This is a genomic window from Acidiphilium sp. AL (genome assembly GCF_025499445.1).
Lineage (GTDB): Bacteria > Pseudomonadota > Alphaproteobacteria > Acetobacterales > Acetobacteraceae > Acidiphilium > Acidiphilium iwatense.
Genome location: NZ_JAIMBZ010000024.1, coordinates 1 through 49,087, shown reverse-complemented (window position 1 = coordinate 49,087; position 49,087 = coordinate 1). Strand labels below are relative to the sequence as shown.

40 protein-coding genes, 1 tRNA gene and 1 pseudogene are annotated in these 49,087 nt (G+C 65.4%); 29 read left to right on the top strand and 13 right to left on the bottom strand.

All coding sequences use genetic code 11. The features are described 5' to 3' along the window. The 9 genes and pseudogenes from AiwAL_RS13550 to AiwAL_RS13510 form a co-directional block, all read left to right on the top strand. Positions 1-130: pseudogene (locus AiwAL_RS13550) on the top strand (S-(hydroxymethyl)glutathione dehydrogenase); the annotation flags it as partial. Between the two features lie 103 nt (positions 131-233). Beyond that, entirely contained in the window at positions 234-1,418 is a 1,185-nt protein-coding gene (locus AiwAL_RS13545; protein WP_235706306.1) for an outer membrane beta-barrel protein, read from the top strand. Between the two features lie 52 nt (positions 1,419-1,470). Then, positions 1,471-2,931 (top strand): betaine-aldehyde dehydrogenase, encoded by a 1,461-nt coding sequence (gene betB / locus AiwAL_RS13540; protein WP_235704929.1) that lies wholly within the window; start codon positions 1,471-1,473, stop codon positions 2,929-2,931. Positions 2,932-2,964: 33 nt separating this feature from the next. Further along, positions 2,965-4,626: a choline dehydrogenase gene (betA, locus tag AiwAL_RS13535; RefSeq protein ID WP_235704930.1), complete on the top strand. Its 1,662-nt coding sequence runs from the start codon at positions 2,965-2,967 to the stop codon at positions 4,624-4,626. A 91-nt stretch (positions 4,627-4,717) separates the two neighbouring features. Next, entirely contained in the window at positions 4,718-5,971 is a 1,254-nt protein-coding gene (locus tag AiwAL_RS13530) for a sarcosine oxidase subunit beta family protein (protein WP_235704932.1), read from the top strand. An 18-nt stretch (positions 5,972-5,989) separates the two neighbouring features. Next, entirely contained in the window at positions 5,990-6,283 is a 294-nt protein-coding gene (locus AiwAL_RS13525) for a sarcosine oxidase subunit delta (protein WP_235704933.1), read from the top strand. Continuing rightward, positions 6,280-9,279 (top strand): sarcosine oxidase subunit alpha family protein, encoded by a 3,000-nt coding sequence (locus tag AiwAL_RS13520; RefSeq protein WP_262312848.1) that lies wholly within the window; start codon positions 6,280-6,282, stop codon positions 9,277-9,279. Before AiwAL_RS13525 ends, AiwAL_RS13520 begins: the two co-directional genes overlap by 4 nt. Beyond that, entirely contained in the window at positions 9,272-9,853 is a 582-nt protein-coding gene (locus tag AiwAL_RS13515; RefSeq protein WP_262312847.1) for a sarcosine oxidase subunit gamma, read from the top strand. The genes AiwAL_RS13520 and AiwAL_RS13515 overlap by 8 nt, the downstream gene beginning before the upstream one ends. A 4-nt stretch (positions 9,854-9,857) precedes the next feature. Then, positions 9,858-11,228 (top strand): L-serine ammonia-lyase, encoded by a 1,371-nt coding sequence (locus AiwAL_RS13510; RefSeq protein WP_235704972.1) that lies wholly within the window; start codon positions 9,858-9,860, stop codon positions 11,226-11,228. 152 nt (positions 11,229-11,380) lie between these two features. Here the strand turns inward: AiwAL_RS13510 and AiwAL_RS13505 are convergent, their stop codons facing one another. From AiwAL_RS13505 to AiwAL_RS13485, 5 genes are read right to left on the bottom strand one after another with little or no spacing between them, the layout of a single operon-like run. Further along, positions 11,381-12,106, bottom strand: a complete 726-nt coding sequence (locus AiwAL_RS13505) for a glutathione S-transferase (protein ID WP_235704936.1) — start codon at positions 12,104-12,106, stop codon at positions 11,381-11,383. A 32-nt stretch (positions 12,107-12,138) separates the two neighbouring features. Continuing rightward, complete coding sequence (lpxB, locus tag AiwAL_RS13500) at positions 12,139-13,308, bottom strand: lipid-A-disaccharide synthase (protein WP_235704937.1); 1,170 nt, start codon at positions 13,306-13,308, stop codon at positions 12,139-12,141. Then, complete coding sequence (locus AiwAL_RS13495; protein WP_262312846.1) at positions 13,305-14,183, bottom strand: carbon-nitrogen hydrolase family protein; 879 nt, start codon at positions 14,181-14,183, stop codon at positions 13,305-13,307. Before AiwAL_RS13495 ends, lpxB begins: the two co-directional genes overlap by 4 nt. Next, on the bottom strand, positions 14,180-14,746 hold the full coding sequence (locus tag AiwAL_RS13490) for a GNAT family N-acetyltransferase (RefSeq protein ID WP_235704973.1): 567 nt from the start codon (positions 14,744-14,746) through the stop codon (positions 14,180-14,182). Before AiwAL_RS13490 ends, AiwAL_RS13495 begins: the two co-directional genes overlap by 4 nt. Before the next feature lie 44 nt (positions 14,747-14,790). Beyond that, positions 14,791-16,557, bottom strand: a complete 1,767-nt coding sequence (locus tag AiwAL_RS13485) for a cytochrome c (RefSeq protein WP_235704939.1) — start codon at positions 16,555-16,557, stop codon at positions 14,791-14,793. 183 nt (positions 16,558-16,740) lie between these two features. Between AiwAL_RS13485 and AiwAL_RS13480 the strand changes: the two genes are divergently transcribed. After that, a tRNA-Lys gene (locus tag AiwAL_RS13480) sits at positions 16,741-16,816 on the top strand. 118 nt (positions 16,817-16,934) lie between these two features. Here the strand turns inward: AiwAL_RS13480 and AiwAL_RS13475 are convergent. Further along, positions 16,935-17,147: a type II toxin-antitoxin system HicA family toxin gene (locus tag AiwAL_RS13475; protein ID WP_235704940.1), complete on the bottom strand. Its 213-nt coding sequence runs from the start codon at positions 17,145-17,147 to the stop codon at positions 16,935-16,937. Between the two features lie 108 nt (positions 17,148-17,255). Next, on the bottom strand, positions 17,256-17,693 hold the full coding sequence (locus AiwAL_RS13470; RefSeq protein ID WP_262312845.1) for a type ISP restriction/modification enzyme: 438 nt from the start codon (positions 17,691-17,693) through the stop codon (positions 17,256-17,258). Between the two features lie 488 nt (positions 17,694-18,181). Between AiwAL_RS13470 and AiwAL_RS13465 the strand changes: the two genes are divergently transcribed. From AiwAL_RS13465 to AiwAL_RS13435, 7 genes are all read left to right on the top strand, one after another. Continuing rightward, a complete protein-coding gene (locus AiwAL_RS13465) occupies positions 18,182-19,312 on the top strand; it encodes a transporter substrate-binding domain-containing protein (RefSeq protein ID WP_262312844.1) in 1,131 nt (376 codons plus the stop codon). A 13-nt stretch (positions 19,313-19,325) separates the two neighbouring features. Then, entirely contained in the window at positions 19,326-19,916 is a 591-nt protein-coding gene (locus tag AiwAL_RS13460; protein ID WP_262312843.1) for an ANTAR domain-containing response regulator, read from the top strand. Positions 19,917-20,481: 565 nt separating this feature from the next. Further along, positions 20,482-21,519 carry an aliphatic amidase gene (locus tag AiwAL_RS13455; RefSeq protein WP_235704945.1) on the top strand — a complete coding sequence of 346 codons (1,038 nt, stop codon included), beginning with the start codon at positions 20,482-20,484 and terminating at the stop codon, positions 21,517-21,519. Between the two features lie 77 nt (positions 21,520-21,596). Beyond that, the gene (locus AiwAL_RS13450) at positions 21,597-22,394 is read left to right on the top strand and encodes a CbbQ/NirQ/NorQ/GpvN family protein (protein ID WP_262312842.1); all 798 of its coding nucleotides are present in this window, start codon (positions 21,597-21,599) and stop codon (positions 22,392-22,394) included. Between the two features lie 4 nt (positions 22,395-22,398). Beyond that, positions 22,399-24,198, top strand: a complete 1,800-nt coding sequence (locus tag AiwAL_RS13445) for a nitric oxide reductase activation protein NorD (RefSeq protein ID WP_262312841.1) — start codon at positions 22,399-22,401, stop codon at positions 24,196-24,198. A 29-nt stretch (positions 24,199-24,227) separates the two neighbouring features. Continuing rightward, positions 24,228-24,755, top strand: coding sequence for an AmiS/UreI family transporter (locus AiwAL_RS13440; RefSeq protein WP_235704948.1), 528 nt, complete (start codon positions 24,228-24,230; stop codon positions 24,753-24,755). Between the two features lie 71 nt (positions 24,756-24,826). Continuing rightward, positions 24,827-25,846, top strand: coding sequence for an alpha/beta fold hydrolase (locus tag AiwAL_RS13435; protein ID WP_262312840.1), 1,020 nt, complete (start codon positions 24,827-24,829; stop codon positions 25,844-25,846). A gap of 53 nt (positions 25,847-25,899) precedes the next feature. On the opposite strand, the gene AiwAL_RS13430 is transcribed toward AiwAL_RS13435, so the two are convergent. Genes AiwAL_RS13430 through AiwAL_RS13415 form a run of 4 tightly spaced genes read right to left on the bottom strand, consistent with a single transcriptional unit; the run spans position 25,900 to position 31,843 of the window. Then, positions 25,900-28,344, bottom strand: a complete 2,445-nt coding sequence (locus tag AiwAL_RS13430; protein WP_235704950.1) for an FAD-dependent oxidoreductase — start codon at positions 28,342-28,344, stop codon at positions 25,900-25,902. A 16-nt stretch (positions 28,345-28,360) separates the two neighbouring features. Beyond that, positions 28,361-29,263 (bottom strand): choline/ethanolamine kinase family protein, encoded by a 903-nt coding sequence (locus tag AiwAL_RS13425; RefSeq protein WP_262312839.1) that lies wholly within the window; start codon positions 29,261-29,263, stop codon positions 28,361-28,363. Between the two features lie 20 nt (positions 29,264-29,283). After that, entirely contained in the window at positions 29,284-30,453 is a 1,170-nt protein-coding gene (locus AiwAL_RS13420; RefSeq protein WP_235704952.1) for an iron-containing alcohol dehydrogenase, read from the bottom strand. Between the two features lie 7 nt (positions 30,454-30,460). Next, on the bottom strand, positions 30,461-31,843 hold the full coding sequence (locus AiwAL_RS13415; RefSeq protein ID WP_235704953.1) for a glutamine synthetase family protein: 1,383 nt from the start codon (positions 31,841-31,843) through the stop codon (positions 30,461-30,463). A 202-nt stretch (positions 31,844-32,045) separates the two neighbouring features. Here AiwAL_RS13415 and AiwAL_RS13410 point away from each other — a divergent pair, with 202 nt between their 5' ends. The 4 genes from AiwAL_RS13410 (at position 32,046) to AiwAL_RS13395 (ending at position 36,642) form a co-directional block, all read left to right on the top strand. After that, a complete protein-coding gene (locus AiwAL_RS13410) occupies positions 32,046-33,149 on the top strand; it encodes an AraC family transcriptional regulator (protein ID WP_235704954.1) in 1,104 nt (367 codons plus the stop codon). 2 nt (positions 33,150-33,151) lie between these two features. Next, on the top strand, positions 33,152-34,702 hold the full coding sequence (locus tag AiwAL_RS13405) for an amino acid permease (protein WP_235704955.1): 1,551 nt from the start codon (positions 33,152-33,154) through the stop codon (positions 34,700-34,702). Positions 34,703-34,704: 2 nt separating this feature from the next. Continuing rightward, the gene (locus AiwAL_RS13400; RefSeq protein WP_235704956.1) at positions 34,705-36,147 is read left to right on the top strand and encodes a gamma-aminobutyraldehyde dehydrogenase; all 1,443 of its coding nucleotides are present in this window, start codon (positions 34,705-34,707) and stop codon (positions 36,145-36,147) included. 120 nt (positions 36,148-36,267) lie between these two features. Further along, complete coding sequence (locus tag AiwAL_RS13395; RefSeq protein WP_235704958.1) at positions 36,268-36,642, top strand: nuclear transport factor 2 family protein; 375 nt, start codon at positions 36,268-36,270, stop codon at positions 36,640-36,642. A gap of 44 nt (positions 36,643-36,686) precedes the next feature. Here AiwAL_RS13395 and AiwAL_RS13390 read toward each other — a convergent pair whose 3' ends face one another. Further along, entirely contained in the window at positions 36,687-38,087 is a 1,401-nt protein-coding gene (locus tag AiwAL_RS13390; RefSeq protein ID WP_262312838.1) for an aldehyde dehydrogenase family protein, read from the bottom strand. 294 nt (positions 38,088-38,381) lie between these two features. Between AiwAL_RS13390 and AiwAL_RS13385 the strand changes: the two genes are divergently transcribed. The 8 genes from AiwAL_RS13385 (at position 38,382) to AiwAL_RS13350 (ending at position 48,805) form a co-directional block, all read left to right on the top strand. Next, the gene (locus tag AiwAL_RS13385; protein ID WP_235704960.1) at positions 38,382-39,446 is read left to right on the top strand and encodes a GlxA family transcriptional regulator; all 1,065 of its coding nucleotides are present in this window, start codon (positions 38,382-38,384) and stop codon (positions 39,444-39,446) included. Positions 39,447-39,610: 164 nt separating this feature from the next. Further along, positions 39,611-40,870, top strand: coding sequence for an SRPBCC family protein (locus tag AiwAL_RS13380; RefSeq protein ID WP_235704961.1), 1,260 nt, complete (start codon positions 39,611-39,613; stop codon positions 40,868-40,870). After that, positions 40,867-41,979: a hybrid-cluster NAD(P)-dependent oxidoreductase gene (locus tag AiwAL_RS13375; RefSeq protein WP_235704962.1), complete on the top strand. Its 1,113-nt coding sequence runs from the start codon at positions 40,867-40,869 to the stop codon at positions 41,977-41,979. Before AiwAL_RS13380 ends, AiwAL_RS13375 begins: the two co-directional genes overlap by 4 nt. A gap of 25 nt (positions 41,980-42,004) precedes the next feature. Beyond that, positions 42,005-43,027 carry a GlxA family transcriptional regulator gene (locus AiwAL_RS13370; protein ID WP_235704963.1) on the top strand — a complete coding sequence of 341 codons (1,023 nt, stop codon included), beginning with the start codon at positions 42,005-42,007 and terminating at the stop codon, positions 43,025-43,027. Continuing rightward, positions 43,024-45,063 (top strand): NADH:flavin oxidoreductase, encoded by a 2,040-nt coding sequence (locus tag AiwAL_RS13365; protein WP_235704964.1) that lies wholly within the window; start codon positions 43,024-43,026, stop codon positions 45,061-45,063. Before AiwAL_RS13370 ends, AiwAL_RS13365 begins: the two co-directional genes overlap by 4 nt. Positions 45,064-45,069: 6 nt before the next feature. Continuing rightward, positions 45,070-46,968 (top strand): DUF3483 domain-containing protein, encoded by a 1,899-nt coding sequence (locus AiwAL_RS13360; protein WP_235704965.1) that lies wholly within the window; start codon positions 45,070-45,072, stop codon positions 46,966-46,968. Then, complete coding sequence (locus tag AiwAL_RS13355) at positions 46,965-48,053, top strand: electron transfer flavoprotein subunit alpha/FixB family protein (RefSeq protein ID WP_262312837.1); 1,089 nt, start codon at positions 46,965-46,967, stop codon at positions 48,051-48,053. Before AiwAL_RS13360 ends, AiwAL_RS13355 begins: the two co-directional genes overlap by 4 nt. Beyond that, a complete protein-coding gene (locus tag AiwAL_RS13350) occupies positions 48,050-48,805 on the top strand; it encodes an electron transfer flavoprotein subunit beta (protein WP_235704968.1) in 756 nt (251 codons plus the stop codon). Before AiwAL_RS13355 ends, AiwAL_RS13350 begins: the two co-directional genes overlap by 4 nt. A 22-nt stretch (positions 48,806-48,827) precedes the next feature. On the opposite strand, the gene AiwAL_RS13345 is transcribed toward AiwAL_RS13350, so the two are convergent. Further along, positions 48,828-49,010, bottom strand: a complete 183-nt coding sequence (locus tag AiwAL_RS13345) for a BrnA antitoxin family protein (RefSeq protein WP_235704970.1) — start codon at positions 49,008-49,010, stop codon at positions 48,828-48,830. Positions 49,011-49,087: the final 77 nt, after the last annotated feature.

The window sequence follows — 49,087 nt, the reverse complement described above, 5'->3', positions numbered from 1 at the left end:
CGACTGGTATATGGACGGCAAAATCAACATCGACGACCTGATCACCCACACCCTCCCCTTCGAGCAGATCAACCACGGCTTCGACCTCATGCGCAACGGCGAAAGCATCCGCTCCGTCGTCGTATACTGAATGCGGATGAATACCGAAATTTCCAGCTTGGTAGCCGAACAAACTAAAAATAAAACCTATGCAACAGAGAGACAACAGGTGGGCCATGACGAAAATCAAGCTTATGAAAATAGCAACGACGGCGTGTTCCGGTCTGGTGCTTGCAGCCCTTGCAACCGGACCGGTATTCGCCATGAACGGGCCGGTGCCGATCAAATACAATCTTGGATCGCTCGGCCAATACAGCATCACCGCCGCGGTCGACGGCTACGGCGCCGCCTATACCAACAGCACCGGCAATCTGTTCAACCAGAATCCGCAGAACGTCTCCGCCGGCCTCGCCAATGCCCTGATCAATATTCAAAAAACCTCGGGGCTGGTGCAGTTCACCTTCGAGGCCGGCGAATATACGTTTCCGATTCTCGGCTCGAAAGCCTTCGGATATCCGACCGGGTCGCCGCAGAACCCCTACAACTTCCTGGGCACGCCAGTGCTGCAGGGATATGTGACGCTGGCGCCGAGCCCGAATTTCTCGATTTCCGCGGGCATCATCCCCACGGTCGAAGGGCTGGAATCCGGGCAGGACTGGAACAATGCCAATTTCTTCCTGTCCCAGCTCGCCAATATCGAAATCACCTCCGAGCGGGGGATCCAGGCGACCCTGACCCACGGGCCGGCGACGCTGACCGTTCAGTTCGACGACGGCTATTTCTCGAAGCGCTTCAACAACGTTCAGGCCGCGCTGACCTATAATCTGAACTCGTCCGATTATATCTATCTCTACGGCTCGGATACTCTCGGGACGACCGATTTCACGAACTCGACCAATGGGTTCCCCGAGGTCAACAGCAACATGATCGGCGGCGGGTTCAATGCCACGTTCGGCAAGCTCAATATCATTCCCTATGTCCAGTATCAGTGGCTGCCGAAGAGCGCGCGGGTCGGCAACGTCAAGACCTACAGCAACATCGCCTTCGCGGTGTCCACCGACTACCAGTTCAACAAGCTGTGGTCTCTGGGCAGCCAGGTGAGCTATGTGAGCACCAATACCGACAAGCAGAATATCGGCAACGCCATCGCATTCGGCAACTGGATGGGATACGGCGCGACCGGCCCCGGCGCGATCGGGCCCGGCGCTTCGCTGCTCGGGTTTCAGGTGACGCCGACCTGGCAATACAAGCAGCTTTTCGTGCGCACGACCCTCGCTTACGCCCATCTCTCGAGCTATCTGCCCGGCTTCGGCTACGGCACGAGCGGGAACAAATCCGGCATGTTCGCGGGTATTCTGGAAGCGGGTTTTCTGTTTTGATCCCGATCCGACAAAAGGCGGGGGATCTTGCGGCGTGGCGGAGTGAAGCGGCATGATCGCGAGGCGTGCCGCTTTCATCGCCGGCACGGCGTGGCCGCAAGCTGGCGCCGAGACCTTCGAGGATCGTAACCCGGCGACCGGCGACGTGCTGGCGGTCGTCGAGGTTGCGAACTCGGACATTGTCGATCGCGCCGTCGAAGCGGCGGGCGAAGCCCAGGCGTCCTGGGCGGCGGCGACCGGTGCTGAACGCGGGCGCGTGCTGCTGCGCGCCGCGGCTTTGCTCAGAGCGCGCCTCAAGGATCTCGCACGGATCGAGACGCTCGATACCGGCCGGCCGATTCAGGAAACCGAAGCAGTGGATATCGTTTCGGGAGCCGAATGCCTGGAATATTTCGGCGGATTGGCGGCGACGATCGCCGGCGAGTTCGTCGATCTCGGTAAAACCGCTTTCGGCTACACGCGCCGGGAGCCGATCGGCGTGGTCGCCGCGATCGGCGCCTGGAACTATCCGCTGCAGATCGCTTGCTGGAAGGCGGCGCCCGCGCTCGCCTGCGGCAATGCGATCATCTTCAAGCCGGCGCCGCAAACGCCGCTCACCGCGCTGGAACTCGCGGCCATTTTCAAGGAAGCGGGTCTTCCTGACGGCCTGTTCAACGTGGTCAACGGTTTCACCGAAACCGGGCGGTTGCTGGTCCTGCATCCGAAAATTCGAAAAATTTCGCTGACCGGATCGGTGCCGACCGGAAAGGCGGTGGCGATGGCGGCGGCGGCGACGCTCAAACGCGTCAGCCTCGAACTCGGCGGCAAGTCGCCATTGATTGTCTGCGAGGATGCGGATATCGACAGTGCGGTTTCCGGCGCGATGCTCGGCAATTTCTACTCCGCCGGCGAGATCTGCTCGAACGGCACGCGGGTATTCGTGCATCGCCGGGTTTATGACCGATTTCTCGATGCGGTGAAAACCCGGACGCAGCGCCTTACGATCGGCGATCCGCTCGATCCGCGAACCCAGATCGGGTCGCTGATTTCGCCTGAGCATATGGACAAAGTGCTCTCTCATATCGAAGCGGGAAAAATGGGGGGCGCCGAACTTGTCGCGGGCGGCAATCGCCGGATGGACGGTGCTCTCGGGCGCGGCTGTTTCGTGGAGCCGACGATCTTCGCGCAATGTTCGGATGCGATGCCGATTGCGCAGGAAGAGATTTTCGGGCCGGTGATGGCGGTTTTCGAATTCGACACCGAGGACGAGGTGATCGCCCGCGCCAACGCGACGCCGTATGGCTTGTCCGCCGCCGTGTTCACCAGAGATCTCGCCCGCGCGCATCGCATGATCGCACGCCTGGAAGCGGGAACCTGCTGGATCAATCACTACAATGTCACGCCGATCGAGCTTCCCTTCGGTGGCATGAAGCAGTCGGGTTACGGCCGGGAAAATGGCAGGGCGGCGATCGAGCACTATACCGACGTCAAGAGCGTCTACGTGGCGTTGGCACCCGTCGAATCGCCGTACTAACGGCGGGTGAACGCCGGCTTCGGAGCATTGGACATGAGCGAGATGGAATTTGACTACGTCATCGTCGGCGCGGGATCGGCGGGGTGCGTTCTCGCGAACCGACTGACCGAGGATGGGCGCAGTTCGGTGCTGCTGCTCGAATTCGGCGGCTCGGATCGGTCGGTGTTCATCCAGATGCCGAGCGCGCTGTCGATTCCGATGAACATGCCTCGCTATGACTGGGGCTATCACAGCGAGCCCGAGCCGCATCTCGACAATCGGCGGATGCACACACCGCGCGGCAAGGTGCTCGGCGGGTCATCCTCGATCAACGGGCTTGTCTATATTCGCGGCAACGCCTTCGATTTCGAGCACTGGGCCGAGTTGGGCGCGCGCGGCTGGGCCTATCGCGACGTGCTGCCTTATTTCAAGCGCGCCGAGACACGGGACGAAGGCGGCGATCTCTATCGCGGCGCCGACGGCCCGTTGCATACGCGCTACGGCACACTCGGCAACCCGCTTTACCATGCCTTCATCGAAGCCGGAAAGCAGGCGGGCTATCCGGTCACCTCGGACGTGAACGGCTATCAACAGGAAGGTTTCGGCCGGATGGACATGACGGTTCATCGCGGCCGGCGCTGGAGCGCGGCGAACGCCTATCTGAAACCGGCACTCGCGCGGCGAAATCTCACGGTTCACACCAACAGCCTAGTGTCGCGCGTCGTGTTCGAGGACAGGACGGCGGTGGGTGTCGCGTATCGCCGGGGTGGGCGCGACGTTAACGCGCGCGCGCGCCGCGAGGTGATTCTCGCCGCCGGGGCGATCAATTCGCCGAAACTGCTGAAATTGTCGGGGGTCGGGCCATGCGAAGAACTGCGTGCGCTCGGGATCGATGTGGTGGCCGACCGGCAAGGCGTCGGCGCCAATCTGCAGGATCATCTCGAATTCTATTTCCAGGTCGGCTGCACCCAGCCGATCACGCTGTATTCCAAGATGGACCCGGTCTCGAAGGCTCGGATCGGGTTGCGCTGGCTGCTCGCCCATGATGGCCTCGGCGCCACCAACCATTTCGAGAGCTGCGGTTTCATCCGTTCGCGGCCGGGTGTCGAATATCCCGACATCCAGTACCATTTCCTGCCGATCGCGATCCGCTACGATGGCAAATCCATCGCCTCCCAACACGGGTTTCAGGCCCATGTCGGGCCGATGCGGTCGAAAAGCCGCGGCTTCGTGCGCCTCGCTTCGGCCGATCCCGTGGCGGCGCCGAAAATTTCGTTCAACTACATGAGCGATCCCGACGACTGGGCGGATATGCGCGCCTGCGTGCGGCTGACCCGCGAAATTTTCGCGCAGCCCGCCTTCGCGCCGTATCGCGGTGAGGAAATCGCGCCCGGCGCTTCGGTGACTAGCGACGACGCGATCGACGCGTTCATCCGCCGGAGCGTGGAAAGCGCTTATCATCCATGCGGCACCTGCAAAATGGGCGATCCCGACGATCCTATGACCGTGGTTGCGCCGGATACGCTCGTGATCGGGGTCGATCGTCTGAGGGTCGCGGATTCCTCGATCATGCCGCGGATCACCAACGGCAATCTCAATGCCCCGACCATCATGATCGGCGAAAAGGCGGCGGATCATATCCTGGGCGGGCCGTTGCTGCCACCGAGCAATGCGCCGTTTTATACGGCAGCGGATTGGGCGATAGCGCAGCGCTGACCTGTCGGAAATATTCAAGCCGTGCGCCGGGTGCGTGCGTGCGGCAAATCCGCGCCGGTGGCATCATCCGATCAATTGGAGGAATCCCCAGATGCAGCGGTTTTCTGCTTTCGCGCTGATCCGGCAAGCGCTCAACGGTCAGAAGGGCTGGGATCGGCAATGGCGCGACCCCGAACCCAAGCCTGCCTACGACGCGATCATCGTCGGCGGCGGCGCACACGGTCTCGGCACCGCCTATTACCTTGCCAGGGAGCACGGCATCCGCAACGTCGCGGTGCTGGAAAAGGGCTGGATCGGCGGCGGCAATACCGGGCGCAACACCACGATCATCCGCTCGAACTATCTGTTCGACGAAAGCGCCGCGCTCTACGATCACGCCCTGAAGCTTTGGGAGCGCATGTCCCAGGACCTGAACTACAACGTCATGTTCTCGCAGCGCGGCGTGCTGATGCTCGCGCACAATGTGCATGACGAGCAGGTGTTCAAGCGTCATGTCCATTCCAACCGGCTGAACGGGGTTGATAACGAATGGCTGTCGGCCGCCGAGGCCAAGGCGTTCTGCCCACCGCTGAACATCGCGCCGGGAATGCGCTATCCGGTGCTCGGGGCGGCATTGCAGCGGCGCGCCGGAACCGCGCGGCACGATGCGGTTGCCTGGGGCTATGCCCGTGCCGCGGATGCGCTCGGTGTCGATATCATCCAGAATTGCGAGGTCACCGGCATTGATCGCGACGCGGCCGGCAAGGTGACCGGAGTGCAGACCTCGCGCGGCGCGATCCGCACGAATCGACTCGGCATCGTCGCCGCCGGCAATACCTCGGTGCTGATGGCGATGGCCGGGCAGCGCATGCCGCTGGAGAGCTACCCGTTGCAGGCGCTGGTCTCCGAGCCGGTGAAGCCGATCGTGCCGTGCGTTATCATGTCAAACACGATCCACGCCTATATCAGCCAGTCCGACAAGGGCGAACTCGTTATCGGCGCCGGCACGGATGCATATATTTCCTACAGCCAGCGCGGTGCGATGCATATTTCGGCGCATACGCTGGAAGCGATCTGCGAGTTGTTCCCGATGTTCCGGCGGATGCGGATGCTGCGCAACTGGGGCGGCATCGTCGATGTCACGCCGGACCGCTCGCCGATCATCGCGAAGACCGAGGTGTCGGGGCTCTACGTCAATTGCGGCTGGGGCACCGGCGGCTTCAAGGCCACACCCGGCTCGGCCCATCTGTTCGCCTGGACCCTGGCGAAGGACGAGCCGCACCGGATCAACGCGCCGTTCAATCTCGGGCGCTTCCAGTCCGGCCGGCTGATCGATGAAGCCGCCGCCGCCGCCGTCGCCCACTAACGCCAAAGGTTGCCCGCCATGCTGCTGATCACCTGCCCGTTCTGCGGTCAACGCCCCGAGATCGAGTTCGCCTATGGCGGCGAAGCGCATATCGCGCGGGCGGCCGATCCGCGCGCCACCTCCGATGAGGCCTGGACCGAGTATCTCTACGTTCGCGGCAATGCCCGTGGCCTGCACGCCGAACGCTGGCGGCATATCCGCGGCTGCGGGCGGTTCTTCAACGCGCTGCGCGACACCGTGACCGATCATTTCGTCGCCACCTACAAAATGGGTGAGGCGCGGCCCGACCGGACCGAAGGAAAACAGCCATGAGTGAGGCGTTCCGGCTGCCGGATGGCGGGCGCGTCGATCGCGCGCAGCCGCTCTCCTTCACCTTCGACGGCAGGCGCTATGGCGGGCTCGCGGGCGATACGATTGCCTCGGCTTTGCTCGCGAACGGCGTTCATCTGGTCGGCCGCTCGTTCAAGTACCACCGGCCGCGCGGTATCGTTTCGGCGGGCGCGGAGGAGCCGAACGCGCTGGTCGGTGTCGGGCGGGACGAGGCGCATTACACGCCGAATCTGGTCGCGACCCAGATTTCGCTTTACGATGGCCTGAGCGCTGTTAGTCAGAATCGTTCGCCCTCGCTCGAACGCGATGCCGGCAGCATCAACGACCGGCTCTGGCGCTTCTTCCCGGCCGGTTTCTACTACAAGACCTTCATGTGGCCGCGCCGCGCCTGGACGCGGGTGTTCGAGCCGCGCATCCGGGCGATGGCGGGGCTCGGGCGCGCGCCGAAAGCGCCCGACGCGGCGCGCTATGCGCAGCGCTACGCGCATTGCGACGTGCTGGTGATCGGCGCGGGACCAGCGGGCCTCGCCTCGGCGCTCGCCGCCGCGGAAGCCGGCGCGCGGGTCATTATCTGCGACGAACAATCCGAGCTTGGCGGCTCGCTGCTCGCCGAAACCGAGGCGCGGATCGACGGGCTCGCGGCGCAGGACTGGCTGGCGGCGACTCTCGCGCGGCTCGGCGCGTTCGATCGGGTGACGGTTCTGCCGCGCACCATCGCATTCGGCTATTTTCCGCACAACATGGTCGGGCTCGCGCAGGATTTGACCGGCTATCAGGGCGAACCGGACGACGCGGCGCCGCGCGGCCGGCTCTGGCAGGTGCGGGCGAAGCAGGTGGTGATCGCGGCCGGTGCGATCGAGCGGCCGCTGGTGTTCCCGGACAATGACCGGCCGGGAATCATGCTCGCCGACTCTGCGCGGATTTATGTCGAGCGCTATGCGGTGAAACCGGGCCGCCGCGCGGTGATTTTCACCGCGCATGACGAAGCCTATCGCGCGGCGCTGGCGCTGCATCGGGCGGGAGTCGAGATCGCGGCGATCGCCGATCTCCGGGGGGCGCCGGAGGGTGCGTGGATCGATGCGGCGCGTGCCGCCGGATTGCCGGTCCGGCCAGCGACGACGATCAGCGGCACCGACGGCCAGCTCCGGGTCAGCGCGGCTCATCTGGCGCCCATCGCCGACGGCAAGGTTGGCCGCGCCGAGCGGATCGAGTGCGATCTCGTGCTGATGTCGGGCGGGTTCACCCCGAGCGTGCACCTGTTTTCGCAAAGCCGGGGCAAATTGCGCTTCGATCCCGCGCTCGAGGCTTTCGTGCCCGGTGCGCCGGCGGAAGCGTCGCTCATGGCGGGCGCGTCGGCCGGGGCACAGACGCTCGAAGCAACGCTCGCGACAGGATACGATGCCGGCGATCAGGCGGCGGGCGTGAGCGGGACGGCGCAGGTGCGCCACTTCGCGGTCGAAGCCGCGCCGCTCTCGCGCGGCGGGTTTCTGGGCGCCGTGCCGCATGGGCGCGATCCGGCTTCGGTGCGCGCCTTCGTCGATTTCCAGAACGACGTCACCGCGAAGGACATCAAGCTCGCACTCGCTGAAGGATTCCGCTCGATCGAGCACGTCAAGCGCTACACCACGACCGGCATGGCGACCGATCAGGGCAAGACCTCGAACATGAACGCGCTCGGCATCGTGTCGGAAACCCTTGGCCGGCCGATTCCCGAGATCGGCACGACGACGTTTCGCATGCCCTACACGCCGGTGCCGTTCGGCTATTTCGCCGGCTATGCGCGCGGCGAATTATTCGAGCCGGTGCGCGAAACGCCGATCCATGGCTGGGCCGCCGAACGGGGTGCGGTGTTCGAGGATGTCGGCCAGTGGAAGCGGGCGCGCTATTTTCCTGAGCCGGGCGAGGATATGCGCGCGGCGGTCGCCCGCGAATGCCGGGCGGTGCGCGAAGCGGTGGGCATTTTCGATGCGTCCACCTTGGGCAAAATCGAAATCGTCGGGCCGGATGCCGCCGAGTTTCTCAATCGCCTGTACGTCAATGCCTGGACCAAGCTGAAGCCCGGAAGGTTGCGCTATGGCGTGCTGCTGCGCGAGGACGGCTTCATCGTCGATGATGGCGTGGTCGGGCGGATCGCCGAGGATCGGTTCCACGTCACCACCACGACCGGCGGTGCGCCGCGCGTGCTGGCGACGATGGAGGATTATCTGCAGACCGAGTGGCCGGACCTCAACGTCTGGCTCACCTCGACCACCGAGCAATGGGCGGTGATCGCGGTGCAGGGGCCGAAAGCGCGCGACGTGCTGGCGCCCCTGGTCGAGGGCGCGGATATCTCGGCGGCTTCGATGCCGCATATGAGCGTCGCCGAATGCCGGGTTGCCGGCGTCCCGGCGCGGCTGTTCCGGGTCAGCTTCACCGGCGAACTTGGCTTCGAGGTCAATGTGCCCGCCGAGTATGGCCGCGCGGTGTGGGAAACCATTTTCGCGGCGAGCCAGCCGCACGGCGTGGTTCCCTACGGCACTGAAACGATGCACGTGCTGCGCGCCGAGAAGGGCTACATTATCGTCGGCCAGGAGACCGACGGCACGGCGACGCCGGAGGATGTCGGGCTCGGCTGGGCGATCGGCAAGGCGAAGCCGGATTTCGTCGGCAAGCGCGCGCTCGCCCGCGCCGGCATGGTGGCACAGGACGACCGCAAGCAACTGGTCGGCGTGCTGACCGAGGAGCCCGGCTTCGTGCTGGAGGAGGGTGCGCATCTGGTGGCCGATCCGGCCCAGAAGCCGCCGATGACCATGCTCGGCCACGTCACCTCCTCCTATTGGAGCGCGACGCTCAACCGCTCGATCGCGCTGGCGATGGTGCGAAGCGGCCGCGACCGGCTCGGCGAGACGCTGCACGTTCCGCTGGCCGATCGCACCGTCCGGGTGACGCTCACCGAACCCGTGTTCTACGACCCCGAAGGGAGCCGTCTCGATGGCTGATGTCGCGATGACGATGACGCCGGTGCGCCGCGCGCCGCTCGACGGCCTTGCCGGCGATCCCCGCGCGCGCCGGGCGGTGCCGATGGCACGCTTTTCGCTCCGCCTGCCCGAGGCGGCGATCGGCGCCGCGTCCGCATCGCTCGGGCTCGATCTCGCGGGGCCGATCAATAATGTCGCCGAGCGGGAGGGTTGCGCGATCCTCAGGCTTGGCCCCGACGAATGGCTGGTGCTCGCCAACGATGCCGACTCCGCCGCGATCGCCGCGGCGCTCGATCGGGGAATGCCGGACCGGCGGTTTTCGCTGGTCGATATCGACCACCGCCAGACCGGAATCGTGCTCGACGGCGCGGACGCAGCCGATATGCTCAGCGCCGGCTGCCCGCTCGATCTCGACCTTGCCGCCTTCCCGGTCGGCATGGCGACGCGCACCATATTCGCCAAGGCCGAAATCGTGCTATGGCGAACCGCACCCACGCGGTTCCACATCGAGGTCTGGGGCTCCTTCACGTCCTATGTCTGGGCGCTTCTCAAGGAGATCGGCCGGGAGTATCCGGTCATGGAGAATACACCCTGACATGATGATCAGCATATTCGACCTGTTCAAGATCGGCATCGGGCCGTCCTCCTCGCATACCATCGGGCCGATGCGGGCGGCTTGGCTGTTCGCCGCGCGGCTGACCAAGGATGGCTCCGCCGACCGAGTAACCCAAATCCGTGTCGACCTGTTCGGCTCGCTGGCCTGGACCGGCAAGGGCCACGGCACCGACAAGGCGGTGATCCTCGGGCTCGCCGGCGAGGCGCCCGAAACCGTCGATCCCGATCAGGCCGACCGGATCGTCGCCGAGGTCGCGACGCAGGGGCGGTTCGCCCTCGCGGGACGGCACGACCTCGCCTTCGCGCCGGCGAGCGATATCGTCTTCGACCGGGAATCGCCGACGCCGCGCCATCCGAACACGCTGGCTTTCACCGCCTTCGACGCGGCGGGCGCGGTGCTCGCCGCCGAGCGCTGGTGCTCGGTCGGCGGCGGGTTCGTGGTGCGCGAGGATGCGCCGGCCGATCTCGGCGCGATCACCGATCCGGTGCCCTACCCCTTCGCCAATGCCGTCGATCTGCTCCGGCTCGGTGGCGACACCGGCCTGTCAATCGCGGCAATCGTGCGGGCGAACGAATTTTCCCTCCGCCCCGAGGCCGAGGTGTTGGCTCATGTCGACCGGGTCATCGAGACGATGATGGCGGGGATCGATCGCGGAATGCGCAACGACGGCGAATTGCCGGGCGGCCTCAAGGTGAAGCGCCGCGCCAAGGCGCTCCGGGTCCAGCTCGACAGCGATACCAGCCGCAACGATCTCGCGCCGCACGAAAAAATGGACTGGGTCAGCCTGTTCGCGATGGCGGTGAACGAGGAGAACGCCGCCGGCGGCCGGGTTGTCACCGCGCCGACCAACGGCGCGGCCGGGGTGATCCCGGCGGTGCTGCGCTACTACCGCGATTTCTGCCCTGATGCGACGCATGACGGGATGCGAACCTTCCTGCTCACCGCGACCGCGATCGGCGGGCTGTTCAAGACCAATGCCTCGATTTCCGGCGCCGAGGTCGGCTGCCAGGGCGAGGTTGGCGTTGCCGCCTCGATGGCGGCGGCGGGGCTCGCGGCGGCGCGGGGCGCTTCCAACGCGCAGGTCGAAAACGCGGCGGAAATCGCGATGGAGCACCATCTCGGCATGACCTGCGACCCGGTCGCCGGGCTGGTGCAGATTCCGTGCATCGAGCGCAACGCGTTCGGCGCGATCAAGGCGATCAGCGCGGCCTCGCTCGCCGCGCGCGGCGACGGTTCGCACCGTGTGTCGCTCGATCAGGTGATCGCGACGATGCGCCAGACCGGCGCCGACATGAACACGAAATACAAGGAAACCTCGCAGGGCGGGCTGGCGGCGAATTTCATCGAGTGTTGAGAGCCCGCATGGAAATTCTACTCCGGCGGCGATCCGGCGGCGTTTTGCTGCACTCCGGTGCTCACGCACCGCACGTGCGCTCCGCCCCGGTGCTCGCGAAACACCGCCGCCTCACTCACCGGAGCGAATTTCCAAACAGGCTCTGGGTGCAACTACGGGAAAGCGTGATCCAGCTCATCGTAATGGCGGAAAATCCCGTCCTGGTTGAAGGGAATCCGCCGCTCGGAGGCCAGATAGGCCACGATCCGGGGCCGCGCGCTCACCCGCTCGGCGAGTGAGGCGACCAGCCGGTATTTCGGCAGGATTTTTCCCATTGTGCGCGGGAACGCGTATTGCAGGCCGACAACGACCTGGAACAGCGAAAGATCAGCATAGGAGATCGCCGCACCGGTCAGATAATGCCGGGGATTGTCGCGATTTTCCAGAATCCGCTCGAAATAGGCGAGAAATTTCGGCGCGCGGCTGGCCAGGAAATCGGCGCTGCGCCGGGCCGCTTCGTCGCGCTGATCGTGATAATACAGGCCGCTCGCCACCGGGTGGTGGGTGTCGTGGATCTCGGCAACCAGATCCGCGATGGTGAGCTGGAGCTGATGCACCCAGAGCCGGCCGGAGGCGGTTGCCGGCGCAAGGCCGTGCTGCTCACCGAGATACAGCAGGATGTTGGCGGTCTGGCCGATCAGCAGCCGCCCGGCCTTCAGGAACGGCGGCGCGAACGAGGCGTGGGGCGTTGTCCTGCCGTCCAGCAGGCGCTGCATCGCCGCCATCCCACCGTCACCGCGCGCGACATCGTCGTAGTCGGCCCCAATTTCCTCAAGCGCCAGCCGTACGAACTCGCCGCGCCCCTGGATCGTCGGCCAATAGTATAATTCGTAGCGCATGGACGCGACATGGGGGCGCGTCCGCAGCAATGCTACGGGTCGCGTTGCTCTTTTCGATCATCGGTCAGAACCGCCAGCGCAGCACCTGCCGCCGCCTCGCTCGGGGTCGCGCCATTCGGTGCGGCGAGCAGCGCCAGTGCCTCGGCAAAGCCGGCGCGCTGCGCTGATGCGCTCGCCGGATCAGCCAATAGCGTGTTGATGGTGGCGGCGAGGGTATCCGGCGCGCAATCGCGTTGCAGCAGTTCGGGAACCAGCGCGCGCCCGGCCAGAAGATTGACCATCGCCACGTGCGGCACGGTAATCAGCCGCCGCGCCAGCGCCGCGCTGATCGGGTTGACCCGGTAGGTCACCGCCATCGGCACGCCGGCCAGCGCCAGTTCCAGAGTCGAGGTGCCGGATTTGGTCAGCGCCGCCGAAGCCCCCGCGAAAGCGTCGTAACGGGTGGCGGGATCGGTCACGATCACCGGCTTGATCGGCCAGGAATCGGCCACGGCGGAGAGTTCCGGAGCGATCGCCGGTGCGGCGGCGAGTACCGGCACCAGGTCTGGATGCGCGGGCGCGAGTCTTGCCACGGTTTCGCGGAACACCGGCATCAGCCGGCGCGTTTCGGTCAGCCGGCTGCCCGGCATCAGGATGAGCGGGCGAGCCGAAGCGTCGAGCCCGAACCGCGCGCGGAACCGCGCCGCATCGCCCGATCCGGCACCCGAGTCCAGCACCGGATGGCCGACAAATTGGGGGTTCAGCCCGTGCGGCGCGAAAAACGCTGGCTCGAACGGCAACAGGCACAGAAGCCGGTCCCACAGGCCGGGAAAATGCCTCACCCGGCCCGGCCGCCACGCCCAGACCTGGGGTGCCACGTAATGCACGCGCCTGATCCCGAGCCCGCCGATCCGGCGCAGCAGCCGGAGGGTGAAGCCGGGGCTGTCGATGGTGATGACCAGATCGGGGCGTCGCATCGTGATGTCCGCGACCGCCTGATCGAGCCGCGCCCGCAGTTTCAGCACGCGCGGCAGGATTTCTGCGAGCCCCATCACCGCCAGATCCTGCATCGGGAACAGGGTTTCGAGTCCCTGTTCCGCCATCCGCGCGCCGCCGATTCCGGCGATGTCGATACGCGGACGAAGGCGCCGCAGCGCCGCGATCAGCCGGCCACCCAGAACGTCGCCGCTCGCCTCGCCGGCGACGAGATAGACCAATCTCACCGAAGTGCTGCCACATCGGCGGGTGCGGGATTGTCCGGCCAGTCGGTGCGGTTGCGCACGGCCGGGTCGGCCCGAGTCGCGACGAGCCGGTCACGGTCGATCGTGGCAAAAACCAGATCTGGCGCGTCGAGAACGCCGCTCGCGATCACCCCGTCCGCCGGGAAACCGCGATCGATCGGGCCGAAGGCGCCGGCGAAGCCCCGGTTCTCATCGACCGTGGCGGACCAGGGCGCGGCGCCGGTGGTGGGCGCGACGGCGGTATAGCACTGGTTTTCCAGCGCGCGCGCGCGGGCGGAGTAGAGTACCCGGTTGAACCCGTGCAGCGTGTCGGTGCAGGACGGGATCAGAACCAGGTTCGCGCCGGCGAGCGCCTGCGCGCGCACCAGCCAGGGAAACTCCGAATCGTAGCAGATCGCGACGCCGATCCGCCCGAAATCGGTCTCGAACACACGAGGCGGCGCGCCGGCCGCGATGCCCCATTGCTCGCTCTCGAACCGGGTCATCACCCGCTTGTCCTGAAAGCCGATCTTTCCGTCACCGTCGATCAGCGGCGCACGGTTGCGGATGCGGCCATTGTCGTCGCGCATCGGCACCGTGCCGGCGAGAAGCAGAAGCCCAAAGCGGTGCGCGAGGGCGCGGAACCCGGCGATCAGCGCATCCGCCCGGCCGACCACGGCTTCGAGTTCGGCGGCGATATCGGGCTCGGCGACGAACCCGCCGGCCAGGGCCATGCTGGTATATTCCGGCAGGACCAGAAGATCGGCGCCGCCCGCCTTGGCCTCGGCCAGCAGCGCCTCGATCCCGGCGAGGAAATCATCAAGGCCGCGCGGCCGGCCGATCCGATAGGGCGCCAGCGCCAGGCGCAAGGCGGTCAAGATGGGGTCTCCCGCAGCCGCTTCATCCAGACCTGGAGCGCGTTTTCGGCCTCGCGATCCTGGCCGATTTCCCGCCAGCGCATCCGGCAGATCAGGCCGGGTCGCGGCGCAAAACCGCGTTTGCCCCAGAACGCGTCGAGCGGCACCGCTCCCGCCGGCCGGCGCGGATCGGCCGGATCGCGGATCACCCCGCAGAACGCAGCGAAACCGGCGTCGGACACCGCCATCGCATGGGCCTCGCGCGCCGCGAAAAACGCGACCCCGGCGCCATGCCCGCGCCAGGCCGGCAGCAGCACCGATTCGCCGAAATAGAACACCGAGCCGGGATCGATCCCGGCATTCCTGAACGGCGCCTGCATCGCCTCGGTTTCATCCACGAGCGGCAGGCAGGTCGAGGCGCCGACGATCGCATCGCCGTCCCGCGCCACGATGATCGCCGCCCGCGCACTCGCCGCATAGGTCGCGACATAGTTGCGCTCATAGGCCGCGTCGCCGGCGTAAAGATACGGCCAGTCGCGGAATACCGCGATGCGCAGCGCCACCAGCGTGTCGAGATGCGGCAGAATGGCGCCGCCGCGCAGCGTCTCGATCCGCAGGGGCGTGGCGCTCAACTGCCCTGCTTCGCGCCGGCCTGGGTCTGCGCGAGCATCGACCGGGCGCTTTGCATGAAGCGCGCGAGTGCGGCCTTCTTCGCGGCGAGCGACATGCCGGATTGCTCGGCGACCACCGGGCAATAGGCGGTGAGCAGATAGTTCGACGCCTGGTTGTCGGAAATCGCCGGATCGGTCTTGCGCAGCGCCGCCACCAGCATGCGTGCCCGGTTCGGCAAGGTGGCCGGGGTCGCGCCGCGCATGATCTGCATCCAGCCGGAGCCGGGGCCGATCAGCGTATCGGTCAGCAGCGGGCATTGCAGGCGGCGCGCGGCGGCCGAGGCGACCGGCGGCGGGTCGAGGAAATCCGCATCCGCGACGGCGACATCATGCGGCGGCGCGGTCGCGCGCAGGGCCAGAACCTTGGCCGCGGTGGCGTCCGCGGCACCCGGATTGCTCCAGGCGGTGCGCACGTAGTTGGTCACGGCGGCGATCCGGTGGTCGTCCAATATCGAACCGAAGGCGGGCATCGCCGGGCCATTGGCGTGCCAGGGCGGCAGCCCCGCGAGAACCGCGCTGATCACGTCGTCCGGCGGTCCGCCCCAGGCGGCCTGATTGCCCTTGAGGTTCGGGAACACGCCCATGACGCCTTCGCCGCCCGGCTGATGGCAGGCGGCGCAATTCCGGGCATAGAGAGCGGCACCCTGCGCGATCGTCGCGTTCTTGGCCGATGCCTTGAACGCCGTGCGGCGCGGCGGGGTCGCGGTCTGCAGATAGGCGGCGAGATCCTCGATATCGGATTTCGGCAACTGGCTCAGGCTGTAATCCACCACCGCCTTCATCGGGCCGAACGCCGAACCCCGGCGCATATTGCCGCTATTGTGCAGATAGGCGACCAGATCGGCGCGATTCCAGCCGCCGATGCCATAGCGCTTCGACGAGGAAATGTTCGGCGCGAACCAGCTTTCGCCGACGATCTGCCCGCCCGCGAGCGTCTCGTCCGACTTGACCGCGAACAGCAGGTTGCGCGGCGAATGGCACTCGGTGCAATGCGCCAGCGCCTGGGCGATATAGGCACCATTGCGCACCGCCGGGCTCCAGCCCTTCGCGTAGTGCACCGGATGCGCGCGGAAGAACAGGATGCGCCAGCCGAGCAGCATGGCCCGGATGTTGAACGGGAACATCAGCTTGTTGGGAACGTGCGGCGCGTCGATCGCCGGGATGGCGTCGAGATACGCCTTGATCGCCAGCACATCCGGCTTCGAGAGCTTGGAATAGGACGTGTAGGGCATCGCCGGGTATAGGAATTTCGGGAACACCAGCAGCGAATGGCCGGGGGCCGTGCCGTAATGCAGCGCGTTCCAGAACTGCTTGCCGGTCCATTTGCCGATGCCGGTGGCTTTGTCCGGCGTGATGTTCGGCGAATACAGGGTGCCGAATGGGGTTACCACCGAAAGCCCGCCGGTGAAGGATTTGGCGCCCGGCGCGGTGTGGCAGGGCATGCAGTCCGCCGCCGTGGCGAGATATTCGCCGCGCTGAACCACCGCCGCCTGTTGCGGGCTCATCCCCTTGATGTCGGGCTTGGGCATCATCGGATAGGCGCCCGGCGAGGCTGCGATCGGCGCCGGCAGATAGGCCGATGACGCATCTCCGAACGCGAAATTGGCCCCGATCACCACCCCGAACAGGGAAACGAGTGCCGCCGCACCCCAGATCGGTCGCTTCAGCTTCGACAGCCTCGATCCAGCGTGGTTCGGCGCGGGCGGCGGGGAGTTCGACATCATCGACCTTCGGGCAAACGGTGAACGCGGCGCAATCGCGCCGTTGCAAAGGCTTAATTCGCCAATTTTGCCGCTTGATCAAGAGGCACGCCGCCGGCCAACGGCAACGCGGCTCTTCACAGGGGCGGATGATCTTGCTAGACGCGCTTCGGCGATCCGGTCGCCTGACCGCATCGCATCGGGAATGGGCGCATAGCTCAGTTGGTAGAGCAGCTGACTCTTAATCAGCGGGTCCAAGGTTCGAATCCTTGTGCGCCCACCATTCCAAATCAATGACTTAGCGTCCGGTTTCTTGTCGATCCGGCAGGCGATTCCAGTAGTGGGGTATCACTGGGGCATCGGCGGCGGGCGGTCAGCCTGATCCGCCGGGCGACATCGCGTTACAGGTCGCGCGGCTGCAAGCCGGTATGCTTCGCGATCCGCGCCATCATACGCTGGCCGATCTCATCGCCGTCAGGGAAAGCGAACACGTAATCGGGCCAGCCGGCGCGACTCAGCATGACGTGCGATCCGGTCGTGCGCTCGATCCGCCAGCCGATCCGTTCAAGGGCCGCCAGAACGCGCCGCGCCTTGGCCGCCGGCCATGCGCTCACGCGGCGGCGAAGAGCGGGGTGGCTTCTGCCGGCAGGGGTTCGCCGTGTTCGATCCGCTCGGCGAGGACGCGCAGCGCCAGCGCCTTGGCACGCCCTATGCGCGCGGGGCTAATCGGCCGCGATCGGCTGGTGGATGGCGAGCGGAACATGCGCGGCGGCGCAGGCGCGGAAGCTGTCATCGAGTTCGGGGCCGAGCAGCAGGATGGCGGCGAGGTGGCGGGCGGTTTCCATCACAGGGCGCACTTCATCGGGCGTGAGCGCACGGCCGATGATTCTGCGCTCGCGATAGGAGAGCCATTTCTTGATCACCTGATCGCCGCCGATATGGGTTTCCCAGACGCGTTCGAGGATGTTGGCCCAGTAGGTCGAGGAGTTGAGATGGATATCGCGTGTCGCCTCGCCGAGCAGGGCAGCCTGTGTCGCGGTTGCCGCTTCGGTCCCGGCATAAAGGCGGGATTTGACGCTGCCCTTGCCCGGCATGGTGACGCCCTTGTCGGTCCGGTTGCCCCAGCCGGCGGTGAGCGCGAAATCCTGCCCTTGCGGCACCGCGATGGCGGCGAGTTCCGGGCGGATTTTCCCTGTGTCACCCCTTCCACCGGCCTATCCGGGTCGAGCAGAGCGGCGATTTGCGCGCCGAGTGCGGCGGAACGGTGGAAGGGGTGACACAGGGAAAATCCGCCCGGAACTCGCCGCGTTTTCGGTGAGATAACCAGGAGAATACATCGTCGCGAGCGCGTGCAGCAGTACCATCCGCGCGGTTCAGCCAGCACATGTTTTGAGCCCTTGAATTCACGGAGAAAAATTCATGATTGGGAATAACGTTGTCTTGACGGGAAAGGCTGTTACAATCCGGCGGCGCCGCCGATATGATGATGCCCGGAAACCGGGTGCAGGCATGGCGGCGCGGCCAAAGAAAATATCGCGCCATCGCGGCTGGCGGGCTCTTTGCGGAACCGCCATCCGCAGACAGGATTCGCTTCGGCCGATCAATTCGGAACGACCGGCCGCCGCGATGCTCCTGACATGGGGGGACTATGTCGAAGTCCAGGAACGAGACCAAAACCGACGCTCCTTGGCGAGTGGGAGGTCTGTTCTCCCGAACCGGGGTCATGGCCGTGATCGAGGAAACGCAGCGCCGCGGCACGTTGCTGGCGATCGAGGAAGTGAACGAGCGAGGCGGCGTGAACGGCCGCGAGATCGTTCCAGTTTTCTATGATCCCGCGTCCGAGCTGTCCTCCTTTGGCCGTTATGCCAAGCAATTGTTGATCGCCGACGACGTGACAATGATCTTCGGGTGCTACACATCGAGCAGCCGCAAGGCGGTCTTGCCCGTCGTGGAACGGCTCAACGGCTTGTTATGGTACCCGACCTTGTACGAAGGGTTCGAATTTTCGCCCAATGTGATTTATACTGGCGCGGCGCCCAATCAGAATAGCGTTGCACTCTGCCAACATCTTATAAAATCCTATGGCCGCCGTTTTTATTTCATCGGCTCGGATTATATCTACCCACATGAGTCCAACCGAATCATGCGCGAGGCGATTCAGAAGCACGGCGGCGATGTAGTTGGAGAAACCTATCTGAGCCTGCACGCACGCCGGCGCGATTTCCTGCCGGTCATGCGCGAGATTCGCGAATTGCAGCCGGACGCCATTTTCTCGACCGTGGTCGGCGATGCCACGATCTATCTGTATCAGAGTTTTGCGGACGCGAATTTGAATCCGAAGACGACGCCGATCGCCAGCCTGACCACCACGGAGACTGAAATTCGCGCGATGGGTTTCGATGTCGGTGAGCATCACATTACCGCCGCACCGTATTTTCAGAATCTCGAAAGCGATTCGAACAGAATTTTCGTAAATAGCTACAAGAAGAAATACGGCGACGACGAACCGACGAACATGTGCGCCGAAGCCGCCTATTTTCAAATGCATATCTTCGCCAAGGCCCTGGAAGCGACGAATTCCATGGACCCGGACATCCTGCGGCCGATGGTCCTCGGCTCGAACTTCGACGCGCCACAAGGCAGGATCAGCATCAATCCGCTGAGTAACCACACGGATCTGTGGACCAGGATCGGACGGGCGAACCGCCTTGGACAATTCGACCTGGTCCATCAATCCTTCGCCCCGGTCCAGGCCGACCCGTTTCTGACGGCCTATTAGGAAAACCAGACCAATGACGACGGTACCGGCCGCGCTGCCTCCTGAAATGACCGATATCGACATCGTGGTTGCGACGGAGCGGGATGGTTCCGGCGAAGCGCTGATCCGGGACCTGCAGCGCACGCGCAACCGGATCAGGCATATCTGGCCGATACCCGAGATGCTGCCTGCCGATACGGATGTGATCTTCTGCGACCTTGTGCCCAGCCTCGCGGCGCGGCTGCCATGGCTGCCGGGAGCGCCGAAAGCTGCTCTCGTCGCATTGATCTCCCCCGGCATGCGAATCGACCTTGACCTGTTGCGCAAGACGGCGCCGGAAGCGATCCTGCACCGGCCTTTTTCCTCCCCGGCGATTCTGTCCTGCCTGTTGCTGGCACGCAGCCGCTTCACCTATGAGCGGCGGTTGCGCGGACGGCTTGAAAAGCTCGACGGGACACTGCGTGCGATGCGCAGCATCGAGCGCGCGAAAACCATTCTGATGAAGGCGCGCAATATTGGTGAAGACGAAGCCTACGGCTATCTGCGTGCCCAGGCGATGCGACAAAGACTCTCCGTCAGCGCGGTTGCGACAAAGATCGTTGACATCGGGGAACCCGCGGGTTAAATCTTCCCCCGAAGCGCTTTGTCGCTGGCGACAACAGGGTCGCCGAAAATTGAAATCAGGGCAATGTTGCCCCCCCATGACGGCCGTTACGGTCGCTGTGGGGGGTTTTTCGTTTTGGCCATGCGGAGAAAACATGAACTTCGATAAACGGTTCTCTTGGAACAGAGCGCAGGGTTTGAGGGCCGCGATGGCGGCGGATTTTTCGGATTTCCGTAGGAAATCCAGGAAACCGTTCCATTTCGGCGGACAATGTTTCGTCGATTGGTTCTTTTAGAGACTATCCAGGCGCCGCCGCGCGGGGGTGCCTTTAGGCCGGTAAGGCTGTTGCGGTGATCCGGGATGGTGATGTGTCGCATGATCGGAAAAATTCCGGTCTGCGGCAAAGGGAAATCTTTTGCCGATGCGCGGGCGATCGCGTTTCGAGACGGATTTTCAATGTCCCGATCCCATATGCCGGCAGTGCCTCAAAACCCGCGAACCAACGAAGATTGGCCCGTCGGAACTGACGATGCGGTCTGGTCGCCCGAAACGGGCATGAACGTAGATTTTGGGAAGGAGACTAACAATGTTTCATGGCGATATCTCGAGCAGCAAGGACACGGTCGGCGTTGCTGTCGTGAACTACAAAATGCCGCGCCTGCACACCCGAGCGGAGGTGCTGGCCAACGCGCGCAAAATCGCGGACATGGTGAAGGGCATGAAAATCGGCCTGCCCGGCATGGACCTGGTCGTGTTTCCTGAATACAGCACGCACGGAATCATGTATGATTCGAAGGAGATGTATGAAACGGCTTCGGCCGTGCCGGGCGAAGAAACCGAGATTTTTGCCGAGGCGTGCCGCAGCGCCAAGGTGTGGGGCGTGTTCTCGCTGACCGGCGAGCAGCATGAGGAGCATCCGCACAAGGCGCCCTACAACACGCTCATCCTGATGAACGACAAGGGTGAAATCGTTCAGAAATATCGCAAGATCATGCCGTGGGTGCCGATCGAAGGATGGTATCCCGGCAACTGCACCTATGTGTCGGAAGGACCCAAGGGGCTCAAGATCAGCCTGATCATCTGCGATGACGGCAATTATCCCGAGATCTGGCGCGACTGCGCGATGAAGGGTGCCGAACTCATCGTGCGCTGCCAGGGCTACATGTATCCGGCGAAGGACCAGCAGGTGCTGATGGCGAAGGCGATGGCCTGGGCCAACAACGTCTATGTCGCAGTCGCGAATGCCGCTGGATTCGACGGTGTGTATTCTTATTTCGGCCATTCCGCCATCATCGGTTTCGATGGCCGCACCCTGGGCGAATGCGGCGAGGAGGAAAACGGCATTCAGTATGGCGTACTTTCCAAATCCCTGATCCGGGATGCGCGCCGGACCATGCAGTCCGAGAATCATCTCTTCAAGCTTCTGCATCGCGGCTACACCGGCAAGATCAATTCCCGCGAAGATCCGCGTGGCGTCGCCCAGATTCCCTACGATTTCTATCAGAAATGGGTTACTGATCCGGACGCAACGCGCGAGATGGTGGAAGCGATAACCCGGCCTACCGTGGGCACCGACGAATGTCCGCTCGATGGAATCCCGAACGAGATGGCGGCGCATCGCTGACGCACCCGCCGGGCGGGCCGTACGCGCGGCCCGCCCCACTGGCCCGATCCTGGTTCTCCCGTGGGATATTCGCCGAGATGATTCTGTCTGACCACTATATTGCCGACGAGCCGTATTATCGCCCGGTCGGCGATGAAATTACCCTGTTCGAAGCGGCCTATGCGATGCGCCTGCCGGTCATGCTGAAAGGCCCGACCGGGTGCGGCAAGACGCGATTCATCGAGCACATGGCCTGGAAGTTGAACAAGCCGATCGTGACGGTCGCCTGCCACGAGGATATGACCGCCTCCGATCTCGTCGGCCGGTTTCTGCTCGATGCCAACGGCACGGTCTGGCATGACGGACCGCTCTGCCTCGCGGTGCGCCATGGCGCGATCTGCTATCTCGACGAAATCGTCGAAGCGCGGCAGGACACGACCGTGGTGATCCATCCGCTGACCGACGAACGGCGGATCCTGCCGCTCGAGAAAAAAGGCGAGCTGGTGCGCGCGCATGCCGGCTTTCATCTCGTGATTTCCTACAATCCGGGCTATCAGAGCATTCTCAAGGATTTGAAGGAATCGACCAAGCAGCGCTTCTGCGCGATCGAGTTCGGCTATCCCGAAGCCGAGGTCGAAGCCGAGATTGTCGCGCACGAGGCCGGGATCGGCCCCGACGCGGCAGCACTCCTGGTTACGATCGGCGAGCGCTCGCGCAATCTGCGCGGTCACGGCCTCGCCGAGGGCGCGTCCACAAGGATGCTGATCCATGCTGGACAATTGCTGAAGCATGGAATTCAGCTCGAAGCCGCCTGCCGTATCGCCCTGATCCTGCCGATCACCGACGATACCGATCTGCGCGGCGCGCTCTGCGCCGCGGTCGCGGCCTGCGTCTGAGCGGATGCACGCACTCCGCAACACCCGCTTGCCGGAAGACGGCGCCGCCCCGGCGGCGAATCCCGCGCACGGCGGCATCGGAAGATGGGAGGTCTCCAGTTTCGCGCGGTTCGGCGGCGGCGACAGATTCGATACATTGGAGCGGCAGCTTGCCTATTTCGGAACCGCGCTCTGGGGCCTGGCACCACTGCTGCGCGTCGCTGCCGCCGATCCCGATGGCGGGCAGCGCCGCACCAGTTTCTCGGGGCCTACCATCCTCGCACCCGCGACATTCCGGGGGTATTCGGGCGCGCAGGGAAGACATCTCTATCTCGCGGCACTCGCGCATGTGCAAGCGCATCTCCACCATGGCGGAAGACGCTTTCCGGCTGGTAGCCTCAAGCCGATGCAGATCGCGCTGATCTCGCTGATCGAGGATGCGCGGGTCGAGCATCTCGCGATGCGCGGCCTGCCCGGACTCGGGCATTACTGGCAGCCCTATCACGTGGCGGAACCAACCGCGTCGCCGACCGCCGCGTCGCTGATGGCGCGGCTGGCGCGTGCCTTGATCGCGCCGGATCACGCCGACCCGGACGGCTGGATCGCGAAAGCCCGGCGCCTGTTTTTCGAGGCCGAGCCGGAGTGGCACGATCCCGCGATCAGCCGGCGGATCGGCGGCCTGCTCGGCAACGATCTTGGCCAGATGCGGCTGCAATTCGATGGGCTTCGCCACGTCGTCGAGCCGGTTTATCGGGATGACAACAAGGGATTATGGCATTTCGAACGCACCGGCGATGAAGCCGCAGACGACGACGCCCTGCCGCTGCCGGCACGGCTGGAACCGGATGACGGCAAGCCGCCTCAGTCCGGGTCTCCGCCAGATGACGCCGACAAGGTTCGCCTGACACCGATCGATCCGGAGGCCGGAATTCCGATCGCGCGCTATCCGGAATGGGATCATCTGATCGGCGCCGCACGGCTCGACTGGACGACTCTGGTCGAGTACCAGCCGGCCCTCGGCGATGCCGGGCCGCTCGCCCTCCTGCTGCATCGGCATCACGCGCTGCTGGAGCGCATGGTCGGAGTCATCCAGCCGGCGCGCATCAGCCGATCGACCCGGTTGCGCCGCCAGCCCGACGGCGAGGAATTCGATCTCGATGCAGCACTCACGGCCACCATCGATCAGCGGACCGGGCTAACGCCGGACCCCAGGATCTATACAAGATTCGAGCGGAGGATGCGCGATCTTTCCGTGCTGCTCCTGCTCGACGGTTCCCGCTCGACCAACGACCGAAGCCCGGTGAGCGGTCAGCGGGTTCTCGACCTCGAGATCGAGGCGGCGGCGCTGCTGGCGCGGGCACTGGAGCGCAGCGGCGATCTGTTCGCGATCCGCGCCTTCTGCTCGAACAAGCGCGACGACGTCCGCTATTACCGGATCAAGGATTTTGCCGAACCGCATGGCGCATTGGCGGAGCAACGCCTCGCCGGCCTCGCCGGTGAATATTCGACCCGGATCGGCGCCGCCCTGCGCCATGCCGGCGCCGAACTCGCCCTGAGGCAATCCTACCGGAAACTGCTTCTCGTCATCACCGATGGCGAACCCTCCGACATCGACATCGCCGATCGCAAATACCTGGTGGAAGATGCGCGCCACGCGGCGCACGCGCTCGCGCGCGACGGCATCGACGTTTTCTGCATCGGGCTCGATGGCGAGGGCGAGAACTATCTTCATCGCATGTTCGGCGCGCGCCGGGTTCTGCATGTCGACCGGATCGAAAAACTGCCTGAATGCGCAGCCGCTCTCTATGTCCGTCTGACGACGTAACTGAATGCAAAAACTAACGGGAGGATAACATGCTACTCGGTTTGGTATTGTTTTGGGTCGGCGCGGTTCTGTGCCTGAATGGCCTGTGGCTGCTCGGCAGGATCGGGGATCGCGAGATCCCGATCATCAATACGTTTGTCGGTCTGCTGACGCTCGCCGTCGCCTTGTATTCGGCTTTCGGTCCGGGGGCCGATCCGGCAACGGTGAAATCTGCAGCTCTCATCTGCCTGTTCAGCTTTACCTATATCTGGGTCGCGTGGAATCGCTGGAACAACTCCGACGGACGCGGACTCGGATGGTTCTGCCTTTTCGTCGCGATCACCACCGTGCCGGTCTTCATCCAGGGTTTTGTCCAGGCCGCGACAATCTGGGATTACTGGCTTTCGCTATGCTGGCTTTCGTGGTGCGTGCTCTGGTTTCTGTTCTTCCTGAACCTGGCGCTCGGACGGAGTAGTCTTGCAAAACCTACAGGAGTGATCTGCGTGCTTCAGGGAATCTATACCTGCTGGGTTCCGGGCTATCTTCTGCTGACCGGCGCCATGCCCGGCGCGCATTGACCAGAATCCGGCGGGCAGGCACGGCAGATTTCCGTTCGTGCCGTCCGCGTTGATGAACGGGAGAACTCACCATGTCCGTGGATTACGAGATTTTCGAACTCGGCGATTTCCGGCTGCAGGGCGGCGCCACGCTTCGGGGATGCCGGCTCGCCTACAAGACCTTCGGCACGCTGAATGCCGCGAAGGACAATGCGATCGTCTACCCGACCTGGTATTCCGCCCAGCACGACGCCAATGAGTGGCTGATCGGCGCGGGCCGCGCGCTCGATCCGGCGCGCCAGTTCATCGTCATTCCCAACATGCTGGGGAATGGACTGTCCTCGTCGCCGAGCAACATGCCCGAGCCGTATGACGGGCCGCGCTTTCCGCAAGTGACCGCCTACGACAATGTGAGCGCGCAGCACAGGCTGGTGGCGGAGCGATTCGGCATCGAGCGCATCCGTCTGGTCACGGGCTGGTCGATGGGCGCGCTGCAGACCTTCCATTGGGGCGCGATGTACCCCGACATGGTGGAGCGCATCGCGCCGTTCTGCGGCTCGGCGAAATGCTCCCGCCATAATTTCGTCTTTCTCGAAGGCGTCAAGGCCGCCCTGACGGCGGATGCGGCATTCGCCGATGGCTGGTACACGGCAAAGCCGGCCAAGGGATTGCGGGCGATGGCGCGCGTTTATGCCGGATGGGGGTTTTCACAGGCCTTCTATCGCGAAGAACTCGATCTCAAGGCGCTGGGCTACTCGTCGCTGGAGGATTTCCTGATCGCGTTCTGGGAAGGATTCTTCCTGCCGAAGGATGCGAATAATCTTCTGGCAATGCTGTGGACATGGCAGCACGGCGACATCAGCGCGAACGAGATCTACCACGGCGATTTTCGCAAGGCGCTCGGTTCGATCAAGGCAAAAGCCTATGTCATGCCGGGCCAGACAGATCTCTATTTCCCACCGGAGGACAGCCAGTTCGAGGTGGCGCACATGCCGAACGCGACCTACGTGCCGGTGCCGTCAATCTGGGGGCATTTTGCCGGCGGGCCGGGCACCAACCCGAAAGATGTCGAGTTCATCGACGGGAAGCTGAAGGAGCTGCTGAAAAGCTAACCGGCTGATCAACTCCGTGCGTGATGCCGCCGACGTCCGCCGGGCTTACGGCATCACGCTTTCACTCGCGCCATCGCGGGGTCGTAGAGCGGCGCGAGATGCAGGCGGCAGGGCACCTGTTGCGTCGCGATGTCCAGCGCATAGGTTCCGTTGTGCAGGACTCGGTCGGTCACGCCATCATGATGGCGGACATAGCCATAGCCGATCGGCACGCCGACAGTGTGGCCGAACCCGCCGCTCGACAGCCAGCCGACCGGCTCGCCATCGCGATAGATCGTCTCCCGCCCGATCAGCACGATCGACGGATCGTCCACGGTGAAGCCGCACAGCCGCTTGCGGAGCACACCGGCGCGCTGCGCGCGGATCGCCGCGTCGCCGAGGAAGGCGACGCAAGTGCGGTCCTTCACCGCCCAGCCGAGCCCGGCTTCGAGCGGCGTGTGATCCGGGCCGATATCCGCGCCCCAAGCGCGATAGAATTTTTCCAGCCGCAGCGATTCGATCGTCCGATAGCCGGCGTTGACGATGCCGAACCGCGCGCCGGCCGCCATGAGCGCCTCGTAGACCGTCACGGCGAATTCCGTGGGGACGTGCATCTCCCAGCCCAGCTCGCCGACATAGGTGACGCGCATGGCGCGCACCGGAGCGCCGGCGACATGAAGGACGCGCGCGGCGCCGAACCGAAACGCGTCATTCGACACGTCATCGCGCGTTATAGCCGACAGCACGTCCCGCGCGCGCGGCCCCATCAGGCTGAGCGTCGTGAAGCCGGAGGTCACGTCGTGCAGCGTCGCGTCGGCGCCGGACGGGATGTGCCGGGCGATCCAGTCGAAATCGCGGGTCGCGAAGCCGGTGCCGGTGACGATGTAGAACCGCTCCGGTCCCAGCCGCGCGACGGTGAGGTCGCACTCGATGCCGCCGTGTGCGTTCAGCATCTGGGTATAGACGAGCCGGCCCGGCGGGATACGCACATCGTTGGCGCAAATATATGACAAGGCAGCTTCGGCGTCCCGCCCGGTCATCTCGAATTTCGCGAAGGAGGACTGGTCGAACAGCGCGACTGCCTCCCGCGTCGCGCGATGCTCGCTGGCGACCGCGGAAAACCAATTGGGCCGGCCGAAGCTCGGTACGTCCTCGGGCGGTTCGCCGGCAATGGCGAACCAGTTCGGCCGCTCCCAGCCGAGCTTCTCGCCGAAGCACGCGCCGGCGTCGCGCAAAATCGGGTAGAGTGGCGAGCGGCGCAGCTTGCGGGCGCAGTGATACTCCTCATGGGGCCAGGCGATCGCGTAATGCCGCGCATAGGCCTCCAGGGTGCGGGCGCGGACCCAGCCGACATCGCGATGCGGGCGGCCGAACCGGCGGATATCGACCGGCCAGAGATCATAGGGCGGCTCGCCGCCGGCGACCCATTCGGCGAGCGCCTTGCCCGCCCCGCCGCCGGCCGCGATGCCGAATGCGTTGAACCCGGCGCCGACGAACAGCCCGGCGAGTTCGGGTGCCGCGCCGAGAATGAAATTCCCGTCGGGGGTAAAGCTCTCCGGTCCGTTCAGCAGCGTTTTCACCCCGGCGGTTTCCAGCGCGGGCACCCGCCCGATCGCCAGTTCCATGATCGGCTGAAAATGGTCCCAATCGGAATTCAGCAGTTGAAAATTGAAGCCTTCGGGAATCCCGTCGACCGCCCAGGGAATCGGGTTCGGCTCGTAGCCGCCCATCACCAGGCCACCGACCTCCTCCTTGTAATAGGTGAGCCGGTCGGGGTCGCGCAGCGTCGGCAGGGTCGGGGCGACGCCGGCGATCTGCTCGGTCACGATGTATTGATGCTGGACCGAAACCAGCGGCACCGAGACGTCGATCGTTTCGCACAGATCGCGCGTCCATTGACCGGCGCAGACGATGACGGTCTCGCAGGCGATGCGCCCCTGCGCGGTTCGCACCGCGACGGCGCGGCCCTGGACGACATCGATCCCGGTGGCTTCGGTATTCTCGATGATGCGCGCTCCCGCCATCCGCGCGCCTTTGGCGAGCGACTGGGTGATGTCCGATGGGTTGGCCTGACCGTCGCTCGGCAGAAAGGCGGCACCGATCACGTCGGTAACATCCATCAGCGGCCAGAGCGCTTTGGCTTCGGCGGGGTCGAGGAGGTGCATCGGGAGCCCAAAGGAGCGCGCGGTGGTCGCCTGGCGCTTCAGTTCGGTCCAGCGCGCCTCGGTGCAGGCGAGGCGCAGGCCGCCATTCTGCTTCCAGCCGGTGGCAAGCCCGGTTTCCGCTTCGAGCCCGGCATAGAGCGCCACGGATTGGCCAAGGAGCTGAGTGATATTGGCGTTGCTGCGCAACTGGCCGACCAGCCCGGCGGCGTGGAAGGTGCTGCCCGAGGTGAGCTTGTGGCGTTCCAGCAGGACGGTATCCCGCCAGCCGAGCCGCGCCAGATGATAGGCCGTCGAGGTGCCGACGATGCCGCCGCCGATGATGACCGCGCGCGCCGTCGTGGGGAATTCGCTCATTGCCGTCCGGGCTCCGTCATACCGTGCCGGGTTCGGCGATGCCGAGCCCGGCGAGGGCTTCGGCCAGTCGCCGCGCATAGGTTTCGGTATAGGCCGCGTAGTCGAAGTCGGTCGGCGGGTCCTGCTCGGAGACCGCGCTCCACAGCAATTCGCGCAGCAGCGACGCGGCGATCAGCGCGGCGAAAGCGTCGGATCGCGCCTTGTCGGGTTGCGCGCCGTCGTAATCGGCCAGGGCGGCAAGCACCGTATCCGGTGCGAGACTGGCATTGGCGGCGAGATTGGCGAGATCGAACAGCGGCGTGTTGAACCCGCCATAATCCCAGTCGATCAGCCAGAGCCGCGCCCCATCGTCGATCCAGTTCGCCGCCAGCAGATCGTTGTGGCAGAAGGCGAGTGTCACCGGGCCGGTGCGGCGTTCGAGTTCGGTGTTCAGCGCGGCGAACCCATCGAGCCGGTCCGCGATCCGGCAGGCGCCGCTCCGCAGCCGGCGCAGATAGGCGCGGTTGACGTGGAACACCCAGAACAGCACGGCGGGAATGTCGAGATGCGCCGCCATCGCCGCGTGGCAGCGCCGGAGCAGGGCGATGGCGGCGCGCAGCATCGCGGGGTCGGTGAAATCCGCTGCCGCCAGCGTGCGCCCCGCAATGAAGCGCGAGACCATGACGCCCGGTGCCGCATGAACCACTTCCGGGGAAATGCCGGCGGCAAAACCCGCGCGCGCGGCAGCAAGCTCGTTGACGCGCCAGATGCCGTGCGCCGGGTTGTCGGTGCCGAAACGGACGACGAAGCGTTCGCCGCGCGCGGTGACCAAATAATTACGGTTGGTGATCCCACCTTCGAGCGGCGCAATCGCGATTCTGCCGGTCCAGCAGGGCAGACTGGCGATCGTCGCGTCGATATCGGCTTGAGGATCGGTCATGCAGGATGCCGCGAATGCCCCTATCGCGCCAGCCCGTCGAGCCGGCCGGAAAGCGCCGCGACCAGAATGCGGCGCATCGCGCCGGCATCCGCCTTGCGCGGATTGTCCGGCGTGTTCGGGTCGCGAAAGGCTTCATCGGCGAGCCGGTCGAGCATGGCTTCGGTGACGCCGAGTGCTGCGATGGTGTCGGGGATGCCGAGCCGCGCGCGTAGCGCGATCACCCAGCCGCGGAATCCGTCGAACCCGCCAGCGATGCCGAGACACCGCGCGACATGGGCGATGCGATCCTCGATGGCGGGGCGGTTGAACTCCAGCACATAGGGCATCAGCACCGCGTTGGTCAGGCCGTGATGGGCGTGGCAATGCGCGCCGATCGGGTGGCTCAGCGAATGGATCGCGCCGAGGCCTTTCTGGAACGCGGTGGCTCCCATCGAGGCGGCGGCGAGCATTTGGCCCCGCGCGGCGAGATCGGTTCCGGTCTGGGTCGCCGCCGGCAGCGCCGCGCGGATCAGGCGCATCCCCTCGATCGCGATGCCGTCGGCCATCGGGTGCCAGGCATCGACGCAATAGGCTTCGAGATTATGGGCGAGCGCGTCCATCCCGGTCCAGGCGGTCAGTTTCGCGGGCAGACCGAAAGTGAGTTCGGGATCGAGCACGACAAGGCGGGGCAGCATGGCGGGGTGGAGCAGAATGACCTTGCGCGCCGCCGCTTCGTCGGTGATCACCGAGGCACGGCCGACTTCCGAGCCGGTGCCCGCTGTGGTCGGCACCGCGAAAATCGGCACCATTGCCCGGTCGAGCGCGGGCGTAGCCAAAGTGATCTCGAAATCCCACAACCGGCGCGACGTTGCCGCCGCGAGCGCGATGGTCTTGCCGCAATCGAGCGCGCTGCCGCCGCCGATGGCAACGACCAGGTCCGCGTCATGGGCGCGAAACGCGGCGAGGCCGGCGGTGATGTCGCTTTCCAGCGGATCGGGATGGGTGCCGGTGAAGGTCGCGGTGGCGATGCCTTCGGTGCTCAACGACGTGGCAAGCGGGGCGAAAAACGGCAGTTGCGCCACCTGCGCGTCTGAAACGATCAGCGCGCGCTTCACGCCGAGATCGTGCGCGCGGCTGGCGAGGTCGCCGATCCGTCCGGGCCCGGCCAGAACCTCGGTCGGAAAGCGCCAGTTTCCCTGCATCATGGTCATTCCGTCCTCACATCCGCTCGAAGCCGCGCACTCGTTCCCAGTCGGTCACCGCGGCGCCGAAGGTTTCGATTTCCACCTCGGCCATGCGGGCGTAATGCGCGACCATCTGGTCGCCGAAGGCGACGCGCGCGAAGTCGCTGTTGCGCCAGAGCGAAAGCGCATCGGCGAGGGTTCGCGGCACGCGCGGCAGATCGCCGTGATAGGCATTGCCGGTATGGGCGCCGGCGGGCGGCAATTCCCGCGCGATGCCGTCGAGCCCGGCGGCGATCATGCCGGCGAGGGCGAGATAGGGGTTAACGTCGCCGCCCGGCAGCCGGTTTTCCACCCGGAGCGACTTGCCATGGCCGAGCACGCGAAAGGCGCAGGTCCGGTTGTCATGCCCCCAGACCAGGCCGGTCGGCGCGAAGCTGCCGACCGCATAACGCTTATAGGAGTTTATGTTAGGAGCGAACAGGATCGACAATTCGGCGGCGTGGGCGGCGAGCCCGGCGATGAAATGGCCGAACAGCCTGGAATGGCCATCGGATTCGGCGAAAACGGCCCGGTTTTCCCGGTCGCGCAGGCTGAGATGGATGTGGCAGGAATTGCCCTCGCGCTCGTTGAATTTCGCCATGAAGCTGATCGCGCAGTTTTCTTCGCCGGCGATCTCCTTGGCCGCTTCCTTGTAGAGGACGTGGCCGTCGGCGCAGTCGAGCACCGGCCCGTAGGCGAAATTGATCTCGTGCTGGCCGAGATTGCATTCACCCTTCGAGTTCTCGACCTGGATGCCGGAGGCTTCGAGCGCATTGCGGATTTTGCGGATCACCGGTTCGACCTTGGCGGTGCCAAGTATCGAGTAATCGACATTGTAGAGATTGGCGGGATCGAGATTGCGGTAGCCCCGCCTCATGCATTCCTCGTAGGAGTTGCGGAACAGCAGGAATTCCAGCTCGGTCGCGGCATAAGCGGAGAATCCCGCTTCGGCGAGGCGGCCGATCTGATGTTTCAGGATGCTGCGCGGCGCGATCGGCGCGAGCGAGCCGTCATGCAGGGCGATGTCGCACAGCAGGATCGCCGCACCCTCCTGCCAGGCGGCGCGGCGCAACGTCGCGATGTCCGGGCGAAACACAAAATCGCCGTAGCCGCGATCCCAGGATGCGAAATCGTAGCCGGCAACCGGCGTCATCTCGACATCGACGGCGAGCAGGTAATTGCAGCCTTCGGATGCATCGGCGACGACCGAGTCGGAGAAGAAGCGCGGCATCACCCGCTTGCCCTGCAACCGCCCTTGCATGTCGGGTGCGGCCATGATGACGGTGTCGATCGCGCCTTCGGCGGCGAGCGCGCGCAAGGCGGCGAGATCGAGCCGGCCTGACGGCGGTGTTTTCGATTCGGATGAGGCATGATCCATGGCGTTGTCTCCCGCGTGCGCTTCGGTGCGCATAATGGCATGGGCCAGTGTGTCTGCCTTGACTTCGCATGACAATCCCGAATGGCGCCGCGCCGTGCGATTGTGCTCAAATGTCAAGGGATCGGAGCGGGAATTTGTCACACTCGCGACGAGGCGCGTGGTATGCGATCGGCATCGCGCGTCATCATCATACGGGAGGTTCATGGCGCATTCATCCTCCGTCTTGTCGCCCCAAGGCAGCCACGTATTGGCCGCGGCGGCGTGCGGAGTCGCCGAATTCATCCGTGCGTGCGGCGCGGACCCCGACCGGGTGCTGGGCGAGGCCGGATTCGACGCGCGCGATCTGGAAAATCCCCACGCCGCCGTGTCGCTGGCCCGCTATGTCGCGATGATGGAAAACGCTGCACGGCGCAGCGGGAACGCGCAGTTCGGCCTGTGGTTCGGCCAGCAATTCCAGGCGGACCATCTTGGGCTGATCGGCGAACTGGCGCTGGCCGCCCCGGATATCGGCACCGGACTTGCCGCTTTCGCCAAGCATTTCATCCACCATCAGCAGAACACCGAGGCCAGGCTGGTCCGCGACGGCGGGCTCATGCGCCTGGAATACCGGATCGTCGACCCCGAAATCTGGGCGCGCCGGCAGGATGCCGACCTCACCATGGGCATGTTCGCCAATCTGCTGCGCCGGGTGTTCGGGCCACGGGTGGAATTCGAGGAGGTGTGGTTCGAGCACCCCGCGCCCGAGCAGGCACATGCCTATCGAACCGCCTTCGGCGCGCCGCCCTATTTCAGCGCGCCGACCAATGCGATCAGTTTCCGTGCCGATGGGCTCAACCGGCCGATGCCGGCGCGCGACCCGGCCCGGTTCGCCGCCCTTGCCGAGGATCTGCGCCGGATCGGCGGGCGGGCGGATGGGGCCGATATCCTGCCACGCGTGCTGAGCGAAATCAGGCGTATCCTGCCCGAAGGCGCGCCGGGGATCGATCCCGTCGCCGATCGGATCGGCATTCCGCGCTGGACGCTGCAGCGCCGGCTCGGCGAGCACGGGATCACGTTTTCCGATTGCGTCGACCGGGTGCGCGCGCGGTTGAGCCTGATCTATCTCGCCGAGCCCTATCCCTCGATCGCCGCCATCGCGGAACTGCTCGGCTATTCCGAGGTTAGCGCCTTCTCGCGCGCTTGCCGGCGCCTGCACGGCGCATCGCCCGACGCGGTGCGCCGCAGGATCGCGACATCCAAACCGAACAACCAGACCGGGACGCAAACTCCGGCGCACACGGCTCGATCCGTCATCATGGGAGCTTGAACATGTCCACCGACTCCGACAAGGCAAGAATTCTCGCCGAGGATACCGCGACGCTGCACAAGATGGGCTATGCCCAGGAGCTTGCGCGGCGGATGAGCGGGTTTTCCAATTTCGCCGTCGCATTTTCGATCATTTGCATCCTCGCCGGCGGCATCACCTCGTTCCAGGCCGGATTTTCCGCGACCGGGCCGGGCGGCGTGTTCATCGGCTGGATCGTGGGATCGGTGTTCGCGCTGATCGTCGGCGTTTCGATGGCGCAGATCGCCTCCGCCTACCCGACGGCCGGCGCGTTGTATCACTGGTCGTCGATTCTCGGCGGGCGCGGCTGGGGCTGGGCGACCGCTCTGGTCAATCTGCTCGGGCTGATCTTCGTCGTCGCCTCGGTCAATGTCGGCGCCTACGATCTGTTCACCAGCCTGATCCTCGGCAACATCTTTCACATCGACACCTCCCATTGGGGGTTGTGGCAGCAGTTCATCGCGGTCGTGCTGATCACGGTCAGCCAGGGGATGTTCAATCACATGGGCATCCGCACCACGACGAAGCTGATCGATTTTTCCGGCTATCTGATCTTTTTCATCGCCATCGTCCTGACCATCGCGTTGCTGGTGGGAGCCCAACATTACGATTTCTCGCGCCTCGTCACGTTCATCAATTTCTCCGGCAAGCCGGGCGGCAACGTGCTGCCGCCGAGCCACAGCCTGTTCTATCTGTTCCTGCTCGGGCTGCTGCTGCCGCTCTATACAATCACCGGGTTCGACGGTGCGGCGCATACCTCGGAAGAAACGATGAACGCACGGCGCAGCGTGCCGCGCGGCATCATCCACGCGATATTCTGGTCGTTCGCGTTCGGTCTGCTGATGGAGGTGGCGATTCTCCTGGCGATGCCGAGCCTGCACAAGGCGGCGGCGCAGGGCGGCAACGTGTTCTTCGATCTGCTCGACAACCTGCCGGTGGCGCTGCCGGTGAAATACCTGCTGTATGTCGGCATCGTCGTCTCCAACTATCTCTGCGCGCTCGCCGGGGTCACCTCCACCTCGCGGATGGTCTTCGCCTTCTCGCGCGATGGCGGTCTGCCCGGCCATAAAATCTGGCGGCAGGTCAGCGCGAACCATCGCTCGCCGGTTGGCGCGATCTGGCTGACCGTCGTGCTGTCGATCGCGGCGACTCTCTATTCGCCGGCCTTCGCCGCACTTGCCGCCGGCTGCGCGATGTTCCTCTATATCTCCTACGCGATGCCGGTCGCCGCCGGGCTGTTCGCCGAGGGCAAGACCTGGACCGAGTTCGGCCCGTTCCGGCTCGGCGCATTGTCGAAACCCTTCGCCGTGCTGACGATTCTCGGGGTTCTGGTGCTGATCTATATCGGCATCCAGCCGCCCAACAACATCCTGATTTCCTACGGGATCGGGCTGGTCGTGCTGATGGTGGTTCTGTGGTTCGGCGTCGCCCGCACGCGCTTCCCCGGCCCGCCGGTCAGCCGCGAGGCGATCGAGGCGCGGATGGCCGAGATCGAGGCGGAGGAACAGGCGGTGCAACAGGGCGCGGCTGACTGACGATGACCCGATCCGATCTGGCGTCCCGAATGTTGATCGGCGGCCGGTTCGAGGCCGGCGGCGGCGCGGCGCTGCCGGTGCTTAACCCGCGCACCGGAGCAAAAACCATCGACCTCGCGGAGGCGGATGACGGCCAGGTCGAACGCGCGGTGGGCGAAGCCGCGCGCGCCTTCGACGGTTTCGCGCGACTTGCTCCGGGCGAACGGTCGGGGATGCTGCTCCGCCTCGCCGACCGGATCGAGACGGAAGCGGAGGCGTTCGCGCGGCTAGAGGCGCTGAACTGCGGCAAGCCCTATCCCGCCGTGCTGCGCGATGAAATCCCCGCGATTGTCGATTGTTTCCGCTTCTTCGCCGGCGCCGCGCGCTGCCTGCCGGGCAGTGCGGCGGGCGAGTATCTGCCCGGCCATACCTCGATGATAAGGCGCGACCCGATCGGCCCGGTGGCGCAAATCGCGCCGTGGAACTATCCGCTAATGATGGCGGCCTGGAAGATCGCTCCGGCGCTCGCCGCCGGCAATACAATCGTCATCAAGCCGTCGGAACTTACCCCGCTCACCGCGCTGAAACTCGCCGAATTCGCCGCCGAGATTTTCCCCGAAGGCGTGCTGAACGTGATTATCGGCCACGGCCATTCCACCGGCCAGCACCTGATCGACGATCCCCGCATCGCGATGGTCTCGCTGACCGGCTCGATCGCCACTGGGCAGCGCGTGCTGCAGGCCGCCTCCGCCACGATCAAGCGTACCCATCTCGAACTCGGCGGCAAGGCGCCGGTGATCGTGTTCGACGACGCAGATATCGATGCGGTGGTCGGCGCGGTGCGCGATTTCGGCTACTACAATGCCGGGCAGGATTGCACGGCGGCGTGCCGGGTCTATGCCGATGCGCGGGTCTACGACCGGTTCGTCGCCGATCTGGCCTCGGCGGTCGGCGGATTGCGCTATGACCGGGCGGACGACGCGGAGAATGATCTCGGCCCGGTGATTTCCGCGCGTCATCGCGAGCGGATCGGCGGTTTCGTCGCCCGTGCGGCGGAGGCGCCGCATATCGAACTGCTGGCGGGCGGGCGCGATGCCGCCGGGACAGGATTCTATTACGAACCGACGGTGATCGCCGGCGCCACCCAGCAGGACGAGATCGTCCGCAACGAGGTGTTCGGCCCGGTGGTTTCGGTCACGCGGTTCACCGATACCGATGCCGCGATCGAATGGGCCAACGACTCCGATTACGGCCTCGCCTCCTCGGTCTGGACCCGCGATGTCGGGCGGGCGATGCGGGTGGCGACGTCGCTGCGCTACGGCGCGACCTGGGTGAACTGCCATTTCATGCTGGCCAACGAAATGCCGCATGGCGGGCTGAAACGCTCGGGATACGGCAAGGATCTCTCGCTCTACGCGCTGGAGGATTACACCGTGGTGCGTCATGTCATGGTGAAGCTGGACTGATTTTGGGTTGTGGGTCGGGCTGAGGTTTTTGCGTTCCGCAACTGGAGGGTGGTAGGGTGGCGTGGCTTTGAGCGGAATCGCGAGCGCGGCCCGCAGGGACTTCATCAGCCGGAGACAGTCATGCCCACGACCGATACGCTTGAAAGATTCATCGCCCGCGTCGAAGCGAACGCCCATGTCGAGGCGCTGGAAGAATTCTATGCCGAAACCGCCTCGATGCAGGAGAATCAAGCGATACCGCGGGTCGGGCGCGATGCTCATATCGCCAATGAGCGCATGGTTCTCGCCAGGGCAAAATCGCTAACTTCGAAATGTGTCCGCCCGGTACTCGTGAATGGCGATCATGTCGTCATCCGCTGGATTTTCCATTTCGAATGGCTGGACGGATCGGTCACCAACATGGAAGAAATCGCCTATCAGCGCTGGTCGGGCGAGCGCGTCGTCGAGGAGACGTTCTTCTATGATCCGGCCCAGCGAGTCCCCAAAAACCGGTAGAGCGCGATCGCTTAAAGCCGGGGCGCGCTCGGCGCGCCCCGGCTTTACGCCGCGGTGCGGAGGTGAAACGATTTCGGGCGGGTCAGGTGCTCGAAGCCGATGCGCGAGAGGGTGCAGCCGCGACCCGACTCCTTGGCGCCGACCCAGGCGAGCAGCGGATCGAGGTAGTCGCAGCGATTCATGAAGACGGTGCCGGTGTCGATCGCATCGCCGAGGCTGCGCGCGGCCTCGACATCCTGGGTCCAGAGCGAGGCGGTCAGGCCGTAGGGGCTGTCGTTCATCAAGGCGAGCGCCTCCCGGTCCGACGCCACTTTCATGATGCCGACGACGGGGCCGAAACTTTCGCGCCGCATCACGTCCATTTCGTGATCGACGCCGATCAGCACCTGCGGCGCGAGATAGGGCGTGCCGGGGACGCTCGCCGCGAACGCCTTCTCATCGATCAACGCGCGGGCGCCGCGCGCGGTCGCCTCGGCGATCTGGCCGCGCACGAAATCCGCCGCGCGCGCATCGACCAGCGGGCCGAGCGTGGTTTCGGCATCGAGCGGGTTGCCGAGCCGGTACTGCCTGGTCAGCGCCGCGAAGCGTTCGACGAACGCGTCATGGATCGCGGCATCGACATAAATCCGCTCGATCGCGCAGCAGGACTGGCCGGAATTGAAGAACGCGCCATCGACCAGATTGGCGACGGCGTGATCGAGATCGGCGTCGCGCCTTACATAGGCGGGATCCTTGCCGCCGAGTTCCAGCCCGACGCCGGCAAAGCGGTGCGATGCCGCCTGCACGACGCGATGGCCGGTCGCGACCGATCCGGTGAAGGCGATGAAATCGACGCGCCGGTCACCGATCACCGCCTCCGCATTCTCGTTCGACATATGGAGATACTGAAACACCCCCTCGGGCAAGCCGGCCTCGGCGAACGCCTCGGCGAAGCGCTCCGCGCAGAGCAGGGTCTGCGGCGCCTGTTTCAGCACGACGGCGTTGCCGGCGAGCAGGGCGGGAACCACACTGTTGACCGTGATGAGATAGGGATAGTTCCAGGCGCCGATCACGTAGACCACGCCGAGCGGCTCGCGCCGCACGAAGCGCTCGAATCCCGCGATCGGCTCCGGGCGAACCGGCGTCAGCGCCTCCTCGGCCAGCGCGATCATCGCCCGGCCACGATCGGCGAAACCCCTGATCTCGCCGGGAGTCTGGCCGATCGGGCGGCCCATCTGCGCGGTCAGCTCGGCGGCGATCGCCTCGCCCGAAGCTGCGAAGGCATCGACGAAGCGCGCAGAGATCGCCATCCGCTCGGCGAGCGTCACGCCGCGCCACAGGCGCTGGGCGGCGACCGCGCGATCGAGCGCGCGGTCGATCGCGGCGCGATCGGCGAGGGGGCGAACCGCGACGACACGGCCGTCCGCCGGGGAGATGATGCTGTGGGTTCCGGTTGCGCCGTGCATGATGCTGCTCCTGATCTCGGGCGAGTGTTCACCGATCCGGCGGGCGGATCAATGACTTTGCGTTGCAAGATCGCGGCATGGCGCGCCGGGGCCATACCGAAGATGAAGATGACAAAACCGCGACAATCGCGTAGTTTCGCGACCGAGCCAACGCGATCAGCCCGGTCGGCGGGACCGGCACGGAGGAGATGACCGCGTCATTCCACTGGACCGGACATCCCTGGACGCGTTCGCTACAGGTGCGGATCTGCGCGGAGACCGATCGTGAATGCCTCATCAAGACCTTCTTCAGGCTTGAAAGATCCCAAACCGCTTTCGGTCGGTATATTACTGACCGACAATTTCACCCTTTCGGCGTTTTCCCTGTTCGTCGACACGCTCCGTCTCGCGGCCGATGAATCGGATTTTTCCCGGCCGATCCATTGCCGCTGGACGATCATGGCCGAAGCGGCGGCACCGATCCGGGCGAGCTGCGGCGTTCAGATCGTGCCGACCAGCGAGCCGGTGGAGCCTGGGCAGTTCGACTATGTCGTGGTGGTCGGCGGTGTTCTGCACAACAGCAAGCCGGCCAGCTCTTGGATCCATGCCTATCTGCACCGGGCCGCCGAGGCCAGGGTGCCGCTGATCGGGATTTGCACCGGCAGTTTCGTGCTGTGCCGCGCCGGGTTGATGGAAGGCCGCCGGGTCTGCGTGAGCTGGCTGCATTACCAGGATTTCCGGCGGGAATTTCCAGACCACGCGGTGATCGGCGATCGGTTTTTCGAGATCGACGGCGACCGGATCACCTGTGCGGGCGGTGCCGGCGCCGCGGATCTCGCCGCTTCATTGGTCGAACGGCATCTCGGCAGCCGGCTCGCCCAGAAGCCGCACCAGGTGCTGCTGCTGACCCAGATGCGCGGGACGGAAGCGGTGCAGCCCCATCCGCCGATGGCGCACGACGTCACGGACGATCGAATCCGCCGCGCGCTGCTGATGATGGAGCAGAATCTCGCCAATCCGCTGCCGATCGCCGCGATCGCGCACAAGCTCGGCCTCTCGACCCGGCAGCTCGAACGTTTGTTCGATGCGACGCTCGGCCATCGGCCCTCCAACCTCTATCGCGTCCTCAGGCTCCGCTATGCGCGCTGGCTGCTGGAGAATACGTCGCGCTCGGTGACCGATATCGCGCTCGATGCCGGTTTCTCCGACTGCGCGCATTTTTCCCGCCAGTTCAAGTCGCTGCACGGGCTTTCGCCGTCTCACGCACGGCTCGGGCTGCAGCCCGGTTCGAGCGGAACACCGATCGCCCCGAGCATGCTGAAGGTTCTGGCCGCCGGGGAAGCTCCGACGGCCGAATGGGCGGGCGCGCGCACCTATTGATGCGGCGTTCGACGGAATCGCTACAGCCATTCGATTTTCGAATATCAGCCATGATTGTGCATGGTGAAATTCTCGCCGGGAAATGTCGCAAAATCTAAAGATACCGCCATTGCAAGGCGCATAATCCGGCGCTGTCGGCTTCGTTATTTTCGAAAGTCAGAGTCATGCTCGATGTCGCGTTTCCTGCCATCCGCCAGTTGATCGCCGACCGGCGCCCTGGGCACATGCTTGACGCCCCATTCTATACCGACCCGGCGGTGTTCCGCGCCGATCTCGACCTGATTTTCGGCAGGCATTGGATCTTCGTCGGTGTCGAACCCGATATCGCCGAGCCCGGCGACGTGATGACACTGAAGATCGGCGACAATTCGATCCTGATCTGCCGTGACGACGACGGCGCGATCCATGCGCTGCACAATGTCTGCCGGCATCGTGCGGCAAGGCTGGTGTCGGAGGAAAAAACCTCGGTCGGCCGCCTCGTCTGCCCCTATCATTCCTGGACCTATGGGCTCGACGGTCAGCTCCTGCATGCCGAGCACATGAACGCGGATTTCGATCCCGCGTGCCACGGTCTCAGGAAAGTCCATCTCCGCTCGCTCGCCGGGCTGCTGTTCGTCTGCCTCGCCGACGATCCGCCCGCCGATTTCGACGAGATGGCCCGCATCGCGGCACCTTATATCGCCCCGCACGACATCGCGAATTGCAAGGTCGCCCACCAGATCGACCTGATCGAGGAGGGCAACTGGAAGCTCACGATGGAGAACAACCGGGAGTGCTATCATTGCGCTCTCAACCATCCCGAGCTGACCGCCTCAATCTTCGAATACGGCTTCGGCTTCGATGCGAACGAGGACGAGCCGGGCCGCGTCGCCCAGCGCGAGCATTACGACACCATGGTCGCCGAACTCGGCGCGAAGTGGAACGGCTGCGGCTTTCCCTCGGAAGAGACCGGCAATCTTCAGAACATGATCTCGGGCTACCGGATCGGCCGATTGCCGATGGACAAGGACGGCGAGTCGCAGACGCTGGACACCAAGGTTGCCTGCGCCAGGCTGCTCGGTAATATCATGGAAAAACGTCTGGGCGATCTGTCGTTCCATACCCAGCCGAATTCCTGGCACCATCTCATGAGCGACCACATCGTCAGCTTCGCGGTGCTGCCGCTCGAGCCCGGTCGCACCCTGCTGCGCACCAAATGGCTGGTCCACAAGGATGCGGTCGAGGGCAAGGATTACGACCTCGAAAACCTGATTCAGGTGTGGCGCGAAACCAATCTTCAGGATGGCAAGCTGGTCGGGCTTGCCCATGCGGGGGCGTCGAGCGCCGGCTATATCCCCGGCCCCTATTCGCCGCAGACCGAGGGTCAGGTCGAGGATTTCGTCGCCTGGTACATCAAGCGCCTCGCCGCGTTTTTCGGTCCATGAATCCTGCCGGGATTTTCATCGAGGCGCGCGCGAACGGCTTGCCGTTCTGGGATTCGGAGGCCGAGGAGGAGCTTTGCTGCGTCGGCATCCGCGACGAGACCGACGATGTCAGGACCTTCATGTTCACGGCGCAGCGGCCGAGCCGGTTTTTCTACTGGCCGGGCCAGTTCCTGACCTTCGACTTCTTGATCGACGGCGCGCGGGTGAACCGCTGCTACACGATCGCCGCGACCCCGACCCGGCCGCACCAGATCACGATTACGGTGAAGCGCAAGCCGGGCGGCGTCGTCTCGCCCTGGCTGCACGCGACGATGCGGCCCGGCAGCAGGGTGCGCGCGGTGGGGCCGCTCGGCGATTTCAGCTTCGTCGCGCATCCGGCGGAAAAATATCTGTTCCTGTCCGGCGGCTCGGGAATCACGCCGCTGATGTCGATGGCGCGCGCGCATCACGATCTCGGCCACGACGCCGACATCCTGTTCGTGCATTTCGCGCGCAGCCCGGCCGATATCATCTTCCGCCGCGAACTGGACCTGATGGCACACCATATGCCGCGGCTTCGGGTGGTGCAGGTGTGCGAAACCGATTCGCCGCATGAACGCTGGGGCGGGATGCGCGGCCGGGTGAATGCGCCGATGCTGGCGCTGATCGCGCCGGACCTGATGGACCGCGAAGTCTTCGATTGCGGACCCGAGCCGTTCATGCGGGCGGTTCGCGGCGGCCTGGACGCGCTTGGTTTCGACATGAGTCGCTATCACGAGGAGAGTTTCGATTTCGGCACGCTGGCCGAAGCGGAACCGGCTGTCGCTGCGGCATCGATGGCCGCCGTGGCGGATGCCGCGACCGGCGCCGCCTTCAGCGTCGAATTCATCAAAAGCCGGCGCACGATCAGGGTGCCCGCCGACCGCCACGTTCTGGAGGCGGCGCGGCTGGAAGGGCTGCGCCTGCCGTCTTCCTGCACCAAGGGGCTGTGCGGCACCTGCAAGAGCCGGCTGATCTCCGGCAAGGTCGAGATGCACCACCAGGGCGGCATCCGCCAGCGCGAAATCGATCAGGGCATGATCCTGATCTGCTGTTCCAAACCGCTCACCGATCTCGTGATCGAGCGTTGACCGGGGAGAGCGCGGACGCCGCACCATGAACCCCGCTGAACTTTCCCATTTCGGCTTTCTGACGCTACCCGACTATTCGATGATCGCGGTCACCAACGCGATCGAGGCATGCCGCATGGCGAATCGCTGCGTCGGCCGCACCGTCTATACCTGGAGCCTGCTCGGTCTGGACGATACGCCGGTTGCCGCGAGCAACGGCATGATGATCGCGCCCACCAGCGCGCTCGATCCCGCGGCATTGCCCGACATCGTCTTCGTCTGCGGCGGCGTGGATGTCCGCAGCGTCGTCGGCAAGCCGCATCTCGCCGCGCTGCGCTGGATCGCGCGGCACGGCACGCCGCTGGGCGCCTTGTGCACCGGCACTTTCGCCCTCGCCGAGGCCGGGCTGCTCGATGGCTATCGTTGTGCGGTGCACTGGGAGGATGTCACGTCGATCCGCGAGGAATTCCCCGAGGTCGAACTCGCCAACGAACTCTTCGTGCTCGACCGGGATCGGCTGACCTGTACGGGAGGCGTCGGTCCGCTCGACATGATGCTGTTCCTGATCGAGGCGAAGCTGGGCCGGGTCATTGCCGAACATGTCTCGGTGACCTTCATCCTCGATCGCATCCGCGCCAGCGGCGAGCGTCAGCCGATCAGCGAGAACGACCGGATCGTGCCGAACCAGCCGCTGCTCACCCAGGCGATCAGGTTGATCGAGGATCAGCTTACCGAGAAGCAGCCGATGCAGGATGTCGCGGATGCGCTCGGTATCTCGCTCCGCCAGTTGCAGCGCCTGTTCCGCACCTATCTCCATGAAAGCCCCGGCGCCTTCGCCAAGGAACTCCGGCTCAAGCGCGCTCAGATCATGCTCCAGCAGATGCGGATGCCGGTGACCGAAGTGGCGCTGGCCTGCGGCTTCACGTCGAGCGCCTATTTCTCCAGCGCCTACCGCGCCCATTTCGGCTATTCGCCGAGTGCCGAGCGTCACCTTCGGGCGATGTCCGCGCTGCCGTCGTTTGCTTCCGGCCAGCGCCCCTCATCCCACCCCGCGAGGTCGCCCGCATGATCGCCAACGCTGATGCCCTGTTCAGGCCGCTCAAAATCGGCAACGTCACGATCCGCAACCGGGTGATGAGCACGAGCCACGCGCCGGGCTATGGGCGCGACGGCAAGCCGCAGGAGCGTTATCAGCTCTATCATGAGGAAAAAGCGAAAGGCGGCATCGGGCTGACCATGTTCGGCGGCTCGTCCTCGGTCTCGCCCGACAGCCCCGCCGCGCCCTGGAACCAGATTTCGGTCGCTGACGACACGGTCATCCCCTATTTCCGGCAATTCGCCGAGCGCATCCACCGCCATGGCGCAAAGCTGATGATCCAGCTCACCCATATGGGACGGCGAACCCGCTGGGATACCGAGAACTGGCTGCCGACGGTCTCCGCTTCGCCCCGGCGCGAGCCGGCGAGCCGCTCGATCCCGCGCGAGATGGAGAAGGAGGATATCGACCGGGTGATCGCCGATTTCGCCGAAGCCGCGCGCCGCGCCCAGGAAGGCGGGCTCGACGGCTGTGAAATCTCGGCGGCGCACGGCCATCTGATCGATCAGTTCTGGTCGCCGTCGGTCAATCAGCGGACCGACGGCTATGGCGGATCGCTGCTGGATCGGATGCGCCTCGGTTTTGAAGTTCTCGAAGCGATGCGCAAGGCGACGGAGGGAAAATTCGTCATCGGCATGCGCATGTCGGGCGACGAATTGCTCGCCGAGGGGCTCAGCCACGAGGATTGCGTCGCGATCGCGGTGGAGCACGCGAAGCGCGGCCTGATCGATTTCGTCAACGTGATGGGCGGGCAGGCGCGCGACCATCTCGCCCACGCGATTTCGCTGCCGAACATGGCGTTTCCGGTCGCACCCTTTCTCTATCTCGCGAGCGCGGTCAAGCGCGAGGTCGATGTGCCGGTGTTTCACGCCCAGCGCATCACCGATCTCGCAACGGCGGCGCGCGCCGTCGCCGAAGGCCATATCGACATGGTGGCGATGACCAGGGCGCACATCGCCGATCCGCATCTGGTCAGGAAACTCTCGGAAGGGCGCGAGGACGATATCCGCCAATGCGTCGGCGCCGGCTACTGCATCGACCGGATCTACACCGGCGCGGATGCGCTGTGCATCCAGAACGCCGCGACCGGGCGCGAGGCGACGATGCCGCACGTGATCGCGACGTCGGACCATAAGCGGCGCGTCGTCGTGATCGGCGGCGGGCCGGCGGGGCTAGAAGCCGCGCGCGTCTGTGCCGAACGCGGCCATGCGGTCGTGCTGTTCGAGCGGGAACCGAGCCTCGGCGGCCAGATCAATATCGCCGCCAGGGCCGGCTGGCGCGAGGCGCTGTCGGGCATTCCGCGCTGGCTCGCGGATCAGGTCAGAAAACGCGGCGTCGATATCCGGCTCGCGACCGAGGCGACCGGCGCTGCGGTGCTCGCCGAGGACCCCGATATCGTCATCGTCGCGTCCGGCGGCCGGCCAAATCCCGGCTTCATGACGGGTGCCGATCTCGTCGTCACCACCGCCGACGTGCTGCGGGGAGGGATGGAGCTTGCCGGTTCGGTGCTGCTCTATGACGGCATGGGCCAGCATAACGGCGCCTCATGCGCCGAATATCTCGCGCGGCGCGGCGCGCTGGTCGAACTGGTCACCCCGGACCGGATGGCGGCGGAGGAGGTCGGCACCACGAACCAGCCGGTGCATCTGCGCGAGCTGTACAAACTCGGCGTCATCATGACGGCGAATCTCGACCTGCTGGAGGTCCGGCGCGAGGACAACCGGCTGGTCGCGGTGCTCAAGAACACGATGAGCCTGATCGAGGAAGAACGCGCGGTCGATCATGTCGTCGTCGATTTCGGCACGCTGCCGGTCGATGCGACGTATCACGCGCTCAAGGAACAATCCTCGAATCGCGGCCAGATCGATATCGCCGCGCTGATCGCGGGACACCGCCAGCCGCACCTGAACCAGCCCGGTTTCGCGCTCTACCGGATCGGCGACGCAGCGGCGGGGCGCAACATCCACGCCGCGATCTACGACGCGCTGCGTCTGTGCAAGGATTTCTGACGCGCGATGGCACCGGGCAGTCTCCTAATCGTGCTCGCCTGGGGTCTGCTCGGGTTTCTGGCGATCCAGATCCTGCGTCTCGCGTCGCTGTGGCGGCGCGGCGCGGCCGCAAACATCGACTGGCTAGCGGGTCTCGCCGCCGTACCGCGCCGGTATTTCGTCGATGTCCACGCGGTCGTCGCGCGCAAGCCCGAGGCGGCGCGGATGCACATGGCGATCGCCGGCGGGCTGCTCGCCGGCACGGTTCTGCTCCTGCTCGGCATCGTGCCGCGGTTCCGCGCGAGTTTTGTTTATTGGCTGCTCGTGGCCATCGCTTTCGCCATTGCGGTCGCTGGAGCCGTGCTGGTCGCGCGGCGTCGCCGGCCGGCGCGTCCGGCCAATCTCTCGGGCGGCAGCTTCACCACACTGCCGCTCTGGCTCTCCACCTACGCGGCGGGCGGGCTGATCGGCGCGATCGGCATTCTCGCGCGCGTCGATGCGCTTGGCGCGATCGGGCTGGTGCTTGCCGCGATCGGCGGGATCATGCTGGTCGCACAGATCCCGACCGGCCCGATGCGCCACGCGATCGCCGGCGCGCTGCATCTCGCGGCCCACCCACGGCCGGAGCGCTTCGCGGGAATGCCGGCAAGCGGCCTCGCGCCGGTCCCGCTCGATGATCCCGAGTCATTCGGTGTTGCGCGGATCGAGGACTTCGCCTGGAATCGGCTGCTTGGCTTTGATTCCTGCATCCAGTGCGGCCGCTGCGAGGCGGCCTGTCCGGCCTTCGCCGCCGAACAGCCGCTCAACCCGAAAGCGCTGATCCAGGATTTTTGCGCCGCGATGCGCCCGGACGATCCTCCCGCCTATGCCGGCAGTCCGCATCCCGGCATCGAAGATGCGGCAGCCGGAACCATCCTCGGCACGATCCACCCCGAAACAATCTGGTCCTGCACCACCTGCCGCGCCTGCGTCGCCGCCTGTCCGATGATGATCGAGCATGTCGATGCGGTGATCGATCTTCGCCGGCATCAGACGCTTTCGCTGGGCGCAGCCCCTGGCAAGGCCGCGCCTGCACTGACCGAACTCCGCTACGCCGGCAATCCGGGCGGGTATGACCCGGCCGGACGGCTCGATTTCGCCGCCGGGCTCGATATTCCGGTGCTCGAAGCCGGCGGTTCGGCCGATGTGCTGCTCTGGCTCGGCGATGGCGCCTTCGACCGCCGCTACGGCCGCACCTTGCGCGCGCTCATCGAGATTCTTCGTGCCGCCTGCGTCGATTTCGCTGTGCTTGGCGCTGCCGAACAGGATTGCGGCGACCTTGCCCGCCGCCTCGGCGACGAGGCGATTTTCGCCCAGCTCGCCCGCGCGAATATCGAAACGCTGAAGACGCGGCGGTTCGTACGGATCGTCACCGCCGATCCACACGCGCTGCATGTGCTGCGTCAGGAATACCCGGCCTATGGCGGGGTTTTCCGGGTCGAACACCACACCGCGCTGATCGACGAATTGATCGGCGCGGGCCGGATCAGCCTCGCGCCGCGCGGCGATGACGCGATCACCTATCACGATCCCTGCTATCTCGGCCGCTACAACGGCGAGACCGAGGCGCCGCGCCGCATCCTCGCCCGGCTCACCGGCAATGCGGTCGAAATGGCGCGGCACGGCCGGAATTCATTCTGCTGCGGCGGCGGCGGCGGCGCGCCGGTCACCGATATTCCGGGCAAGCGCCGCATTCCCGATCTGCGGATCGAGCAGGCGCGTGCTACCGGCGCATCAACCGTCGCGGTCGCCTGCCCCGGCTGCACCGCGATGCTCGAAGGCGTGGTCGAGCCGCGCCCCGCCATCCGCGACATCGCCGAACTGGTGCACGATTCGCTGATTCTGCCGGGCGACGCGGCGCCGGCTCACGCGATGCTATCCATATGAGCCGGATTCGCCGCGATCCGCGCGCCGCGCTGCTCGCCGTGACCGTCGCGACCCGGCCGCGCCTGCGGATCGACCGGGCGCATCGCGGCGATGGACTTCGTGCGGATCCGGCTCCTTCCGCCATCGCCGAAACCCCACCGCGCCGCATCGCGATCGCCGATCCCGCGTATCTCGTCTTCGCGGTCGCCGACGCGCCGGGCGGAACGCTGACCCGGCACGACCGCCAGGTGCTCGGCGCGGCGCGGCTGCTGGATGGCGGCAATCAAGCCGCCGTCGTGCTGGTGGCGCCGCACACGGACGAGGATGTCGGGGCGCTCGGCGCCGACCGGACGCTGCCGGGCGCGCGCAACGTCTCCTACGACCCCGAGGGCGTGGCGGCCGCGATCGCCGCCGCGATCGCGCACCACCGACCGCGCCACGTGCTGTTTCCCGAAAGCGCCGATGGCGGCGATCTCGCCCGCCGGGTTGCCGCCTTGCTCGACGAGCCGCTGTTCGACTCGGTCGAAAACCTGTCGGCCCGCGTCGCGATCCGTCCGGCCACGGCGCGCCGCCTTGAATGGCGGGCCGCGCCGTCACGGCTGATGACGATCGCGCCCGACATGATCGCGCCCTATCGCGGATCCCCGCACGACGCGGCACCGCTCGATGCGCCAGTCCCGAACCCCGAATCGCGCTGTATTCTCAATGCCGAGCGGGTTGCCGTCGATGCGGCGGACATCCCGCTCGACGAGGCCGCCCTGGTCATCGCCGCCGGTAACGGCGTCACCGATTTCGCCGGCTTTCTCGAACTCGCCCTCGCGCTCGGCGCGACACCGGGCGCCAGCCGCGTGGTGTGCGACGCGGGGCATCTGCCGCGCAGATTGCAGGTCGGCGCTTCGGGCACCGTGCTCAATGCCGATTGCTACGTCGCCTTCGGCATCTCGGGCGCGCCGCAGCATCTGCAGGGAATCGGCCAGGTCGAACACGTGATCGCGGTGAACACCGATCTGCACGCCGCGATGATCGCCCGCGCCGAACTCGCGATCGTCGCCGATGCGCAGGCGATCATGCCGGCTCTGCTCGATGCCCTGGAGTCGCGGCGATGAAGGCGGTGGTTCTGCTGTCCGCCGGGCGGCACCCGAACTCGGGCGCGCCGATGCCGGTGCGCGCTGAGCTTCAGGCGATAGCACTCGGCCGCCGGCTCGGCTGCATCGTCGGGGGGCTCCACGCCGGAGCGGCGGACAAGGCGATCGCCGACTGTCTCGGTCACGGCCTCGCCACGATCGCCGTGCTCGCGATCGGCCCGGACGACGATCCCATCCCCGCGCTCGCCGCCGAGATCGCGGCCATCGCGCCAGATCTCATTCTCGCCGGGCGACGCGGCCAGGGCGGCGCCGATACCGGGCTGCTACCCTATCGTCTCGCCCGCGCCTGCGATCTGCCGATCGCCGCCGATGCGGTCGCGATTGCGCGGGAGGCTGACGACACTCTCTCGGTCGTCCAGTCGCTGCCGCGCGGCGCACGGCGGCGCCTTAGTCTTCGCACGCCAGCGCTCGTCACGGTCCACCAAGCCGCACCGCCAGAGCGCCCCTTCGTGTATCGCGAGCGTCTTGCCGGCCGGATCGATGAAAAGCCGGGGCTGTGCGTGCCGGCCCAGGCGATCGGGTTCGAGAACCGGCCCTATCGGCCGCGTCCCAGGCTGATCGGCGACGGCGCCGCCGGTGGTTCGGCAGAACAGCGGCTGCGCGCGGCGACCGAGACGAAGTCGGTCGGCGGAACCTTGATGATCGACCCCGATCCGGCCGACGCGGCGGCGGCGATCCTGGACTATCTCACGGCATTTCGCGCAAGATCATGAATCTGGGTGCACGATATATGGCTTATCCGATCGCCTTGCGGACCGCCTCGTTGACGCGCTGTTGCCAGCCGCGTCCGCTCGCACGCAGCTTCTCCACCAGATCGCGATCGAAGCGCACGCTGACTGCAATCTTGGTCGGTTGTTCGTAAGCGCGAATTTCGGCGCACCTAGGCCGGGTGGCGGGCTGCTGGGAATAGGTGTCCACTTACGGGAGGTGGATACTTATGATGGAGCGGATTGGACCGCATGGTCTGGAAATAACGGGCGTGAGGCGCGATGGGC

Bases quoted from the DNA above. Each gene is read 5' to 3' on its own strand.
- betA (WP_235704930.1), top strand. From the start codon at position 2,965: ATGAGCGAGATGGAATTTGACTACGTCATCGTCGGCGCGGGATCGGCG.
- AiwAL_RS13530 (WP_235704932.1), top strand. From the start codon at position 4,718: ATGCAGCGGTTTTCTGCTTTCGCGCTGATCCGGCAAGCGCTCAACGGT.
- AiwAL_RS13505 (WP_235704936.1), bottom strand. From the start codon at position 12,106: ATGCGCTACGAATTATACTATTGGCCGACGATCCAGGGGCGCGGCGAG.
- AiwAL_RS13485 (WP_235704939.1), bottom strand. From the start codon at position 16,557: ATGATGTCGAACTCCCCGCCGCCCGCGCCGAACCACGCTGGATCGAGG.
- AiwAL_RS13435 (WP_262312840.1), top strand. From the start codon at position 24,827: ATGTCCGTGGATTACGAGATTTTCGAACTCGGCGATTTCCGGCTGCAG.
- AiwAL_RS13455 (WP_235704945.1), top strand. From the start codon at position 20,482: ATGTTTCATGGCGATATCTCGAGCAGCAAGGACACGGTCGGCGTTGCT.
- AiwAL_RS13410 (WP_235704954.1), top strand. From the start codon at position 32,046: ATGGCGCATTCATCCTCCGTCTTGTCGCCCCAAGGCAGCCACGTATTG.
- AiwAL_RS13415 (WP_235704953.1), bottom strand. From the start codon at position 31,843: ATGGATCATGCCTCATCCGAATCGAAAACACCGCCGTCAGGCCGGCTC.
- AiwAL_RS13515 (WP_262312847.1), top strand. From the start codon at position 9,272: ATGGCTGATGTCGCGATGACGATGACGCCGGTGCGCCGCGCGCCGCTC.
- AiwAL_RS13440 (WP_235704948.1), top strand. From the start codon at position 24,228: ATGCTACTCGGTTTGGTATTGTTTTGGGTCGGCGCGGTTCTGTGCCTG.
- AiwAL_RS13370 (WP_235704963.1), top strand. From the start codon at position 42,005: ATGAACCCCGCTGAACTTTCCCATTTCGGCTTTCTGACGCTACCCGAC.
- AiwAL_RS13520 (WP_262312848.1), top strand. From the start codon at position 6,280: ATGAGTGAGGCGTTCCGGCTGCCGGATGGCGGGCGCGTCGATCGCGCG.
- AiwAL_RS13510 (WP_235704972.1), top strand. From the start codon at position 9,858: ATGATCAGCATATTCGACCTGTTCAAGATCGGCATCGGGCCGTCCTCC.
- AiwAL_RS13400 (WP_235704956.1), top strand. From the start codon at position 34,705: ATGACCCGATCCGATCTGGCGTCCCGAATGTTGATCGGCGGCCGGTTC.
- AiwAL_RS13460 (WP_262312843.1), top strand. From the start codon at position 19,326: ATGACGACGGTACCGGCCGCGCTGCCTCCTGAAATGACCGATATCGAC.
- AiwAL_RS13420 (WP_235704952.1), bottom strand. From the start codon at position 30,453: ATGACCATGATGCAGGGAAACTGGCGCTTTCCGACCGAGGTTCTGGCC.
- AiwAL_RS13430 (WP_235704950.1), bottom strand. From the start codon at position 28,344: ATGAGCGAATTCCCCACGACGGCGCGCGCGGTCATCATCGGCGGCGGC.
- AiwAL_RS13365 (WP_235704964.1), top strand. From the start codon at position 43,024: ATGATCGCCAACGCTGATGCCCTGTTCAGGCCGCTCAAAATCGGCAAC.
- AiwAL_RS13355 (WP_262312837.1), top strand. From the start codon at position 46,965: ATGAGCCGGATTCGCCGCGATCCGCGCGCCGCGCTGCTCGCCGTGACC.
- AiwAL_RS13465 (WP_262312844.1), top strand. From the start codon at position 18,182: ATGTCGAAGTCCAGGAACGAGACCAAAACCGACGCTCCTTGGCGAGTG.
- AiwAL_RS13445 (WP_262312841.1), top strand. From the start codon at position 22,399: ATGCACGCACTCCGCAACACCCGCTTGCCGGAAGACGGCGCCGCCCCG.
- AiwAL_RS13525 (WP_235704933.1), top strand. From the start codon at position 5,990: ATGCTGCTGATCACCTGCCCGTTCTGCGGTCAACGCCCCGAGATCGAG.
- betB (WP_235704929.1), top strand. From the start codon at position 1,471: ATGATCGCGAGGCGTGCCGCTTTCATCGCCGGCACGGCGTGGCCGCAA.
- AiwAL_RS13375 (WP_235704962.1), top strand. From the start codon at position 40,867: ATGAATCCTGCCGGGATTTTCATCGAGGCGCGCGCGAACGGCTTGCCG.
- AiwAL_RS13360 (WP_235704965.1), top strand. From the start codon at position 45,070: ATGGCACCGGGCAGTCTCCTAATCGTGCTCGCCTGGGGTCTGCTCGGG.
- AiwAL_RS13380 (WP_235704961.1), top strand. From the start codon at position 39,611: ATGCTCGATGTCGCGTTTCCTGCCATCCGCCAGTTGATCGCCGACCGG.
- AiwAL_RS13390 (WP_262312838.1), bottom strand. From the start codon at position 38,087: ATGCACGGCGCAACCGGAACCCACAGCATCATCTCCCCGGCGGACGGC.
- AiwAL_RS13395 (WP_235704958.1), top strand. From the start codon at position 36,268: ATGCCCACGACCGATACGCTTGAAAGATTCATCGCCCGCGTCGAAGCG.
- AiwAL_RS13450 (WP_262312842.1), top strand. From the start codon at position 21,597: ATGATTCTGTCTGACCACTATATTGCCGACGAGCCGTATTATCGCCCG.
- AiwAL_RS13545 (WP_235706306.1), top strand. From the start codon at position 234: ATGAAAATAGCAACGACGGCGTGTTCCGGTCTGGTGCTTGCAGCCCTT.
- AiwAL_RS13350 (WP_235704968.1), top strand. From the start codon at position 48,050: ATGAAGGCGGTGGTTCTGCTGTCCGCCGGGCGGCACCCGAACTCGGGC.
- AiwAL_RS13425 (WP_262312839.1), bottom strand. From the start codon at position 29,263: ATGACCGATCCTCAAGCCGATATCGACGCGACGATCGCCAGTCTGCCC.
- AiwAL_RS13405 (WP_235704955.1), top strand. From the start codon at position 33,152: ATGTCCACCGACTCCGACAAGGCAAGAATTCTCGCCGAGGATACCGCG.